The organism is Bombilactobacillus bombi, from assembly GCF_013607485.1.
GTDB lineage: Bacteria > Bacillota > Bacilli > Lactobacillales > Lactobacillaceae > Bombilactobacillus > Bombilactobacillus bombi_A.
On record NZ_SCHP01000008.1, the window covers coordinates 1 to 52,893 of the forward strand.

General features: G+C 36.4%; 52 protein-coding genes, 1 tRNA gene, 1 pseudogene and 1 riboswitch. Of the genes and pseudogenes, 9 read left to right on the forward strand and 45 right to left on the reverse strand.

The annotated features are described in order from the left end of the window. Positions 1-176 precede the first annotated feature (176 nt). The 6 genes from EQ827_RS03325 to EQ827_RS03350 form a co-directional block, all read right to left on the reverse strand. Positions 177-866, reverse strand: a complete 690-nt coding sequence (locus tag EQ827_RS03325) for a 2,3-diphosphoglycerate-dependent phosphoglycerate mutase (RefSeq protein WP_181189567.1) — start codon at positions 864-866, stop codon at positions 177-179. Between the two features lie 253 nt (positions 867-1,119). Further along, positions 1,120-2,793 carry a hypothetical protein gene (locus EQ827_RS03330; RefSeq protein ID WP_181189568.1) on the reverse strand — a complete coding sequence of 558 codons (1,674 nt, stop codon included), beginning with the start codon at positions 2,791-2,793 and terminating at the stop codon, positions 1,120-1,122. Positions 2,794-2,872: 79 nt separating this feature from the next. After that, positions 2,873-3,883, reverse strand: coding sequence for an AI-2E family transporter (locus EQ827_RS03335; RefSeq protein WP_181189569.1), 1,011 nt, complete (start codon positions 3,881-3,883; stop codon positions 2,873-2,875). A 103-nt stretch (positions 3,884-3,986) separates the two neighbouring features. Beyond that, the gene (locus tag EQ827_RS03340) at positions 3,987-5,471 is read right to left on the reverse strand and encodes a hypothetical protein (RefSeq protein WP_181189570.1); all 1,485 of its coding nucleotides are present in this window, start codon (positions 5,469-5,471) and stop codon (positions 3,987-3,989) included. A 117-nt stretch (positions 5,472-5,588) separates the two neighbouring features. Then, positions 5,589-6,089, reverse strand: a complete 501-nt coding sequence (locus tag EQ827_RS03345; RefSeq protein WP_181189571.1) for a sigma-70 family RNA polymerase sigma factor — start codon at positions 6,087-6,089, stop codon at positions 5,589-5,591. Between the two features lie 173 nt (positions 6,090-6,262). Further along, positions 6,263-7,063: a hypothetical protein gene (locus EQ827_RS03350; protein WP_181189572.1), complete on the reverse strand. Its 801-nt coding sequence runs from the start codon at positions 7,061-7,063 to the stop codon at positions 6,263-6,265. 156 nt (positions 7,064-7,219) lie between these two features. On the opposite strand from EQ827_RS03350, the gene EQ827_RS03355 reads away from it, so the two are divergent. After that, complete coding sequence (locus tag EQ827_RS03355; protein WP_181189573.1) at positions 7,220-7,849, forward strand: hypothetical protein; 630 nt, start codon at positions 7,220-7,222, stop codon at positions 7,847-7,849. Positions 7,850-7,919: 70 nt separating this feature from the next. On the opposite strand, the gene EQ827_RS03360 is transcribed toward EQ827_RS03355, so the two are convergent. From EQ827_RS03360 to EQ827_RS03390, 7 genes are all read right to left on the reverse strand, one after another. Next, positions 7,920-8,762, reverse strand: a complete 843-nt coding sequence (locus EQ827_RS03360; protein WP_309109329.1) for a glycoside hydrolase family 73 protein — start codon at positions 8,760-8,762, stop codon at positions 7,920-7,922. Positions 8,763-8,945: 183 nt separating this feature from the next. Beyond that, a complete protein-coding gene (locus tag EQ827_RS03365) occupies positions 8,946-10,628 on the reverse strand; it encodes an SLAP domain-containing protein (RefSeq protein ID WP_181189574.1) in 1,683 nt (560 codons plus the stop codon). Between the two features lie 99 nt (positions 10,629-10,727). Then, on the reverse strand, positions 10,728-11,744 hold the full coding sequence (locus EQ827_RS03370) for an acyltransferase (RefSeq protein WP_181189575.1): 1,017 nt from the start codon (positions 11,742-11,744) through the stop codon (positions 10,728-10,730). A gap of 156 nt (positions 11,745-11,900) precedes the next feature. Then, positions 11,901-12,800: a glycoside hydrolase family 73 protein gene (locus tag EQ827_RS09165; RefSeq protein ID WP_219912627.1), complete on the reverse strand. Its 900-nt coding sequence runs from the start codon at positions 12,798-12,800 to the stop codon at positions 11,901-11,903. A 210-nt stretch (positions 12,801-13,010) separates the two neighbouring features. After that, positions 13,011-14,939, reverse strand: coding sequence for an SLAP domain-containing protein (locus tag EQ827_RS03380; RefSeq protein ID WP_181189576.1), 1,929 nt, complete (start codon positions 14,937-14,939; stop codon positions 13,011-13,013). A gap of 102 nt (positions 14,940-15,041) precedes the next feature. Further along, entirely contained in the window at positions 15,042-16,715 is a 1,674-nt protein-coding gene (locus EQ827_RS03385; RefSeq protein WP_181189577.1) for a hypothetical protein, read from the reverse strand. 165 nt (positions 16,716-16,880) lie between these two features. After that, a complete protein-coding gene (locus tag EQ827_RS03390) occupies positions 16,881-18,551 on the reverse strand; it encodes an SLAP domain-containing protein (protein ID WP_181189578.1) in 1,671 nt (556 codons plus the stop codon). A 402-nt stretch (positions 18,552-18,953) separates the two neighbouring features. Between EQ827_RS03390 and EQ827_RS03395 the strand changes: the two genes are divergently transcribed. Beyond that, positions 18,954-20,420 (forward strand): hypothetical protein, encoded by a 1,467-nt coding sequence (locus EQ827_RS03395; protein ID WP_181189579.1) that lies wholly within the window; start codon positions 18,954-18,956, stop codon positions 20,418-20,420. A 41-nt stretch (positions 20,421-20,461) separates the two neighbouring features. Here EQ827_RS03395 and EQ827_RS03400 read toward each other — a convergent pair whose 3' ends face one another. The 5 genes from EQ827_RS03400 to EQ827_RS03420 all read right to left on the reverse strand — a co-directional run bounded on the left by EQ827_RS03400 (position 20,462) and on the right by EQ827_RS03420 (position 25,442). Beyond that, positions 20,462-21,409: a peptidoglycan recognition protein family protein gene (locus tag EQ827_RS03400; protein WP_181189580.1), complete on the reverse strand. Its 948-nt coding sequence runs from the start codon at positions 21,407-21,409 to the stop codon at positions 20,462-20,464. Positions 21,410-21,878: 469 nt separating this feature from the next. Then, the gene (locus EQ827_RS03405) at positions 21,879-22,082 is read right to left on the reverse strand and encodes a hypothetical protein (protein WP_181189581.1); all 204 of its coding nucleotides are present in this window, start codon (positions 22,080-22,082) and stop codon (positions 21,879-21,881) included. A 134-nt stretch (positions 22,083-22,216) separates the two neighbouring features. Further along, positions 22,217-23,269: a M24 family metallopeptidase gene (locus EQ827_RS03410; RefSeq protein ID WP_181189582.1), complete on the reverse strand. Its 1,053-nt coding sequence runs from the start codon at positions 23,267-23,269 to the stop codon at positions 22,217-22,219. A gap of 12 nt (positions 23,270-23,281) precedes the next feature. Beyond that, a complete protein-coding gene (locus EQ827_RS03415; protein WP_181189583.1) occupies positions 23,282-23,989 on the reverse strand; it encodes an MgtC/SapB family protein in 708 nt (235 codons plus the stop codon). A 121-nt stretch (positions 23,990-24,110) separates the two neighbouring features. Then, entirely contained in the window at positions 24,111-25,442 is a 1,332-nt protein-coding gene (locus tag EQ827_RS03420) for a DUF3329 domain-containing protein (protein ID WP_181189584.1), read from the reverse strand. Between the two features lie 46 nt (positions 25,443-25,488). Between EQ827_RS03420 and EQ827_RS03425 the strand changes: the two genes are divergently transcribed. After that, entirely contained in the window at positions 25,489-25,737 is a 249-nt protein-coding gene (locus tag EQ827_RS03425; protein WP_181189585.1) for a hypothetical protein, read from the forward strand. Between the two features lie 60 nt (positions 25,738-25,797). On the opposite strand, the gene EQ827_RS03430 is transcribed toward EQ827_RS03425, so the two are convergent. The 4 genes from EQ827_RS03430 to EQ827_RS03445 form a co-directional block, all read right to left on the reverse strand. After that, positions 25,798-26,841: a CAP domain-containing protein gene (locus EQ827_RS03430; protein WP_181189586.1), complete on the reverse strand. Its 1,044-nt coding sequence runs from the start codon at positions 26,839-26,841 to the stop codon at positions 25,798-25,800. Positions 26,842-27,022: 181 nt separating this feature from the next. Beyond that, on the reverse strand, positions 27,023-27,235 hold the full coding sequence (locus tag EQ827_RS03435; RefSeq protein WP_181189587.1) for a DUF2922 domain-containing protein: 213 nt from the start codon (positions 27,233-27,235) through the stop codon (positions 27,023-27,025). A 21-nt stretch (positions 27,236-27,256) separates the two neighbouring features. Then, the gene (locus EQ827_RS03440) at positions 27,257-27,475 is read right to left on the reverse strand and encodes a DUF1659 domain-containing protein (RefSeq protein WP_181189588.1); all 219 of its coding nucleotides are present in this window, start codon (positions 27,473-27,475) and stop codon (positions 27,257-27,259) included. Between the two features lie 240 nt (positions 27,476-27,715). Further along, complete coding sequence (locus EQ827_RS03445; protein WP_181189589.1) at positions 27,716-28,477, reverse strand: hypothetical protein; 762 nt, start codon at positions 28,475-28,477, stop codon at positions 27,716-27,718. Positions 28,478-28,798: 321 nt separating this feature from the next. Here EQ827_RS03445 and EQ827_RS03450 point away from each other — a divergent pair, with 321 nt between their 5' ends. After that, positions 28,799-29,629, forward strand: coding sequence for a hypothetical protein (locus EQ827_RS03450; protein WP_181189590.1), 831 nt, complete (start codon positions 28,799-28,801; stop codon positions 29,627-29,629). 71 nt (positions 29,630-29,700) lie between these two features. Here EQ827_RS03450 and EQ827_RS03455 read toward each other — a convergent pair whose 3' ends face one another. Both EQ827_RS03455 and EQ827_RS03460 read right to left on the reverse strand, forming a co-directional pair. Further along, a complete protein-coding gene (locus tag EQ827_RS03455) occupies positions 29,701-30,543 on the reverse strand; it encodes an alpha/beta hydrolase (protein WP_181189591.1) in 843 nt (280 codons plus the stop codon). A gap of 292 nt (positions 30,544-30,835) precedes the next feature. Beyond that, positions 30,836-31,036 carry a hypothetical protein gene (locus EQ827_RS03460; protein WP_181189592.1) on the reverse strand — a complete coding sequence of 67 codons (201 nt, stop codon included), beginning with the start codon at positions 31,034-31,036 and terminating at the stop codon, positions 30,836-30,838. A gap of 31 nt (positions 31,037-31,067) precedes the next feature. On the opposite strand from EQ827_RS03460, the gene EQ827_RS03465 reads away from it, so the two are divergent. From EQ827_RS03465 to EQ827_RS03475, 3 genes are read left to right on the forward strand one after another with little or no spacing between them, the layout of a single operon-like run. After that, positions 31,068-32,267 carry a quaternary amine ABC transporter ATP-binding protein gene (locus tag EQ827_RS03465; protein ID WP_181189593.1) on the forward strand — a complete coding sequence of 400 codons (1,200 nt, stop codon included), beginning with the start codon at positions 31,068-31,070 and terminating at the stop codon, positions 32,265-32,267. Further along, on the forward strand, positions 32,264-33,121 hold the full coding sequence (locus EQ827_RS03470) for an ABC transporter permease (protein ID WP_181189594.1): 858 nt from the start codon (positions 32,264-32,266) through the stop codon (positions 33,119-33,121). The genes EQ827_RS03465 and EQ827_RS03470 overlap by 4 nt, the downstream gene beginning before the upstream one ends. A 9-nt stretch (positions 33,122-33,130) precedes the next feature. Continuing rightward, on the forward strand, positions 33,131-34,033 hold the full coding sequence (locus EQ827_RS03475; protein ID WP_181189595.1) for a glycine betaine ABC transporter substrate-binding protein: 903 nt from the start codon (positions 33,131-33,133) through the stop codon (positions 34,031-34,033). A 53-nt stretch (positions 34,034-34,086) separates the two neighbouring features. On the opposite strand, the gene EQ827_RS03480 is transcribed toward EQ827_RS03475, so the two are convergent. The 7 genes from EQ827_RS03480 to EQ827_RS03510 form a co-directional block, all read right to left on the reverse strand. Next, complete coding sequence (locus EQ827_RS03480; protein ID WP_181189596.1) at positions 34,087-34,380, reverse strand: hypothetical protein; 294 nt, start codon at positions 34,378-34,380, stop codon at positions 34,087-34,089. Between the two features lie 365 nt (positions 34,381-34,745). After that, entirely contained in the window at positions 34,746-35,489 is a 744-nt protein-coding gene (locus EQ827_RS03485; protein ID WP_181189597.1) for an energy-coupling factor transporter transmembrane component T family protein, read from the reverse strand. After that, positions 35,486-36,298 carry an ATP-binding cassette domain-containing protein gene (locus EQ827_RS03490; RefSeq protein ID WP_181189598.1) on the reverse strand — a complete coding sequence of 271 codons (813 nt, stop codon included), beginning with the start codon at positions 36,296-36,298 and terminating at the stop codon, positions 35,486-35,488. Before EQ827_RS03490 ends, EQ827_RS03485 begins: the two co-directional genes overlap by 4 nt. Further along, positions 36,292-37,152 carry an energy-coupling factor ABC transporter ATP-binding protein gene (locus tag EQ827_RS03495; RefSeq protein WP_181189599.1) on the reverse strand — a complete coding sequence of 287 codons (861 nt, stop codon included), beginning with the start codon at positions 37,150-37,152 and terminating at the stop codon, positions 36,292-36,294. The genes EQ827_RS03490 and EQ827_RS03495 overlap by 7 nt, the downstream gene beginning before the upstream one ends. Positions 37,153-37,167: 15 nt before the next feature. Then, positions 37,168-37,827, reverse strand: coding sequence for an ECF transporter S component (locus EQ827_RS03500; RefSeq protein WP_181189600.1), 660 nt, complete (start codon positions 37,825-37,827; stop codon positions 37,168-37,170). 138 nt (positions 37,828-37,965) lie between these two features. After that, positions 37,966-38,097: riboswitch (FMN riboswitch) on the reverse strand. A 51-nt stretch (positions 38,098-38,148) separates the two neighbouring features. Beyond that, complete coding sequence (locus EQ827_RS03505) at positions 38,149-39,177, reverse strand: C40 family peptidase (RefSeq protein WP_181189601.1); 1,029 nt, start codon at positions 39,175-39,177, stop codon at positions 38,149-38,151. A gap of 224 nt (positions 39,178-39,401) precedes the next feature. Next, positions 39,402-40,418, reverse strand: coding sequence for a choloylglycine hydrolase family protein (locus EQ827_RS03510; RefSeq protein WP_181189602.1), 1,017 nt, complete (start codon positions 40,416-40,418; stop codon positions 39,402-39,404). A gap of 243 nt (positions 40,419-40,661) precedes the next feature. Between EQ827_RS03510 and EQ827_RS03515 the strand changes: the two genes are divergently transcribed. Beyond that, positions 40,662-40,734, forward strand: a tRNA-Ala gene (locus EQ827_RS03515). Positions 40,735-40,812: 78 nt separating this feature from the next. Here EQ827_RS03515 and EQ827_RS03520 read toward each other — a convergent pair. From EQ827_RS03520 to EQ827_RS03555, 10 genes and pseudogenes are all read right to left on the reverse strand, one after another. Next, complete coding sequence (locus EQ827_RS03520; protein ID WP_181189603.1) at positions 40,813-41,313, reverse strand: cysteine hydrolase family protein; 501 nt, start codon at positions 41,311-41,313, stop codon at positions 40,813-40,815. 200 nt (positions 41,314-41,513) lie between these two features. Beyond that, positions 41,514-41,588: pseudogene (locus EQ827_RS09075) on the reverse strand (aldo/keto reductase); the annotation flags it as partial. Positions 41,589-42,513: 925 nt separating this feature from the next. Then, the gene (locus tag EQ827_RS03525) at positions 42,514-42,807 is read right to left on the reverse strand and encodes a bacteriocin immunity protein (RefSeq protein ID WP_309109330.1); all 294 of its coding nucleotides are present in this window, start codon (positions 42,805-42,807) and stop codon (positions 42,514-42,516) included. A gap of 16 nt (positions 42,808-42,823) precedes the next feature. Continuing rightward, complete coding sequence (locus tag EQ827_RS03530) at positions 42,824-43,039, reverse strand: garvicin Q family class II bacteriocin (protein WP_181189605.1); 216 nt, start codon at positions 43,037-43,039, stop codon at positions 42,824-42,826. Between the two features lie 174 nt (positions 43,040-43,213). After that, entirely contained in the window at positions 43,214-43,549 is a 336-nt protein-coding gene (locus tag EQ827_RS03535) for an IS30 family transposase (RefSeq protein ID WP_181189606.1), read from the reverse strand. Positions 43,550-44,090: 541 nt separating this feature from the next. Then, positions 44,091-44,513 carry a Fic family protein gene (locus EQ827_RS09080; RefSeq protein ID WP_373563504.1) on the reverse strand — a complete coding sequence of 141 codons (423 nt, stop codon included), beginning with the start codon at positions 44,511-44,513 and terminating at the stop codon, positions 44,091-44,093. After that, entirely contained in the window at positions 44,462-44,743 is a 282-nt protein-coding gene (locus tag EQ827_RS09085) for a hypothetical protein (RefSeq protein ID WP_258231781.1), read from the reverse strand. Before EQ827_RS09085 ends, EQ827_RS09080 begins: the two co-directional genes overlap by 52 nt. A gap of 256 nt (positions 44,744-44,999) precedes the next feature. Beyond that, the gene (locus EQ827_RS03545) at positions 45,000-45,581 is read right to left on the reverse strand and encodes a type IV toxin-antitoxin system AbiEi family antitoxin domain-containing protein (RefSeq protein ID WP_181189607.1); all 582 of its coding nucleotides are present in this window, start codon (positions 45,579-45,581) and stop codon (positions 45,000-45,002) included. A gap of 83 nt (positions 45,582-45,664) precedes the next feature. Then, positions 45,665-45,943, reverse strand: a complete 279-nt coding sequence (locus tag EQ827_RS03550; protein WP_309109331.1) for a type II toxin-antitoxin system RelE family toxin — start codon at positions 45,941-45,943, stop codon at positions 45,665-45,667. Continuing rightward, positions 45,943-46,086, reverse strand: coding sequence for a hypothetical protein (locus EQ827_RS03555; protein ID WP_181189608.1), 144 nt, complete (start codon positions 46,084-46,086; stop codon positions 45,943-45,945). The genes EQ827_RS03550 and EQ827_RS03555 overlap by 1 nt, the downstream gene beginning before the upstream one ends. A 138-nt stretch (positions 46,087-46,224) precedes the next feature. Between EQ827_RS03555 and EQ827_RS03560 the strand changes: the two genes are divergently transcribed. Further along, positions 46,225-47,166: a helix-turn-helix domain-containing protein gene (locus tag EQ827_RS03560; RefSeq protein ID WP_181189609.1), complete on the forward strand. Its 942-nt coding sequence runs from the start codon at positions 46,225-46,227 to the stop codon at positions 47,164-47,166. A gap of 153 nt (positions 47,167-47,319) precedes the next feature. Here EQ827_RS03560 and EQ827_RS03565 read toward each other — a convergent pair whose 3' ends face one another. From EQ827_RS03565 to EQ827_RS03580, 4 genes are all read right to left on the reverse strand, one after another. Next, positions 47,320-47,613 (reverse strand): acyltransferase domain-containing protein, encoded by a 294-nt coding sequence (locus EQ827_RS03565; protein WP_309109332.1) that lies wholly within the window; start codon positions 47,611-47,613, stop codon positions 47,320-47,322. A 112-nt stretch (positions 47,614-47,725) separates the two neighbouring features. Then, positions 47,726-50,146: an ATP-binding cassette domain-containing protein gene (locus EQ827_RS03570; protein WP_181189610.1), complete on the reverse strand. Its 2,421-nt coding sequence runs from the start codon at positions 50,144-50,146 to the stop codon at positions 47,726-47,728. A 47-nt stretch (positions 50,147-50,193) separates the two neighbouring features. Further along, positions 50,194-50,550, reverse strand: a complete 357-nt coding sequence (locus tag EQ827_RS03575; RefSeq protein ID WP_181189615.1) for a thioesterase domain-containing protein — start codon at positions 50,548-50,550, stop codon at positions 50,194-50,196. A gap of 526 nt (positions 50,551-51,076) precedes the next feature. Beyond that, on the reverse strand, positions 51,077-52,798 hold the full coding sequence (locus tag EQ827_RS03580) for an ABC transporter ATP-binding protein (RefSeq protein ID WP_181189611.1): 1,722 nt from the start codon (positions 52,796-52,798) through the stop codon (positions 51,077-51,079). Positions 52,799-52,893 lie beyond the last annotated feature (95 nt).

Genomic DNA, 52,893 nt, shown 5'->3' on the forward strand with positions numbered 1-52,893 from the left:
ATATAGGATAATGAAAAAGATTTCTCAGAAAATATCTACTTTTATTATCTATCAGTAACCATTTTCATTTTGAAATACAAACAAAAAAGCCTGGAAAATTATTCTTCCAGACTTCATTTTATAGTTATGCATTTATCCCAGCAATTACTAGGTAACTTTAATCAAAATCTTGATTATTAACCTAATTTCTGCTTATTTTTAACATTTAAGTGTTCATCGAGGTCATAGACAACAGGTTGACCCGTAGCCATTTCCAAGTTCATAATATCTTCATCAGAAATATTCTCAATATATTTAGTCAATGCCCGCAAAGAGTTACCATGAGCGGCAATGATGACATTCTTGCCGTCAATAAGGTCAGGAGCAATATGATCTTCCCAGAAAGGAATAACCCGTTCCAAGGTAACCTTGAGATTTTCCCCACCCGGAATAGCCCGTGGATCTAAATGGCTATAACGGCGATCCTTAGCTGCTGAGCCTTCATCTGTGGCTTTCAATAATGGTGGTAAAGTATCATAAGAACGACGCCAAATATGCACTTGTTCATCGCCATATTTTTCAGCAGTTTCTGCTTTATTTAAGCCTTGCAAAGCTCCATAATGACGTTCATTTAAGCGCCAGGTCTTCATTTCTGGAATCCATAATTGTCCGCATTCTTCCAAAGCAAAATGCAAAGTCTTAATTGCCCGAGTCAAAACTGAAGTATAAGCTTGGTCGAATTCAATACCTTCCGCTTTGAGCAGCTTACCAGCATTCTTAGCTTGTTGAACCCCTTCTTCGCTTAGGTCAACATCTACCCAGCCAGTAAATTGATTAGATAAATTCCATGCACTTTGTCCATGACGAATAAATACTAATTTTGCCATTAATATACCCCTTTTCGATTTACTATCACGCTATTATTATATGTTTTCAGAAAATGTGTGTCAATGCACAATAAATATTATAACTGAGTCCGGCTTAAATTGCAGGTAATAGCCCCAAATTTTCAGCACTAAATCAGTCATATTCTAAACAGTTCCTAATTAATAAAGCTCTTCGGCAAAGCTACTGTAAACTAGTAGCCTGTTATTCAAAAACAAAGGCTAGACAAGTAATTGTCCTAGCCTTTGTTAGAGCTTAATTAGCAGGTGTATCCTCAGCTTCAGAAGCTGATGGATTATCTTTATTAGGGGATGGAATTATCGATACATTAATCTTGCCTTGAGTAGATTGGCTAATCTGTCTTTGAGCTTCTTCATTATTAACCAAGATACCCTCTTTCAAGTTCAACTGTTCAGCATTGTCTAAAATATTAGCCAGTTGTTGACTTTCCGTTTCGTAATTATCAACATATGGCAAGACTTTGAACTTCAAATCTGTCTTCTCTAATAAAAGTTGGTAGACAGGTGAACTTAACGGCACAATTAAGGTTGAATTATCATCTAGGGCCTTTTCGGATAGCCACCAAACAATAAATTCCTGCTCTGTATCAAAGCTCTTAACCATAATATTGGAACGATTTAATACTTGGATATATGGCTCACCACTAACGTAACTTTTGACAATAGCTAAAGAGTTGTCGACGCGGTAGAAGAATTCATCCATGACCTTATTAGGATCCTTAGGATTGAAGACTTGAGTTAAGCGATTGATACCTTGTTCATCTAAGTAATCTGTACTAATAATCTCTCCATCATGATAGTGGTTAATTGTCGCTGGTCGTCCGGCTAAATCTTTAGTAATCTTCATAACTAAAGTATTGCCATTATAAACCCGATCAATATTATGTTCTTGATCGCTTTCAACGTGTGCCTGCGGCCCAATCTCAATGCCAGTATTCGGTCCTTGAAGCGGCTGTGGCGCCTTAATATCACCAGTCTGGAAGTAATTATAGATATTTAACATTTCTGATTCAGGATTAATAATTCCTTCATCCAAATATGCTTGCCAGCGGGCATCAATATTTTCATCATAAATCAAGGTAATAATTGAAGGTAAGACATTATGATCATCTAAGTAATAAGCCAGGTCGGCCAAGCGTTCGCGCTGATTATCATCGGCTTCTAAGAGATCTTCTTGAAGAATAAAATACTTGCGGTTATGATCAAAGAATACATCTCCGGAAATCATATCCGTCCCAAACCAGCGCCGCAAAGTATCATTAATCCGCTGAATCTTGCGCACTTCTAAATCAATCGCACTTTGATCCAAATGCACTGACTGCTTGCTTTGAATTAAATGACTATAAAAAGTTCGACTGCTTAACAACTGGATCTTCAATTGACTTTTTAGTTCTTCTTGCTTGGTTTCGAGGTCTTTTAACTGCTTCTCTGTGTACTCCCAATTCTCCAAAGAACCATAAGGATGATCTACCGAAGCCGGCGCTTGGGTACTTAATGGACGCTGATTGGGCGGTGTCGGCACATTATTGTTAGATGCCAGCGATCCAGTCGGTGCAGGATTAACAGGCCGCGTCATCTGGGAAGCTCCCGTATTTGCATTCATTGGTGGCGGCGTTAACGGTGCATTAGGCTGCTGTGGTGCTGGCTGTTGATACGAATTATTAGATTCCGGCATTTGTTCTGGGGTTGCAGGATTAGGTTGTTGCTGACTAGGATCATTAACAGGATAATCTGGCACATCTTGAAAATATTGATTAGGAGCACTTGGCGTTCCCTGCTGAAAGTTGTTTCCTTGAGGATTAGTTTGTTGTTGTTGATTGGCCGCATTATTTGGCTGTTGTTGCTGATTAATTGGCGGTTGATTTTGCTCTTGTGGCTGCTGCTTTTTTCCATGTTTAAATAATGCCATCACGATACCTCACTCTTCAAAGTCCTAATACTATAATAACACTAAAATAATAATACCAAAATAGCCTTTTACAAGGAAATCACTTTTTAATTGTTTGTACTCCTAAAACATCTAAGAAGAATGTAAAAATTGGAATGCCGACAATTAGTCCCCACGTTCCCAACAGTTGTTCGGACACTAGCAAAACTACAAAAGTTACAAAAATCGGCAAATGTGTCCGACTCGACATCAATTTAGGATTTAAAACATAGGTTTCTAAGGCATGAATGGCAAAGATAGCAATCCACACATAGATCATCGTCTGCAATCCGCCCACCGTATAACCAATAATAGAAAGCGGAATCAAAGAAACAATTACCCCCGCCACCGGAATCATTGACAAGAAGAAGACCATCATCGCTAAACTGGGAATGCTGGGAAACCTTAATATAGTCAAGACAATTGCAGTTAAAACTGTATTGACCGTCGCAATTATTACTTGAGCTTCTAACACTACGCCAAAAGTATTAACAAACTTTTGCGCAAAAAAGTGAATATCTTCAAAAAGCCAACTCAATTTGCTGCGTTCAAAAGCCCGGCCAAATTCATTCATCCAATCAATTTCAAAACTATAAAAATAACTCAGCAAAAACGAAATAACAATCGTAAAGCCAATGGCGCCCACACTAGTAACATAACGCCAAATCTCAGTAATTCCGGTTTTGATTTGCTCATCTAATTTCAGATTTTTAATGCTGTCAACTAAAAAGGCAATCACGGGGTCATTTTGAACATTGTTGCTGTCATAAAAGTCAAATACTTTTTTGATTAATTTAAAGGTAGAATCCACAATATTGGGAATGTAGTGCGTGGCTAATAAATAAATCAAGCCAATAATGAGTAAATATAATGGTGTAATAATCCAAAAGGGACTAAGCGCCCAATGACGCTGCACCAACCGGATAAAACTGACTGACAAAAAGGTAAAAATAAACGTTAATAATACCGTACTCATCATAGCGCGCAAGAGCCAGATTAACAAAATGCAAAAGATTAATACTGATAGCCGCCGTAATCGCACATTTTCCACAAAGTTGTGATAAATTTTCATCTAAAACCTCCAAAAACGTTTATCAACATCATATACCACCGGCCAAATTATTGCTATCATCCAACATTCATCCCTTGATAGCCACTTATCAAAACCGTTGGAATTACTTATTCCAGGTGATGTTAGCTTGCGGCAGCTGCATAGAAAAGTTGCGAAAAGGTGACCAAGTGACCGTGTTAGAATCTTCATCTGGCTGTTCTAATAGATATAGCTGGTGATTACGAACCCCAAATATTAAAAATTCACCTTCAGGAGTCGAAACAGTATGTGCGCTTTTCTTCTCTTGTAATACTGCCGGTTCAATTAACGCCAGATATTGGACCAAAGGCTGCTTTTGCCCGTTGCGATCCACTCCCGGATAATTTGCCGGGTCTTGGTTAATGCTAAACTTGCCCGTCATATTCACGCCAATGCCAGCAATTGCACGTTGATGGCGACTAGAATAAGCCCCTACATATTGGCGTAAATCGGCATTCGAAGTTACTGGTTGTTTTTGTAAATCTAGATAATGTTGATAAAGCTGCTGGTATTGCTGTGCCAAACTTGGTTTAGTCTGACTGCTGGGATGGAGGTGAATAGCCACTTCACTATCTTCATTGGCACTGGCCCAAGGCTGAAAGTCCTTATTAAATAAGAGTAAATCCTGCTTACCTTGTTCTACCCGCCAACGTTTTTGATTAATATTATTGCCGTATTTCTTAGTATCGGTCGCCAAATCTATGGATTTAATTGCTGGATTATCAATGTTTTGCCCGGCTGTAAAATAGCTAATCGTTAATAAATTCAAAGGCTTAAAATAGATTTTGCCGTATAGACTAGTTAAATATCCGCTTAAAGTCTGCTGCTGCATAATTACCGGATTATCAACATTAGGATTCTCCTTACTTTGGGGAGCATGTATATAAATGGTATTCGTAAAGGTCCCATCACTGGCAATGGACAAATGCCCATAAACTCGACTCGTGGTCGATAAGGCACGGTAATCATACTCGCCGACAACAGCGTGACCATTAAGCTGAACAGCCTTAGAATCAGCGGCCACTGTCGGATCGACTAAGTGTTTCATCAAACTGGGCCCTAATTTATCAGAAGCAGCTACTTTAATCGCTTGATGATGGTGGTGCTTTTTTAAATAAGCGGCCGTTGCCTGATGATTGCGATGAGTGATTTTGCCCAGTTTCCATTTTTGACCTTGATAAGTAACGGTGTAACCATTAAGCGTATAGCCATGAATAGTTTCTTGATAACTGCTTTTAAGAGCAATCACCATCCGCGGCGGCTTGGTATTAATCGTAATTTCTTTACCATCTTGATTTAAGCGATAAGTCGGATTGGCAAAATCTGCATTTAAAATATTGGTGCCGTTTTTTTGATTGAAATTAGCAATACTCTTTACACTGACAGTTTGATTATTATAAAAATGTAACTGCAATAAATTTCCTTGACCGCTGCCAGCTCCTTGGTATAAATACCAATCGGCAGAACTGGCTGTTACTTGCCGATTTAAAGGCTGAGCCTTCTTACAGGCTGCCAATGTCATTATTGCCAAGATAGCAGCCAAAGATTCTAATAAGCGCTTCAAATCCATCATGACCTCACAGCTAATTTAATAATGTAATATCTAATAGCAATTTATCTCATATACTGCCTTATTATAAAGCTACATTTACTCATAAGTAAAGTGAATTTCTAAACTAGTACGTCCCTATCTAGAACTTAATAAATATTGCAGTTTAGCCTTTAATTGTGCGCGAACCTTACGCAAATAACGCGGCGTAACCCCTAATTGTTGTGCTAAAGGAGCAAGTTTTTGCTGTTGGATTAAATGGTGATTTAAAATCTGACATTCAATTGTCGTCAACTTGGGTAAAAGCTGACTCAACTGATATTCCAGTAATTGCAGATCGTCAGCTTGCGGATCTAAGAGCAGCTCATTTAATTCGCTGTGATCTTGGCGAAAGCGTTCATGACGCAATAAGTCTAAGGTACGCCACACAATCCGCTGAAAAACATAATGCTGAAATTCTGCCGCTGTCAAATCAACTTGTGTCCACGTTTGAGCATAAGTCAAATACGCTTCTTGTACTAAATCTTCATATAAGTAGTTCGAGCGATATACGCCAGCGCGCTTGAGCGCTCCGTAAATAACCCTTTGGTTAGCTTTCGCTAATTCAAAGCCTGTTTGATAGTCATGTTGTTGTTCCATTGTGAAATATCCTCATTCGTCTATTCCACAAGCGCTTGTGGTAGCTTTAACATACTGCAAACGCTCAACTGCTAGTAGTCGCGCTCTAAGGCATAAAATCGCAGTTTTAAAGCTTAGCAAATATCATGACGAAGCTGAACAGCCGTTATAGCTCCATTAGCGCGGGAAAAATTTCACCATAAAGAATGCGGCCGCGAGAGCGCATAACGCCAAATTTTTAAAGTTTGATCTTGCAGTTTTTTGGGCAGCTGTAATTCGGGAAAATCATAGATTTGCTGCAAGGTCCAATCTTGAAATAGCTGACCAAACTCGCGAACTTCCCGGCTAGTCTGAGGTAAATGGCGATGTAAAGAACATTGGCATTGAGAAAATTGCTGCATTAAGCCCATTGCCGGCGTACTTTGTATCTTTAAACCTGCTTCTTGAGCTGTTAATTGCAGTACTTTGCATAAGTATTCACTATAATAAGAAGTCCAATTAATATGGTTCTCCAAATCATGCCCAGCACCATAGTCAAACTGCAAAATTGTCTCTTCTATGGTAGTAAAGCGCGCTAGCTGTGCACCTTGGTCTTGACAGCAATCTAATAGCCAATGCAATCCCAGCCAATCCGTGGACCCGTGACCAATCGCCGCCAAAGGTAAATAGGCCGCTCGTCCTAATATCAGCGGCACAAAGCGCGGGTGGAGACTTTGGCGCACTAGTAGACGCGTTTGATAAAAATCAAAAATGCTCTGGTGACTAAAGTCATTTAATAATTGCCGCGTAGACTGGGGAACCATGAATAATCCCTGCTGCCGGTCTAAGACAATCGAGGCCGCCGGACAGGGCGGATGTTCCTGCATATTAAATAAAGCCACAACCTGCTGACTAAATTTAAAATGCGCACAAAAAGGCAATTGGTGGCGAGCAGCCATAGTTGCTAAAGTAGCCTTGGTGATTGTTGCTGGATAACGCGATTGGGTATTAACCATTACTTCACTCCTTGGTTATTGTTTGCTAATAAAAATCACAAATAGCCTTCTAATTCTACCATTAGTTGAATACGCTGTCATTTTAAAATTACGGCCAACCAACAATCAGCCATGCAATGTTATAATAAGCCTAACAATATTTGTGGAGGCGTAATTATGCAAAGACGACATCAGCAAACCTCAAATCATAACTGGCTTTATCTGATTATTGTCATAGTCTTAGGAATTATCATCTATGGTGCCTTTAAACTAGGTCAACAAACAACAGCTCCTAAGGCTTCACCCTCAACTCCAATCACCAGAGCGCACCACCACCGGCGGCCGCACTTTGCCAATCGACAAACTCCAAAAACTCATAACAGTCCAAATAGTGAACCTGAATCAACGCGGGATTATCAGTCTACGCAGGCAATTGGTCCTTATTCTATCTCTACGCAAGAGCTTAATGCCCATCCCTTTCATTATGATCATGGCAATTTAGATACCGGATTTCGCTTACAGTTAGATAATCAAAGCGGTCAAGGCCAAATTATTTTATTTAATTACGATAGCAATATTCAAAATCAGTATCCTGTTCACTATCAAGAAATTGCCACAAAAACCTTGCAACTGCAAAATAGTGCGGAATTTCGAACGGTAAAAGTCAATACAGCTTTAGTTTTTGATGAACATCCACAAAAAGTTTACTATGCTTTTAAAAATCGTTTTCACCTCGCTTCGGTTGCCATACCGACGGATGACCCGCAACTTTATCGCGAAGCTGTGCAAAGTGTCAATGATAAATAACCCTAACAAAAAAGGGCTTCGGACCATCTGGCTCCGAACCCCTTTTTAATTGGAAAACTTTATCAATTAATTAATCATTAACTACAACAACATCATCGGCCTTCAGCCATTCATAAGTTGATACCCGATAAAACTTCTGACCATTAATAAACCGCACTTCACTGCAAGTACGACTAGCACCAGAATTGAGATGCTGGCTAGGCAAAGCCACACCTAGTGGAGAGTAAAAGTTCACTGGCGCATGCTGGCTAGGCACCTGCACTGTAAAGCCATTATCAACATTCTCAACATGGGGCGCACTTTCACTGCCGCGACCATCATATTGGGTCAAATTATAGTGCCTAATCAATCCCTTTAACTTGGACGCATAATCGGGATCAGTTGCATAGCGACCTTGCAGCCAATCAGCAGCCTCTTGATAGCTAGTAATATTCTCGCGCCAAACTCCACTGTAATAAGGATTACTGCGTAACTGCATGCCATTATCATTAAAGGAGGCCTTCATATCAGGATAAGTCCGAAAATTGGCCTTAATCGTGTAGTAGTCCTTGTCGGCACTCCATTCTTGGGTCGCCATCGCCACACTGGCCTTATTATAGCTGCCCTTGATGCCGAAAAAATTATTATATGGAGCTTGACTAATTGTAGAAGATCCCCAATTGCTCTCAAGGATGGCTTGAGCCATCATCACGGAAGGATAAAGATTGTATTTTTTAGCAGCCTTTTGGGCAACTGGAGCAATTTTTTGGATGAATTGCTGTTGATTATCTAATTTAAAGTCGATATCTAACAGCGACACACTTGAAGTGTTAGACGCAGCTTGAGCCACGGACAATTGGCTTTTTATACCGCCAACCCCGGCAGTCATGACTAGTAAGGCCAACAAAGTACTTGTTACTCGGTTCTTTTTCAAAATTATTCCTCCTGACAGATTACTACCATACTAACGTTTGGGGGATAAAATTTCAACTATAACAAAGTAATTTTGAATATAAAAAAGCCCGAAACCAGTTTAATGGTTCCGAACCCCTCTATATAGAAATGACTATAAAATAATAGAAACTAATATCTTATAATAAACCCCTTGTAAAAAGGACTATTTTTCTAAAGAACCATCAGTTGCTTTAACCCATTCATTAGAAGAAACATTGTAGAATGTTGCCCCATTAATAACTGCTTTTTGAGTAGTTCTCCATGGACTTCTTTCAGCAACTAAACGACTAGGTTTTTGCAGCATTTGATTACCATCAGCTGAAATCTTCCAGAGATGTGTAGAATTAGATGCTGTGATATGGATAACATTTGGTGTAATATCACTCACACTAACACCGCCGTCAATCCAAGTAGCATTACTACCATTTTGAGTATAAATTACTTGATCAGCACGAACATATCTGCCGTCACCAATCTTGTAATAATTTACTCCGTCAACAGTATGTTTAGTATTGGTTGTAAAGGAAGTACTCAATTCAACAAAATCATTAGCAATCGCATGACCATTAGCATCATATACTTGAACTGTGCTGAAATTGGAACCAGTCAACATTGCTACTGTACCATCAACAGGTGTATCATTGCTGGTTATTGTTGGAGTTGAAGGTGTAGTAGGAGCAACAGTTGAAGAAGGAGAAATCATAGAAGAATTAACTACGATTTTACGTGTGAAAGTATAGGTACCAGTATCTTTGTTAAACTTACTATCTAACTTAATATTTTCCCAAGAAGTAGGTGCTGCTCCAGATTTGTAATCTTTATTGATTAAAATTTTACCACTATTCAAAGCACTAGTATAAGCTGTTTTGTCTACATTACCGCTAGCATCAGTGAAGTATGACAACAAGTTTATAGTTACATCTTGAGTATAGGTGCCAGCATATTCAAAGCTAGAACTCTTAACTTCATTACCATAGAAATAAACTTTTCCTGGCATAACAGCCTTGTTACTAATATTATGACTACTATCAGCCGCATGAGTAGTACCCGTATTAATTATAACACCAACGCCTTCAGTAGAAAGAGCTACTTCATTTACAGATTTACCAACTGTAGAAGTTAGAGTTTGTGGTTCCTGAAGTGAAACTACCAACCCATCAGCACCCTCTGCAGGTTTTACTATACCACTTGGTAAAGTTACTTTGGCTGGAATTAAACGCCAAGTAAGTGTTTTCTTTACAGTTTCACCACCTACTGTAAACGTAAAGTTAAGATTAATGTCAGAATAAGAAAATTTATTAGCGTTTGTTCGGGTTACATCCAATTTTGCTTGATCAACAGCAGTTGCCATTGGGTCATCTTGTGATAGAAAGATAGATATCTCATTAGAATTTGACACATGACCAGATTCTATATCTGTCCGTTTAACGCTTAGGTCAACCTTGAATTTTCCATCTTTTAAGGCGCTCATATCAGCAGGTTTAACAGAATTGTTAGTATCTTGTAAAATGTATTGAAGAACACCATATTTATCCTTCAATTTACCATCTGTATCAAAGCCGTCCTTAATTGCTCCATCTGTTTTATGGTCCTTAATAAATTCAGTTAAACCATATGACTCAAGTTCGTTAATACCACCATCATCATTTCCATCTTTCGTGTATGTGGCAAGCACACCCTCTTTTAAAGTAGCTGCCAACTTCTTTGCAGCTGTTACATCAGCGCTTTCACGTGTTTGAACCTCAGATGCATTTGCGACTACTGTAGCAGAAGTAGTAATAACTGGTGCTGCAGCCAATAATGCAACTGCTGTTAAACTAACATTTCTTAAAATGTTTTTTTTCATTAAAGTAACCTCCTAAGTATTCGGATATTCACAATCCAACTTAAATTTACCACATTTGATATCCCATTTAAAGATAAATTTACAAAAAATCATATTATTTTAAGATAATATCTTGCGCAGTGGTGGCAACAAATTAATTATCTGCACCACTGCCACAGTTATCACAAAGGCGAGTACAAATAATCCAAAATCCTGTAATTGCGGCCAAAATTTATTAAGTGATAAAATTACCATTCCATGACAAAGATAAACTCCATACGATAAAGCTGCAAAATGTTCAATTAAACGTACTTTCACTGGCTGCTTATTAAGATGATTTTCCTGTGCTTTCAAAGTCAAAAAAACGGCCACTACAAAAAAAGGCAAGATAAGATTAATAACTAAATTAATAATATCTACGTAATTATTTTGCAGCCATGGGCTTAACAAATTAACTAATATAACCGCACCAGTAAAGCCACCTATTGTAAAAACTGCGGAAGATTTTTGATTATTTAATTTTAAGCATAAATATCCTAAAATAAAATATCCAAAATAACCGGTGAACCAGTTAAATTGTCCTTGAGGAAATACTGTAAAAATTGTTTTCCATGGCGCAGATAAATAAAGGCTTAAATTTTTAAAAACAACATCCAAAAGATACCATAAGCCTAATAAATAACCAATAATTACATGTGGCAGATGATCTAGCGCTGCCTTAATAAATGGTGACAATAAATAAAACAAAACTAAAGGATAAATAAACCAAAAGGCTGTTAAAACAGGCGTATGGTAGATATAAATTAATGTCCCCAGTGCATGATGCCAACTCTGATTGCTTAAATACTTAAGACCCACTGCTGAAATAATTTCCCACATTATAAAAGGTATAAGAATCCGCGGCAAACGGATTTTGAATAAATATTTCAAATCAAACGTTTTTTTGCTGTTTAAAATGACAGCGCCACTAATCATAAAAAATAAAGGAACTGCCAAATCCGTAAAATATATAACAGTATGCGCCAAAATATTGTGTGGCTGCTGATTACTGTCAACAAAGCTATGGGCCATCACTACAAGCGCCATTGCTATAATTCTAATTAAATCTAAAAAGATATACCTGTTATGAGTTTTCAAACATCTGCCCCACCTTAATTTTTACAATTATCATACTACAAATTTAGATATCAAAAAATAGGGTCCGGGACAAACATTGTCCTAGACCCCTTCTACGTTAGCCAAGAGAAAACAACTCAACAAATGACGATAAATTATAAGCTATTACCAAACTTTTTAACGGGTTTGGATAACATCATTAGAGCTTATCCATTCATAAGTAGACACTCTAAAGAACTTTTGACCATTAATCAAACGCACCTGATCTGAAGCCCAACTGCTGCCAGCCATTACCACACGAGATGGCTTTGCAACACCTAAGGGAGTGTAAAGATGAGCGACATCACGATCTTCTTTGACTTTAACTACAAAATTGCCACTTTGAACATTTGCGGCATTAGAAGAAGCAACTTCTCCCATAGTATTATTATCAATATTGTCATACTGAGTTAAATTATAAGTTTCAATCAATTTATTTAATTTGGAAGCATAACTTGGATCAGTGGCATAACGACCTTGAAGCCATGCAGTAGCGTTTTGGTAGGTGGCAGCATTTTCACGCCAAGTACCACGATAATAACTGCTATCCCAGCTCACACCATTGCGTAATTTATTACCATTGTCCGCAAATGAAGCCTCCATATTTGGATATTTTCTAAAATAGCTATCAATTGTGTAATAGCCCTTATCTTTACTCCATTCTTGAGTCGGCATATTAAAACTAGCGCCATTATAGTCACCCTTAATACCAAAAAAATTGTAATTAGGGGCTTGACTTGCAGCTGAAGTACCCCAGCCACTTTCAAGAATTGCCTGAGCCATCATAACTGATGGATACAGTCCTGATTGTTGTGCTGCTTTTTGAGCGGCTGGAGCAATAGTTTGTATAAATTGTTGTTCATTACTAATCGGAGCAGAATAAGTTACTGCTTTAGCGGACCAAGCAGGGGTTGCAGTAGCAGAAGGATGCGCTATATCTGCATCAGTTGCTGCTTGAGTTAAATTAGCTAGAGGTAAAAGTGTGCCGCCAGCCAGCACAGTGGCGATTAAAGCCGACGTTAATATATTCTTCTTCAAATAAATCCCTCCTGTTAGATTACTGTTTAATAATAACGGCTAAATTAGCCAATTACAACCGTTATTAAGTATTTGTAATAGAAGTGAAATACAAAAAGGATTGAGAAAATTATTATCCCAATCCTTAAAAATAAATTTCTGAATATAAAAATCAGCATTACTGAAATTCTAGTTTGTATATCTAAAAACAAACACTATCTTTTAAAATTATTAGCGTTCCAAGCTGCCGTATTGGCTATTAATCCATTCATTAGTTGACAAGCGATAGAATGTTTGTCCATTAATAACCGCTTTTTTATCAGTAGCCCATGGAGTATTTTGAGCGACAAAACGGTCAGGTTTAACAATCATGCTTTGTCTGTCATTAGAAATCTTCCATAATGCTGTGTAACCAGCACTTCTTACCCAAAAGACATTGAATGGAATGTCACTAACGATAGGGGCTCCAGAAATGTTTCCGACAGTAATAGCAGGAGCAGATTTATCTTGGAAAGTTACTCGATCAGCTTTAACGTATTCTGAAGTTGATACTTGGTAATAAGCAACACCCTTAATTATATGCTTATATCCTGTTACCCAAGAACTTCCAGCTGGCAATGCCCGATCAATAATTGGCCGTCCCTGAGGATCATATAATTGAGCAACACTAGAGACATTACCGGTATTAACTGTTACAACACCATTAACCTGTTCATCTTTTGATACTTCGGTAACTTTTGCTGGATTTTTTTCAGTATTAGTATCTTTATCAGAAGACTGATTTCCTTTATTTTGGTCGGTATTAGCTGGTTTATTCTTATCTTGGTCGGTATTAGCTGGTTTATTCTTATCTTGGTCGGTATTAGCTGGCTTATTCTTGTCTTGGTCAGTATTAGCTGGCTTATTCTTATCTTGGTCGGTATTAGCTGGCTTATTCTTGTCTTGGTCGGTATTAGCTGGCTTATTCTTGTCTTGGTCGGTATTAGCTGGCTTATTCTTATCTTGGTCAGTATTAGCTGGCTTATTCTTGTCGTCAGTTACCGTAACCGAACGGTAATAAGTGAAGATTCCAGTTTGCGGATCAAAATTATCAGTTTTATCCTTGAGGGTCTTACCGTTATAAATAATCTTCCCATCTGCTAAAGCTTTATCATAATTATAAACTGGTGCTGAAGCTTTACCCGTTTGACCCATCAAGTCTCTTAAATTAACCGTAACTTTACGCTTATAAATACCTGGCTTAGTCAGCTTATCACCGGTAACAGGTTGTCCTTGCTCATCGACAAGATTAGAATCAAATGTAATATATCCCTTTGCTTGTTCAGTAATATCCTTAGATGAATCATCAGGATCAAAGAATTGGATATCACTGTAATCACTACTACCTAAATAATCAGATACGGGTGCATTTACTTTTGCAGCTTTCTCTGTTTCTGATTTGAGAATATTAAAGTTAAGACCCTTACTCATATTCGATGGGGCTTGATAACGGGCTTGAGCGGTCTTTTGTCCCACTTGAACCACATTATTAGACTTATCGACAGTATAGAAGGTATAAGTAAGATTAATAGTACCTGTACCATCCTTGATATCTTCTATTGCTTGATCAAATTTAGATATCTGGGTTGGATCTAAAATTACCTTATCGCCATTACCTTTATTAACAGAAATTTCCGAACTAAAGATAACATGATTATCCTCTATAGCTTTAATGTCTTTACTAGATAAAGCATAGTCTTTATACTTGCTTCCTGTTTGAAAAATCCCACTCAAAAGGGGATCATTAATCAAGGCTGTCTTTTTAACCTCTGTCATTGGTTCGCCATCGCTGCCAATAACAAAGTTACCATCCTTATCAAAAATCGGAACTTCTCCTTGGAAAGAACCAGCAATATTCTTATCAAAAACGCCAATTTGGCTTTCTTTTGAAACAGGCTTAATTTGATCTAAGAATCTAGCTCCATCTAAGTTAGGTAAAGTCGTATCTTTAAATGTATCAGTAATATGTTTCAAAGCTGTCTGTAAAGCATCTTTATCATCAGTATCTGCTGCTTGAACCACTTGTGTACTACTCAATAAAGCAGCTGGGGCTGCAATTGGAGCAACAGCTAACAGAGCTGCCGCGACGACGCTAACACCCATCAATGACCTATTTTTCATATTTATTGCTCCTCTCAGTAAGCTTATAATATCTTAAACTAAGTTTAATATAGCACAGAATGAAGATACTATACAAACCTATAACCAAATCATAAATGAAAATTAAAATTTATTTAACCTTTGTTGCAGCAACAATAAAAGCGCCAATAAGCCTAACGAAACTAATGATACCACCCAACTAAAGCGATCAATCAGAGTAGGACAATAACGCACAGTAATTAAATTATCTTTAGTTCGTGTCTTCAAAGCAATGGTACCTCGTTTAGAAAAATAATAAGCTAGCGGATGTCCATTATTAGTTACCTGGTAATTGCTTCGCGAATAACATAATACTGGCAAATCAAAAGTATTTGCTGCGACTTTAGAATGATATCGATAAGATACACTATTGGCATGAGGAACACCAAATAAACGCACTTGACGTCCATTTATTCGCGCCCAGTGATACTGCCACTGATTGAGCGATTTTAAAGCTTGGCGTGGAAAATAATCATTAGGCGCCTGATCAGGATAACGATAATGGGAAAAATTAGCTTCCGTAAGCGGCTGTTGGTTAGGGCTCTGAAGCGGCCAAGCCAAATATTGATGTATAGCTGTTAAGCCACAACCACAAGTAATAATTAACAAAATAAATGTCCAAGCCTTTTTAACCTTCTTAGAAGATAGCAAACTCAAAGATTGAGCTGTACACCAACTTACCGCCAGAGTTGCAAAGATATTAAAGCGAAACGGAAACTGAATTACATTAATAAAAGATCCATGCAGCCAGCGCCAAGGAAAAGCAGGCGTCGTTAGCCAGAAGGCTATAATTCCACTGCCCAAAATAAGCCAATTGCTGCTGCTAAAATAAGGCCAATGTAAAATAAATATAATTACATTAATTATTAATAAAGTTAAAATCAAGGGACCTACGGTATTAGCGCCAGAAGTAGCAGTAATCATCTGATTATGGCTTATAGCCAGCCACTGAGCTGACCAAGAAAGAGGCTTTAAGACAGAGAAATGAATTTGGGTGGCCTGAATTCCCGTTGGCGTAGACAAGTAATGCTGCAAAAATGGAGCCCAAAAAATGAATCCAACGCCTAAGAGCGCTAGGCCTACTTGCAATAAATGTTGGATCATCTTCCAGTTAATATCACGTTTTAAAATAATATCCACTATTAGCCAGAGCAGTAACAGACAAATCATCATAACCGTAGTTAATACATGACTAAAGAGCAAACCAATCATCCCAATAAATAAAAGCCAGCGCCCACCTTGTTGATGCAATACCAAATAAAATCCGCCAAAAACTAGCGGCAAAAAAGCAGTTGCCAAGTATTCTCCCCAAGCAGCCCGAGAAACAAGATCTTGCAGTCGATAAAAAGAAAAAGTGTAAACTACAGCAAAAACTAAGCGAAACCAATACGGTTTATTAAACCGTCGAGATATCCAATCGCAATTAAATAGAGTTAATAAATGAAACGCTGATAACCAACAATTAATGAATAATACTGGATGCTTCCACAGTTTAATTGCCCATACCAAAGGATACAAAAACTGGACAGGATAAAAGACATTCACCAAATTACCAGTATTTCCAAAACCATATGTAGCAATCACAGGAAAATTAGAAGTGCTTAGCAACTCTTGTAACCTTGCATAATGAAAAATCAAATCATCGCCGCCAGGTAAACTACGATATTTCACATAGAAATATTGAAAAACTAACGTAATTAATATAAAGATAAAAAAATTAGTACTTAGGCTACAACGTAATCGGTGTTTAAGAATCATTATTTCCCCTATTATCTAATTAATTAATAATACAAAAATGGCTGTCCTAAGGACAGCCATTTTCACCAACAAACGATATATATAATATATCATGAAGAAGGTAAGAATACAAGTATAAATAAAAAAAAGCTTACTTAAAAGTAAGCTTTTTTAAAATAAAATCAATTATTTTTCAAGATGACCATCGTCAGCTTTCATCCATTCATTGCCTGATACAGCATAGAAGGTTACACCATTAACAACAGCTTTCTTGTTAACTGCCCATGGGGAGCCTGCAGCAAGATTACGTGAAGGCTTCAATACCATGCTGTTGCCATCAATTTTCCATAATGTTGAAAGCATGCCTGCTGATCCATTAGGACGAATAACATTCAAAGGAATATCTGTTACTTCTACCTTACCAGTAATAACAGCACCATTATTGCTAGAAGGAGTTGTTGCTGCAGCAGCACTAGCTTCTTCAAATGATACCTTGTCAGCAGCAATATATTCATGACTTGATAGACGGTAGAAGGCTTTACCATTCTTGTTCATTGTACGACGAACATCAGTCTTCCATCTTGAACCACCAGCTAAATTACGGCTAACTTTGACGTTTCCATCTTCGTCATATAATGGAGCTGTAGTATCGGATCCACCATTAACAGTTACAACACCGCTAACTTTTTCATCCTTGTAAGTTCCATTATCAGCTGTAACATTAACTGTCCGCTTCAATACTAAAGTACCTGGTGTTAAAGCACTAGCACTACCATCAACTACAGTAGAATGATTAGCACCTGTAACTAAATATACATCAGCATCAGCATTGGTTGTGCTTGGAGCTTGGCCATTAACAGTAATTAAGCCATTAGCAGCAGCATTAGCCCAATCCTCAGGATTAGCACCAGCATTAAAACCAGCATTAGGCAAATTAACAATTACTTGTTGGTAATATGTTCCGGTCTTAGCAAAATTACCATCTATAATACCTGTATTACCTGGGTGGTAATTTGTACTTCTTAATGGGGTTGCGGAAATAGCACCAGCATTATAAGCAGCCATGGTAATATCATCGCCATTATAATTCTTAATATTACCGTTAGCATTCATAAATGAGTTAGAAAGACCATAAATATTAGCACTATCGCCTACTTTGGCAGATAAAGTGGAATTATAATTTACGTATGCAGCACGCTGATTATTAGTCTTGTAACTAACAGTACTCTTTAATAATCCAGCATCACCAAGACTATTCTTTGCGCCATCATAAAGTTGAACAGACATTGTAACAGTACCACCATTAATTGACATGTCAGTACGTGCGCGGTATGCGTCTTCCGTTGTTCTAATTGGAAAAGCTAATGTATTAATAGCATTGCTATAATCAAATTGCATTGTGTAATACATATGCCTTGCCGCAGTTTCATTTTGAGGGGTACCTAAACTAACTTGTTGATTACCCGCAAAAAAGTAGCTTAAAAAGTCACTAGCTCCACCAGCAGCAACAGTAATATTTTGGTTAGACAATTGCAATGGATTAGAAGGTGATGAAGAAGAACTGGTGTTAAATTCTGTTAAATTATTTCTTAAATCCTTTAATTGATCTATCCAACCTAACTGGTTATAAAAATGGTGAAAACTGCCTTTAGTAGCTGTACTGGTAATATTGCCAGAAACAGTTGTAGAAGTACCCATTGTTTTAACTTTTTGAGCAACTTCAGCAGTATTTGTATCAACTGCAGCCTTAACAACTTGTGTACCGGATGCAATATTTGCAACTGGGGCAGCGATTGGTGCAGCAGCTAATAAAGCAGCAGCAACAACACTAGCACCCATTAATGAAGATTTTTTCATATTGTGGTATTCCTCCTCGAATAATCTCATAATTTATAATTTTGATACCATAACTAATATAACACAGGATTGACAATTATTCAAAATATTTTCCGCTGTGAATGATGTTAATTGGTAGTCGTCCAGCGCTTTATCATCCTTGTTCTTAGCTATTGATATCTCAATACCAACAACTAGTATTGTAACTCAAAGTCGCCCATTTGCAAGCGTTAATCACTTAAATTGCCTTTTTTTCTTAGTTCCGTAATGTTTTTGTCATATTCCTGCAATAATTAGTGGCCTTTAGCACCATTTTTGCCCTGTTGACCGCAAATGATGAACTGTTTAATTGCACTAGTTACTTTTTAAAAATAATTGCTAAAATAATAGTTATTAAATAATTTATTTAGGAGATATTTAGCATTGAAACTGCAATTAAAAACACCACTATTATTTATCCCAGTTTTTATTTATTTTTTTATTTTCCGCTATTTTTTGATTCTTGGTGGCGATGATTTCTTTTGGTGGGGTGAACATGGACAGTATTTGCTAACTCATAATTTTGTTGCACCTAATCTGCCAATTTATGGAGGTTCAGGTAATGGACGTTATTTAGGTAATCTTTTAGAGATTTTTACTACGCGTCATTTATTGTTAGCGATGTTAGTCTATGCTAGTTGTTGTACTATGCTGTTGCTGTTAATTTATAAGCTCGGCGATTGTACTTTAATATCTTTTATAGGAGGAATCTTAGGTACTACTTTATTACCTACGGGATTATTTACAGATGTTTTGGCTTGGAATGCCGGGTTCGTGAACTATGTTCCCCCGATGATTACAATTTTGTGGTTACTTTACCTGAATTATCAGCCACACCATGATAATTTTTTATTGTGCTGGTTAACCTTGCTGATCATGTTAGTGGGACAATTATTCCTCGAAAGTATGACCCTTTTACAGTTGTTTTTCATAATAGTAATTATAGGATGGCAAAAATTCCAGCAAAAGCATGTTTATCGTTTTAATATTTATGGACTGGCTGGAGCACTAATAGGCGCAGCCATCATGGCAGCTCATCCTTCTTATTATCTTCATACTAATAATTACCGGCAATTAGTTACTAGTTTTAATCAGATAATCCACAATTATATTTATCAGACACATTTTTATTTTTTAACTTTTAATATCGGTTTAAATTTAGTTTTAGCACTGCTCGTTTTAGGGCTATTATGGCACTCAACTAATTTAATGGTAAGAGTTGTTATCAGTGGTCTTACTGTAATTTTTATTGGCTATTTAATCTATATTAGTAATTATATTCAACAGCGAATTAATGATATCTTTATTATTCAAAATTTACCCAGACAAATTGCTATAATTGATAGTATAGTCATGACTGGCTTTTGGTTATTGATACTTATAATTGCTCTACTATTCTTACCAAATTCTTATCGTTATAAGATTATTACTTTTCAATTAGCTGGTTTTTTGTCTATTGCTCCCTTTTTTATAATTAATAATCCTTTACGCATTCGTGAGTATTTTTGTAATTATATATTTATGCTCTTAACTGCTATTACGTTAGCTAATTATTTAATATCAACTTATCTTTCTTCTCAAAGGATATTCTCTAAACCAAGGTATCAATGTATTATTTTACTAATTACAGCAGCATTAGCTTTACATACTTTAACAATTATGAGTACTAATCATTATGTTAATGAAATTAGAACCAGTAATTCTGCGTGGCTTTCTGGCCAGCAAAGTCAATTACGGCAACATGTGCCCTTTCGCAATTATGTAAAAGGATTTGATCGACTTATTGATCAACATCCTCAATATTATCGTTTTCGCCAGCAATTTAACTTTATTGAAAAATTTTGGCGTTAAAAATAAAAATGCCAGCTTTATTAGCTGACATTTTATTAGCACTATTTATTTGGTATGGCACGGGTTACTGTACATTGATTATCTAAAACCCACTCATTGCTGGATACTCGGTAGTAAGTATGCCCATCATAAGTCGTGGTTTTATCAGTTAGCCAGCTAGAGCCCCCACTTACTAAACGTGATGGCTTCCAAGTCATTGTTACTCCATCATCACCTAATTTATACAAGTGGGTAGCACTCAAACTATCTAGCACTTTGATAACACCCTTATCGCTGTTATCTTCAGCTACCGGGGTATTATTGGCTGAATTATCATCATTAAGCCTGCCATAATGATACTGTACTAATTGATAGAACTGCCACATTGTGTAGCCCCATTTATTAAAATAGCCAATCGGATCAGTATGACCACCAGCACTTGGATGATATTGGTTAATAGCATTATGAGACCAAATGGTGCCGTAACCTCTTTCATCTGCTAATGATGGAGTTAAACCGTAACGTTTCAACATTACAGCAGTGAAATATGCTTGGTTATTGACGGAACGTGCGAAATCGTCATAATTATTGACCTCACACAATTCAATCTGAATCATCCGACTATTAGCCCAAGGACCAGCTCCCCAGACACCATAGTCAGCACTATGAATCTGTAAAATGTTATTAGCATCAGCAAAAGCATGCACATATGCTTGAATATTAGGCCACTCCCGGTTAAAGTAAGTAACCTCATCCCAGGCTGAAGCATTGGAATCTGCTGTTTCATGAATAACTACACCCTCTGGCTTGCCAACACCATTGCGATAACCAAACTTCTGGTCAAAAGTTCCATTAACTTGATGAATCTCATTGGGCTGAATATTATTCTGCTCAATGTATTCATTAATCGTTTGTGCTTGCGCAGTCTGAGCAAAACTCAAACTACACAAAAATACTACTAAACCTACAATCGGCTTCCACAAACGGATAATCCGTTGTCTTAAATCCATTTAAACCTCTCCTTTTGATAACCTACCTCTACCATTCTAACAAGTAATAATAATGGCAACAATACTTGTAAGCAATGTGTAACACAAACGCAAACTTTCTGAATTAATATCAGAATAGGGCATTAAAAAAGTACTGATAGCTGTTGCATCAGTACTTTTTAACGTAAACCAAATGTATTGGGGGAGAGGTGTTTGCATGATGATGTTTAGGGGGGTCTTCGAAGAGATATCTCCAACATAAAATTGAGAAATATTAAGGGTACTTTCAGCCAGTATGAATATCCTTAATGAACTAATCTTAATAGTCATATTCTCAAGTATCAGCATTAGTGACAAACATCATCATAAACTTCAGGCAAACACCTGACGATTATGGTTCACCTTCAAATTATAACTTGTTTTGGTCATTAAATACAAGTGCAAATAAAAATGCGATGTTTACAGCTAATTACTTAGTCACACTATGCTATTATAGTAGTAGAATTGCTGCGGTGGCTAAAATGCAGGTTACCCAGATTACTGGTGAGACTGCCAGAATTACCAGTAATTGCTTGGTGGTTATCGGAGTGTCGTCCATTAACTTTGCATTTACCAAGCGGGTGATGCGTTTTAGAACTGTGCTAGACGTCTGTCTTGAAGTTACAAGATAGGCGTTTTTTGTTTGTAATGCCATATAATTGCCTCCTTACTTCCTAACTACTCTTTTATTATACGAACATTTGTTCGGTATTGCAAGGTAGACAATTCCTATATAAAAATAGCCGGGACATAATGTCCCAGCTAAAACTGCTATATTTAAATAACTTATTAAAGTTCAATCCAGTCTTTACTAGCTTGCGTGAGCATGTGTACCTGTCCGGTATTATCTAAATAAAGGTCATCTTCAATACGCACACCACCTTGATGAGGGAGATAAATTCCGGGTTCAATAGTAAAAGTCATTTGAGCTGGCAACACTTCTGTACTGGCAGCATTTAATGTTGGATATTCGTGACATTCTCGACCCACACTGTGACCGGTACCGTGCATATATTGAGGCCCATAACCACGCTGAGCAATATAATCATGGGCAAAAGCATCGATAGCCTTCAACGGCTGATCTAAATAAATTTGGTCAATAGTTGCCCGTTGGGCAGCCAGTACTAATTGGTAAACTTCTTGCAGTTCTTCACTGACGCTGCCAACAGCGACGGTGCGGGTGATATCAGAATCATAACCGTGATAGACAAAGCCAAAATCCAATACTACTAACTCATGTTCGGCAATGAGCTTATCACTGGCACTGCCATGAGGCATTGCAGAACGAATTCCTGACGCTACAATAGTGGCAAATGAAGTCGCACTCGCGCCTAATTTTTTACCCAAATATTCCATTTCATTGGCAACGGCTAATTCACTGACGCCGGGTTTAAGATAATTAAGAGTCTCCTCAAAAACTTGATCAGCAATTTGAGCCGCTTTTTGAACGCGCGCAATTTCAGCGGAGGTTTTCACCATGCGAATTTTTTCCACAAGATTACTGGAATCAAGCAACTGCCAACTCTGATGGTTCAGCTGGCGAAAGGTGCTGACATTCAAAAAATCTGGTTCAATGATGAGCTGGTGGATTTGTTGCTGCACTAAAAACTGCACCAAACTAATTTGAGCGCGATCAACAATTACAAACTGAGGAACTAAGGCCTTAATTTCGGCAAAGAAGCGGCCATCAGTATATAAATACACCTGCTGTGGCGTAATGATGATTAAGCCTTCATAATCAGTAAATTCTAATAAATAACTAAGATTGGCTGGCCGACTCACTAACAAGGCATCGGCCTTTTTAGCGGCTATTTCTTGACGAATTTGGGTAAATTTATCCATGGATAATACCTCCTACACGCTCACCATCTTGATGGCAATTACATTTTCATTCATTGATATATCCTCGATGATATCAGCATAGTTCATCTTATTAGGAATCTCAATATCATAGACGTTAGTGTAGATATGATTATTGGCGTCCGCTTGATCGACGTTAAAGTTGACATCCCGCACCACGATATCATGTTCATCAAAGTAGTCTTGAATAAAGATTTTGGTTTCTTTTTTGTGACGGTATTGAATCATGATTTTTTTAACAGGAGTAATATGCAAAATCCGCTTTAAAGCTCCCAATACTAAGAAGATTACGACAGTTCCAGCAATGGCAATATCATAATTGCCCATCCCGACAGCCAAGCCTAACCCAGCTACGGTCCACAGACTGGCTGCCGTGGTTAAGCCGCGGACTACTTGATGATGTACCAAAATAGTCCCTGCACCTAAGAAACCGACACCACTAACAACTTGGGCCGTTAGACGAGCTTCATCAGCGCGGATAACTCCGGAATACTGGGGGTAGCGGCTGGCCATAAGCAAAGCATTAAAGCCAATTTCTTTTTGAATCATGGCAATAATACAAGCTCCGACACAGACTAGAATATGGGTGCGAATACCAGCGGAATGATTCTTTTGCTGACGATTATAACCAATGACGCCAGCACATAAGACTGATAGAACCAAGCGCAAGACAATCTCCCAAAGTGACAAATGTAAATCCATTAATTGGGCCCCCTTCCCTGCTTAGGTTTATAATTGTTCTATTATACTCACTTTGGTCTAAAAGGCAAAAATCAGCAAGCGTTTCCCAATATTCGAAAATATCGAACTTCGGAAAATGTTATTAATGTTTAATTTTCTTTAGTCCCGAAAAATAATGATAAAAATATTCATCCATATACTCACCGGATTTCTGGGAAATATCGGGCATACCATAATTAACGGAAAATTTACTCTTTGGATAATAACTTAGTGGCGGTATCTTTACGGTTGTATGACCCTGCTGAAGTTGCTGATTGATATATTCATAACGCTGATAAATTGCCTGTGATGATTGAAACCAATCGTGAATTCCCCAATTTACATAGAAAATACTACCAATACATATAATTAACATGATAGCTTCACCTAAAAATTTTCTTATACGCAAAAAATAATCCAAATTGTCAGGCAAAAGTGTTAAAACCGCAATAAGTAAAAAGATTATTCCACCAAAATAAGCACGGCCACCATCCCAGGTATAAATTGGTGCAATTACTAAGGCCATAATTGCTAATCCACCAGCTATTATAAAAAATAAAGAGATAGCTGTTTTAGACAAACTAAAATAGTACGTTTTCATTATTATAACCATTAATGCAGTCAAAATTAATAATCCTAGATAATAATGGGAAATTGTTAAAATTACATTTATACAGCCGTTAAATACTTTAGCAAAATACGGTTGATTACTAGAATTAAAAATTGTGATCTGCCCTGATGTCCGTTTTTGATTTGCTGGAGCAAATAATAAGCACAAATATCCAATTACTAATATAACAAAATTAATAACTTTTCTAATTGAAAACGATTTTTTTAAGATTGCTTGTCTATAAAACATAAGAAATATACTTAATATAATTGCTGCAAAAGACGTATTTTCATTTCCCCAGCCTGCTATAAAACTCAAAAACGGCATTATATAAAATGCCCAGCGTTTTGTCTGTTTTGTATTACATAATTCTTCACTAAAGTTGCCAATTAAATATAGCAAAATAATAGTTGTCAGCCAAAGATAATTACCTGCACCCGCTTTCCACAAAACCGTTTGACCAAAAGCAGGAATATTAAAAATTAAAAGTGCTAGTAATATGATATATTTTTTTATGGAATGATGTTTTTTAACACTAATTATAAAAATTAAAAATGTCAATAAACAAAAAACTGCTGCATTTAATATTGCAAATATAAGAAGGGGGACATTATCTAATATTCGATATATTAATTGCCCAAAAAAACGGCCATTACCACCGACACAGTAATCTTGCCAAGTTAGCTGAATAATTTTAATTAGTGACAATTTTGTCTCTAATAAATCATCTGCATACAATGGTGTTTTTAAGCTTAAGATAAAAATAAATATGTATTCTATTGCCAAAATGCAATACCAACGCCATTTAAACTTACTAATCAGCATAAAATCCTCCATAATGTTTACTAAAATTAAGATTGGGAGCTACGAAATGAAAAAAAATATAGTTAATATTGTTTATTGGGTTATTTTATTTATTGGTGCTTTTTTAATATTAATATCCCAAATTTTAGCAAGTAACATTAGAACTTGCCAATTAAATTTATCCAAAACTATTATTCACTGCATGCAAGCTACTGGAACTACAATTATCATTGCAAATATTATCATATTCTTAAATACCATCTTATTTAATAACCTATTTTTGATTAATAGAAAACATAACAAAGCAGGACTGTGACTAATTAGGTCATAGTCCTGCTTTCAACTAAGAACAAATGTAAATCTATTACTTATACTTTTACTTGCCTGGATTTGCAAAAATTTCTACAACATAGTATCGATTAGCAGTTTTATTTAGGTAAACGCCAATGCCTATATCTGTAAAATCAGGATTGATAAGAGTTGCATATTGAGAAGAAAAATTATGAAACTTCAGCATATTTAGCGCTACAATCTGCTCAAGAGTTGAATTTTGATCAGGGATATAGTTAACAATCTCATTATAATTGTTTTGTGTATGGGGATAAATTTGTTGTGTTAAAATTGTTGTCCAATCTTGTCCATTGGGGCGTACACTACCAAAAATTTTTGCCTGCTCTTGTGCCCTCGTAGCTGCTGCATTCATTAATCCAGCATGATGGTGTAAAGGAGCAAGTCCCCTTTGGCTGCGCTCAGTATTAATAGCAGAATAAATAGATTCACTGATTGTTTCAGGATCATTATTGTTTACTGGAGTTACATTATTAGGTTTATTAGAATCTGAATTATCAACAATTCCAAAATCAGCTATATATTTAACATCACTATTCTGTAATGGGCGACTAGATCTCATATATTGATCAGAAATATATTCATTAGTAGAAATACGGAAGAAATATTCGCCATGCTTGTTTTTGACGACATTGGATACTTTCCATACTGATTTTTCAGGAAAACGTGTATTATCTTTAAGATAGCTTCGCGATGAATTATTAAAGATAACTGGTGCTTTACTAATAATGGTACCTAACAATTGTCCTTCATTATTAACATTTTGGGGACTAAAATTGGTATAACTATCGTCATCCCTGAGCCATTCATGGGAAGATACTTGGTAAAAGTAATGTCCATTCATTATTTTAACTTGGCCCACACGCCAGTCACTTTTCGCAACTAATAGGCGTGAAACTTTAAATACACCGTCGTCTGTATACAAATGTGCTGCTGGAAGTTTGGATACTGTAGCAACATTATAGTTAAAGTCATTCGCATTGGCCTTGGCTGAACGAACATTAGTCATCAAACCAATAGCCATTAAAAGTGAGACACCTGTTATTCCATGTAATATTTTATGAGTTTTCATTCATTTTACCTCTTAATTAAGATTACTATTTATTATAATACAAACTACTTCAGTATACTGTTATTAATCATTAAAAACTATATTTTTAAAAAACTTATATTTGTTAATTTTATTAATTCACAAAAACACCTCGGTAATTTTGCCGAGGTGTTTGGAGTAGGTTATCATTATTTTTTAATTATTAAAACAAGGGTAATTCGTTAGTTTCGACATATTTAGCCGAAATGGGCTTAAAGTAAATTTGTTCATTGTCCCGCATGAATAATTGTGCATCAGCGATTGTCTGCATTTGAGCTCGGACGCGCTCAGCGTCTAAGTTCTGATCGACATATTTTAATGCTAAAGTCCGTTTTTTACCTGTTTCTGATTGAAATCCTAATTGTAAAACGCGCATAATTATTGTCCTCCTTATATTCTAATTAGTTGCCAAAATGGTGGAATGAACAGTGATATCGGCACTTGCCAATTGTAAATCACTGCCTAAATTGGCTAAGGCTGTTCCGACAGCTATCACTTGTTCGTCACTGGGATTAGCAATCATATTCGCCAGATGTTGTTGAATGAGATCGACTTTACCAGCTTGGGCGAATTGATAATTAACGGCGGTACTGAGCCAATTGTGTGTTGTTTTCATGATACTTACCTCCTTGAATTTGGTAGGCTAACTACTGGCCAGCAATTATTGTCTACACCCCTAGTAACGTTTAAAAAACAAAAAACGGAACTAATCCAAGCAATTAGGTTTATTTTTTTATAAATCAGTTTATAATAGATGTTGGTATTCGGTTTTACCTGCTCATAATTTATTATGGAGATTGTGAACTAGTTGTTACTAAAAAGCCCACTGTTTTAAGAACAGTGGGCTTTTTAGCGGCTAATTCTCACGGCTGACATACTTAGCTTTAATCCAGTTGCTATTAACAATGTGATAAAATATCTCGCCCGCAATGAGAATTTCAGCATCAATCTTTAATTTTGTTCCATTGTCTACTAGATGTGATTCTAGTTTAGTTTGGGCCAATGATTGAGAATCAATCTGCCACAAGACTGCCTGCATGTTGTCGGGGATTTTGACGATGACTGTATAATCAACTGGCGTGACCTGCCACAACTTAGGCTGTTTAACCTTGGCTTTATCATCAACTAAGACTACATCACTAGCTCGCACCCATTGGTGCGGTGCAATTAGATAATAGACCTGGCCGTCGACTTCTTTTTGCTGGGTGTAAGTGCCAAAGGTATTTGGCTGCAAGACCGTTTGCAAGAGCTGTTGTTGGTCATCACCAAAAACAGGAATGGTCTCTTGTTGGGATTTGACCAAGAATTTGTGGTCAGCTTGAGCTACCCATTGTTTGGCATCAGCACGCTTAGGCTGAGGTGTTGGCAGTTTTTGATATCGTAATTCAAATTGTAAGGTTCGATCTGCTTGATACTTAATAACTGTATTAGGTTCCACAAAAGTAGGAATTTGTTCATCGTTCAATCCGGTAATCATCTGCACAGCATAGCGATAACCACTAATTTTAGGAATATCAAACTTCACCGGTTGACCAACTTCGCCCGTTAAAAGTTTTTGTGGCCGAATCGGCTGCATTTGCATGTCGATATAATTAATTATTGCTTGGGCTTCTTTCATGTTTCCCCCTCCAAATTATGTAATTTTACTTAAATGGTAAATTGCTTTCACTAGGCTTATTTTCTATTATAATAGTTTTTACAAATTCAGCCACTATCAATCCAGCGATCTAATAATTTTACCAATAACTAGACGCAAGTTTAGTCTTTGATATATAATTAGATAAATCATAATTTATATGATGCCAACCAAAAGAGTCCACAGTTATTATGGTGGGCTTTTTTTGTGATTACGGCCTGATTACAATTTTATTGCAGCCCTGTGTGGTCTGAACAATCATGCTATAATAACGATGATTACAAACTCAAGGAGGTTTTATTGATGAAAAAGCAACTGACAACCTTCATTGCCTTGGCGGCTAGTATTTTAATCTTAAGTGGTTGTCATAATTCGCAATCTAATGCTAATCATGACCAACAGATTTATTCGAGTGTAATGGTCAAGGGCAAACAAGCGGTAGCACAGAATAATTTTGCTGCCGCTGATGCCTATTATCAAGCGGCTTTGACAGCTAAACCTGATGATTCGCAAGCTAAAATTTACCAACAGCAAGCTCAAGCCTTGAATAGCGCCCAAAAGGCTCTAGACCGTTACTCTTTGGCAGAAGCTAAAGATCACCTAGAAGATGTCAAAGATAACGACCATGGCTCCAGCAAAATGCAGGCTCGTGCGCGCAAATTACTCCAATTAATTCCCACTATTCAAAACCATCGCAAAGCATACCGCAACCAAATCGAAAAAGCGACCACAGCTAGTGACAGCCAAGATTACAAGCAAGCCCAGACACTTGTTGTTGCCTTATTAGAAAAAACAGATTTTCACAAAAGATATTATCGTGACTTCTATCAACAGGCCAATGAACTGCTCTTAACCAGTGTAAAAAATCTCAAATCTGACACTTCTCATGCTACTACTAACCGGCCCGCTGCTGCGGATAACGCTGAACATGCGCCCGGAGAATCTGATGCCATCAAGAATCCTACTGCTAACGGTCAAAAGATTACTACTGCTGATATTCAAAAAGCCCGTAAACAGTTACGTGAACAAGGTGTGCAAGAAGCAGCTGCTAGTGACAGTGACATCATCCGGGCAATTCAAAAAGCTAAGGCAGATGGTCGCAACACTATTACGCCAGAAGATGCTGGATTTTAATTAAGCAATATCATTTTAATAGATATCAAAAAACCGAAACCCTATGAGCTTCGGTTTTTTTAATTGACGTTTTATTTATTCCATAAAAAGTGCATTAAAATGCGGTCCACTTGCTTGTTCTCATGCAGACGACTGTGCTGACCATTGCGACCGCTGATTTTGATTTCTTGATAGGATAAAGCCCGCGAACCAATTAAATACCGTAAAGATTGAGCAGAGGCATTAGAAACATCACCATCTGAATGGGTACCGTCCTTCTTATCGCCAAAGATATTCAACACCCGAACTTGGTGACGTGGATATTTTTGACGCAAAGCCATCAGGGTTTGATAGTTATGATCTAGATGATCAGGTCGACCCTGGCGGTTTAACTTTAAACGATTAGGTCGATCACCTTCACCTAACACTCCATCAAAGTGCCCCGCAATATTTACTTGACGTTCTAATTTAGGCAAATGCTTTTGAGAAGCATTATCTAATAAGTAATATACGATAGCCATATTACCCATGGAATGACCGACTAAGTTGATACGTTTAATATGATAAACCCGCTGCAGTTTTACAATAACATTTTTTAACCAACAGCCATCTTGATGAAAATTGGTATTGCGATTATCTTGAAAACCTACTTCAATTATCGGATTGTGAGCATTAGCAGGAATGTGTCCGCGCAACTTGACCTGACCTTTTGGCGTTACCAAGGCCTGAGTGATACTGTTAGAAATTCCCGCGCGCTTAATGGAATTGGTCATTTGCTGTTCAGCATGGACACTGCTGCCCCAACCATGTAAAAATAGCGTGGGTGTGGACTTGACAGCGGTTGGCTGACTATAAGCAGTGTGGACTTGACTGCCGAAGACAATAAGAATAAGCGCCACTATAATAGTAGTAAAGAGATATTTTTTGGAAGACATATTTACACCTACTTATTTTATTTTGAGAAAAATCTGTTGCAGTTCGTGATTAAAGCGCTTTAGCCTTTAGCAGGGTTCAAGTCCACCCTCCAAATATTGCCGCCATAGGTACACTTGCAAGAACAACAAATCTTCAGAATATCATTAGTATACCAACTTGAGGTTTTAAATGGATAATTTTTAACTTACATAATTATTAAGCCGCTTTTAAAGTAATATTCTATGTCCTCAAGTAATTATTAATAACAAATAGTGATTTCAAAAATCACCTGTATTTCTAGTTTAGTCTGACTCATTGGGCTTGTCTAATATCAATAAATGATGACAAATTATAACCAAAATGCATAAATATTTGCGAAAAATTTGATTTCTTTAAAGTCTTGACCTCATCACCATTCGCCACAAAAATGCTGTCTTGAACACTTGTGAGCCTGGCACATCCTTGGAACTTAGTGTCTAAATACGTTAGACTAGTAATATAACTTTTTAACATTGTTACTCCAATTACCGAAGGAGGTTTTTGTTTGGAGAAAGAAGCAAAAGTTAAAGTTCACAATCTGACTAAGATTTTTGGTACTCATAAAAGTGAAGCCCTCAAGTTACTGCAGCAGGGTGTATCTAAGGCGGATATTCTCAAACGCACGGGCGCCACAGTGGGTGTCAACCGTGCCAACTTTTCTGTTCAGGCCGGTGAAATCTTCGTCATTATGGGACTATCAGGTAGTGGTAAATCTACTTTAGTCCGCATGCTCAATCGCCTGATTAATCCCACGCGTGGCGAAGTTTTCATTGAAGGCGCTGATGTTATGAAGCTGAATAAGAAACAGCTACGGCAAGTCCGCCAACAAAAAATCAGTATGGTTTTTCAAAATTTCGCCCTTTTCCCAAATATGACTGTACTGCAAAACGCCGGTTATGGTCTTGAAGTTCAAGGCATTGATCTGCAAACACGTAATCAAAAGGCTCATGAGGCTTTAGAATTGGTCCACTTACATGGCTATGATGATCAGTATCCCGATCAATTATCCGGTGGGATGCAGCAACGCGTGGGACTAGCGCGTGCTTTGGCCAATGATTCTCAAATTTTACTGATGGATGAGGCTTTTTCTGCACTTGATCCGTTAAATCGACGGGATATGCAAGATCAATTATTAGAAATCCAAGAAAAAATGCATAAAACCATCATTTTTATCAGTCACGACTTAAATGAGGCTTTACGCATTGGTGATCGGATTTTAATTATGCATGACGGCACAATTGATCAAATTGGCGATCCTGAAACTATCCTGACTAATCCAGCCAATGATTATGTAGAACGTTTTATTGAAGATGTTGATCGGACTAAGGCTTTGACAGTCAAAAGTGTTATGACCAAAGCCAGTACGATTAATATTAAGACATCGGGTCCCCGCGTAGCTTTGCGCCAAATGCGGATTAATGATATTTCCTCTATTTATGTTGTTGATGATGAGCATCGCTTTGTGGGGTTTGTAGATTCCGATGATGTAGCTGCCCTTATCCATAAGAAAAGTAAAGATTTACGTTCCGTGATGAAGACTGACGTCCCGATTACTGGGCCAGATGTTTTAATCAATGACTTAATGGATAAAATTTCCAAAACACCTATTCCATATGCCGTTTTAGATGACCAACACCATTTATTAGGAATTATTCTTAGAGGTTCAGTACTGGCAGCAATTGCTGGTGAGGAGGTTGGACAATGATCAGTGCAGTACAAATTCCTAAAATTCCCCTAGCTGACTGGATTAATGCCTTAGTTGATTGGTTAAGTCAGTTTAGTGGGTTCTTTAATAGTATTACTAACTTTTTTCAGGGTATTATTAACGCCTTTCAGTGGGTATTTGATATTTTACCGGTTGGTGTGTTAATAATTATTGTCCTGGCCATTACTTACTGGCAAAAGCGACATACCAAAAAATGGGGCCTCTTAACCTTTGAATTACTGGGCTTATTATTAATTTGGAATCTGGGCTTTTGGCATGATATGACCGAAACTTTAACCTTGGTTCTCACTTCCACATTAATTGCGCTTGTGGTTGGTGTTCCCTTAGGTATTTGGATGGCCAAAAAAACGCTCGTGCAGACGATTGTTAATCCGATTTTAGACTTTATGCAGACTATGCCGGCTTTTGTCTATTTAATTCCAGCGGTAGCCTTCTTTGGCATTGGGATGGTACCCGGCGTGTTGGCTTCAGTTATTTTTGCCACACCGCCCACAGTCCGTATGACTAATCTGGGTATTCGGCAAGTGCCTGCGGATTTAGTCGAAGCGGCAGATGCTTATGGTGCTAGTGCTTGGCAAAAATTAATTAAAGTAGAATTGCCGCTCGCTCGTTCTACTATTATGGCTGGTATCAATCAAAGTTTAATGCTGGCGCTATCTATGGTGGTAATTGCTTCGATGATTGGGGCACTAGGTTTAGGTACACAGGTTTATTTTGCTGTCGGTCGTAATGACGCGGGAGCCGGTTTTGCTGCTGGTTTAGCGGTAGTTATTTTGGCAATTATCCTCGATCGCATTACCCAAGCGTTGACGCAAGACCGCCATCAGCATTAAGGAGGTTTTATGAAGAAAAAATTAAAACTGGGATTTTTAAGTCTTGCCCTTATAACTTTACTAGTTGGCTGCAGCGGAGCCAGTTTACCCGCTTATAATTCCCAAAAAGCCGTAGGCCCGCAAATTAATTACACTATTACTGGTATTGAAGCGGGAGCCGGCATTATGGGGCGGGCAGATCAAGCCTTAGACTCTTACCAGTTAAAAAAACATAATTGGCAATTAATGACTAGTTCCACAGCAGCGATGATTAGTACCCTCGATAAGGCTACCAAAAATCGTCAGCCAATTGTCGTGACAGCCTGGGAACCACACTGGATGGTTGAAAAATATCATCTTAAATTCCTTAAAGATCCCCAGCATGTTTTTGGTAAAGGGGAAAGTATGCAGACAATTGCTCGTTTGGGTCTTCAAAAAGACCAACCGGGAGTTTATCAATTTTTCAAGAATTTCCACTGGCAGTTAAATGAGGCTACGCCATTAATGCTGCAAATTAATCGTGGTACGAACACTAAAACGGCTATTAATGAATACTTGCGCCAACATCCGCAACAGGTCAAAAGTTGGTTAAAAGATGTTCCTGTCGGCAAAGGTCAAGAAGTTACATTAGTCTACCCCGCCTTTGACTACGAAGTGGCCGCTACCAATCTCGTTAAGCAAGTTCTCTCACAGCATGGCTATCAAGTGACTTTGAAGCAATTAGATGTGGGCATTATGTGGAGTGCTTTGGCTTCTAAATCAGCCGATGTCAGTGTTGTCGGTGAATTACCAGTAACTCAAGGTCTCTATTACAAAAAATATCGCCATCAAGTACAAGTAATTCGGCAAAACTTAACTGGCGCACATACCGGTTTAGCGGTTCCTAGTTATATGAAAGATGTTAATACCATCGCCGACTTAAAAAATAAATAATTAATATAAAAATTAAGGTCTCCCGTTTGTAAAACTTGAGGAGACCTTTTTTATTACCAATAATTCCAATATTTGCCTTTTTCCTTGCCATGGCGGCGCTGGCATAAATCTAAAATCCACACAACTACTAATAAAATACCTGAAAGCCCTGCTATCACTTCAGTTAATAAGCTCCAACCTTCGAGGTTAATCTTCACCCAGCTTAGCACCCAAAAAATCAAGCTAATACTGCATGAAATATCCCAGATTTTTTCAATGCCCAGCATTAGCTGCGTATATTTAGTCGGATAACTAGTCAAAATATCAGCTAATACGGTTCGTTTTTTTGCTGGCAATAACTGTCTCATGACTTCACATCCCCAAGATGGATTTTCATTGCTATTACAGTAAGAGTATCTTTAATAGTAAATTGCGAGATTTAAGCCAATTATATCTGAAACCGATTTTAGCAGCAAGACAAAAATACTCCAACCCGATCGGGTTGGAGTTAAATTAGCTATTAATTATTCATGGCAGCTAATGCCTGCTGGATTGTTGCACCAGTTGCTCTGCGATTATTCTTAGGATTAACGACAATAAATAGTTGTTTTTGAGTGTCTAATTGTACTTGATATTTCATCTTGATTCCTCCATCCGTTGTGATTCTAGAATGGTCTCAAGGTAGCGATAAATATAGTATACACTTTTACATCAGGTAGTCAACAATTAACTTTCAAAAATGTTTCACTAAATACCAATTACCGACAAAAATTAATATTAAAACTAAATACACCATTATATCCATAACATGATACTTAATCGCTTGATAATCAAATAAGCTGGAATTATGATGGTAACCCTTGGCAATTAAAGCATCTGCAACTTGGTCCGCTTTTTTCATTGAAATCAAAATAATCGGCTGCAACAAAAAGGCATATTCTTTCACTCGCTGCCAACCACGTTGGTTAGAACTGCTGCTTGAGCGTAGCTTGTACGCCTGTTGAACAGTAACAAAGGTTGCCTGAAATTCATTAATAAAAGCCACCATAATAATAATCACTAAAGGCACACCCGCACCATTATATCTGCCCAAAGACACAGAATGAAAGATTTTCCCGACTGACAAAGCCAATTCTTGTGGCGTAGTTTTGATCGTGAGAGCTAGAGCAAACATTAATAATAAAGCAATTCGAATAAATATCTGCAAATCTAAATTAGTCAAATGCAGCCAGCCCCATGACCATAAAACTGGTCCATTCACAAAAAAGAGATTCGCAAATAAATTCAAACTCGGCAAAAATGTCACTAACTTCCAATGCTGAAGCAGCTGTTGTCGTTGCTCAGCACTAAAGGTGGTTGTCACTATAATTACAAACAAACCAATAATAACACCATATTGCCAGTAATAATGAAAGCTAAACATAAACAAAGTCAAAAAAATACAAGTTATCAACTTCGTACGACCATCTAATTTCATAATGTGTGCGCATCCTTATCCCATTGAGCCGCTAAGGCCTGGGCAATTTCCTTATTTGAACGATAATAAGTGGCCGCTGGCAAAAGTCCCGCAGCAATTAATTGTTGGCAAATATGCAAACTTGTCGGTTTTAGCAGGCCAAATTGGGCAAATAATTCTGGCTGCTGGACAACTTGGGCGGTTGGGTAATTATGAAGACCTTGCTTATCTAAAAATAATAATTCATCACACATCTGTAAGGCCTCTTCCAAGTTGTGTGTTACCAAAACCACCAGGTGCTGATCCCGATAGGACTGCAGCAGTGACAGCACAACTTTTTGAAAATGGGCATCTAAGCCTGCTGTAATCTCATCACCTAATAATATTTGTGGTTTACGCAATAACATAATGGCTAAGCCTAGGCGCTTTTTTTGCCCGCCAGATAATTCAAAAGGTGAACGTTCTAGCAAGGGCTGTAATTGCAATAGCTCAATTATTGACTGTAAATCTGCTTGCAGATGATACTCTAATTCTTCGCGTACCGTCTGCTTAAAAAACAAATGATCAGCATCCTGCAGACAGTATCCCACTTGCGTCAAATACTGCCGCAAAGCCGTTTTTGACTGATGAATAGGCTGTTGCTGCCAATAAATATCTCCGGCAGATGGCAAAGTTAAGCCACTTAATAAGTTTAATAAGGTGGATTTGCCCACACCATTAACTCCCACCAAACCGTAAATTTTATTTGTCTGCAGCCGCACAGAAATATCCTGCCATAAAAAATGACTTTTTTGCGGCGGCTGATAATTTAAGTGCTTGATTTCTAACATAGTCTCTCCTGAATAACCCGAATTAACTCTGGTATTTCGGGATTTGATAACGACAGCTGTTGTTCAGTCAGCTGACTAAGATGCTCAGCAATCTGTAAGGTATCCGGCACCGGCAGCTGATTAACACGCAATAATTCAGAATCAGTTAATAAATTTGCAGTTGCTGTTGTTTGAGTAATTTGACCTGCATTTAAAAGCAATACTCGTTTAGTCAAGGCCAATTCTGCTAGTTTATGGGTAATTAACAAGATTGTCACATCTTGTTGTTGGAGCTTTTGTAAAATCTGAAGAACTTGTTGGGTATTTTCAGGATCTAATTGGGCGGTCGGCTCATCTAAAATTAAGAGCTTGGGCTGCACAGCTAACGCTTCAGCAATCGCTAATAATTGTTTTTGGCCTCCTGAAAGGCGCTTAAAGGGCTGATCTATTAACTCTGACAATCCCAGCTGCTGACTAATAGTTTGCATCCGCTCGTGAATTTGGGCTGGTGTCCAGCCAAAATTGCCTAGATATAAGGCCATATCCTCTTGAAAATTAGCACCAATAAATTGCGCATCCACATTTTGAAATACTAAACTCACCTGCTGATGTAACTGCCACTGGGGCGTAAATTCCTGATAATCGACCCCATTGAGTAAAATCTGCCCAGAAGTCGGTTCTAAAATGCGGGTCAATAACTTAGATAAAGTAGTTTTGCCAGAGCCATTAGGTCCGACTAAACCCACGAATTCATGCTCTTTAATAGCAAAATTAAGATCGTGTAAAATTTCGTGTTGAGTCGTCTCAAGTTCCAAATTAACCAATTGTTCAGCCACATACTGCAAGTGGCGTACTTCTAATAATGCTGCTTTCACGTTCCTAATTCTCCTCTAAATCACTTTAAAATAGCTCATTACTAGTAAAATGACTGTAATAACGATTAAGACGGCCACGGCATAATTAGTTAATTTAGCTTCATTATTAATCATATTAAAGTCTGTTTTTCTTAAAATGTTACTCTTCATTAAAGCGTTCACAATTGGCTTGTATAAAATTAAGACAAATAAAGCATTGAGTCCACCCTTAATGAGATTAAATGGCAAAATAATTGGAACTAACATTTTAACAACGGCTGAACGCGGATAACCAAAAAATAGCGGCGTCAATAAATAATTCCATAACAGCATAAAGACAGTCAACATCACAATGCCGGCAATTAGGCCAATAACCAAGCTCTTAGTCTTTTTCTTGCGCGAATAAGCTACTACTGGTGGCAAGACAAAACATATCGCGGCAATTACATTCATCACAAAACCAATAATACCAGTTGAACTAGTAGTGATTAATTCAAAGAACGGAACTATCACGGACAGAACAATCGCAAATATTGGCCCGAAAACCATTCCCCCTAAGATTAAAATGACATCTTTAGGTTCATATTTCAAAAAGGCAATCATGGGGATTTTTAAAAAGGCAGCCGATAAGTAGGCTAAAGCCCCAAAAGCGGCCAAAAAGGTCACATAGCGAACATAACTTTGGTTCTTTTTCATTACAATTTCCTCCCTCTTGTTGTGAATAACAGATAGTTTATTCGTAGGTGCAACAAAAAATACCTCGCAGCAAACTGCGGGGTATTCCTACCTAGTGAAGTATCTTCAACAAAAAATTGCACGATAAACAAGTTGGAGAAACTTCTTCTTCCATCCAGACTTTAACTGTCGGTTCCGGACTCACACCGGATCCACTGCCTAAGGCAGGTCGCGGACTTCAATAATATTGTTACCGCCGATTGGGAATTACACCCGACCCCGAAGAAGCTATCTTATTAAACTAAGTTTAGTTTAGCATATGCTGTAATGTTTGTACATTATTTAATTAAATACGCGAACGGCAAATGATGGCATGAAATATTGGGAAATGCTGGCAACTTGCACAGATTGTCCGGGTTGAGGCGCATGAACATATTGGCCATTACCAATATAAACAGCGTCATGGTAAGAGGCTCCCACACCGCCCCAGAAAACTATATCTCCCGGCTGTAAATTACTTAAATCAATCCGCTGGCCGGCACTTTCTTGGGCCACAGTATAATGAGACATACTGATATGTGCTTGACTAAAGGCATATTGTACTAAGCCTGAACAATCTAACCCTTGACCCGGAACGGCGCCACCCCAGACATAAGGAGTTCCTACCTGAGATAAAGCGGCATTCACCACTGTTTGGGCAGTTGCGGTTGATTGCGATGTAGAATTTTGATTACTATCTAAAGAAACAGGAACAGCAGCACTGGTGGATTTAACCTGCAGATCCTGTGACTTAACTTCAGGCACATCTTGGCGAGCTGTTTTATTCAAAGTAGCATATTCACCCGGTACCCAGCCTTGATCAGCTAACTGATACCAGACTGCACCGTGGATAGTTTTTTGTCCAATAATTTTTTCTGTGGCTCCATATTTTAAATAGCGGCCTGTTTGTTGATGAAAATTAGGCTCTGCCCAGACGGTAGTAGTACCACCTTTATAATTAATAGTAATAGTTGCTGCATTTGCTTCTGTATTATTTGTCGATTCTGTTGTAGCAACGTTGGTATCAATAGCTTGGTCTTCTTTAGCCGGTTTAATATATTGGCTAGCTACCCATTGATTATCACCTAGTTGATACCAAGTTTGATGATAGACTTGTTTGGAAGCTTTAATAGTTACCGCTTGACCATTTTGTAAATAGCCTTGGGGCTTTTGACCGGCAGTCGGCCGATCCCACACTGTCGTGGCTCCACCAGTATAACTAACTGTCCCTTTGGTGGCAGCCTGCGCAGTATTAGCACTCAAACCAACAGCAGCGGCTGTCGTCAACCCTAAAATACCTGATGTTAAATACAATGATTTTCTTTTATTCACACTCTCAATCCCCCTATAATACTAATAAACATGATAATTGTCTCACATTCTAATTATACCGATAAATGGATCAACAGACAATAACATATATTACAGAAATCATTTTTTCTAAATTCTAATTAAAGAGACTTAGGTCCAATTTTATAAAAATATAAATAAACTGATTGCAAAAAAAGTGAACTAGACAATGATTGACTAGCTCACTTTTTTAAAATTATTTATAGTTAATTTACTCGTTGTACAAGATTAGAAATTGCAATATCTTCATAAGTTACTTCTTTTAAATTCTGATCTAGTTTTTTGGCAGTGAAAGTTAAACCGCGGCAGCTTTGAACATATAATTCGCGCTTGTCCAAGTCATAGCCAGCCCAATAGCGAGTATAATCACTGAAAGGATTATCCGGTGCTTCTTTTTCTAAACCCCGTGGCACCATTACTGTCCGAAAGACTGAATATAATTGGTTAATGCCATCAGCGGTTGTAAAAGCATCTAAGTGATTAGCCAAAAACGTTGCCCGAACAAAACGTGACGGTGAGGTATAATCCCCAGGCAAGCCAAACATTCCATAACCAGTACCCGCTTCAATTGGCTCTAAAGATACTCGCTCGCTCACTTTTTTGGTAGTTTTGGGATCCATATTATCCAAACTAATATAGTTTCGAATATTGGTTAAATGCCAATTGTATTCTGGGCTATTAGTCATCACGCCGATACTATCATAAACTTTAAAAGCACCATTATCTGTCGGCTCAATCACTACTGCTGCATTTGTTTCATCTACAAAGGTAAAATGCAACGGCGTTTCCACAGTTAAATCTCCTGCTGTTAAGGGCTGATCTAACAAGCCGTATTCGCCAATATGGGCCTTAAGCTCGGCAACATTTTTAAAATGGGTCAACACAAATGTGATAAATTCTTCTCCCAAAACAGCCGTTAAATTACGCTTTTTTAAGTCTTCAGCGCTAGCATGCTGACATTCCATTAATACCTGAATATCACCGGCCAAACCATATTCATTAACACCATCCATTAAACAAACTGTTCCCTTAGTAGCCACACCCATAGCGGCATACTTTGCTGTCCATGGTGCTAACTGACTTTGAACTTCGACACCTGCTGGGATGGTTACAATACTCATTGGCAAGCCGGGATCTTCACCAAACATTCCCATATTATAATCCATGGTCCGGCCAAAAAATACCTTACCTTCTTTAGAAGCAATCGTAATACTTGTGCACATCTTTGTCAGCTCCCTTTATTAAATTAATTTCATTATAACAATTATAGCGGGTTAATACTATGTTTAAGTAGGCTCTATCCCGTTTACCTAATAGATATTTACTTTCATAAATAAATTTTTTTTAATCTTTAAAAAGATCAAAGCCTAACTGTGTTCAAAGTCTCAAATCAGATTTTACTGGTGATTTGAAATATTTATACACAACTTTTGGCAAAAGTGCTATTATTAATATGTTAATTTGAGGGGTCCTTAGCTCAGTTGGGAGAGCGCCTGCTTCGCATGTAGGAGGTCGACGGTTCAAGTCCGTTAGGATCCATTATCAAAGCAGAGAGATTTAGACAAAATTGTCTAAATCTCTTTTTGCATACCTTGAATAACTACAAAAGTTATAGAATTATCTTGCTGTTAAATTATTTTTATGACTTGAAATATTTTTCAAATAATCGGCCGTTGCTATTAACTGGGCTCCTCGGCTGCTCAAAACTTTATTATAAAAGTTTCTTAGTGGCTTAATTACCGAATCATGGGCATCTTCAACTAGCACCACCGCATAATTATTTTTTAAAGCACTCACAGTCGTGGCTTGTACACAAGCATTACTCATCAAACCGGTAACTACTAGCTTATCTGGCTGCAACTGTTGCAACTGTTGTGCAAACTTTGGAACAGTAAAAGCGCTCGGATGTTTCTTCATAAACACCATATCATCTTCTTGGACATTCAAGCCTGGATAGAATGTACCTTGATGAGCTTGCTTTACAAAAATAATCGGCTGACGGCGATCTCTAAAATCTTTAATTAAACTATTAATCCGCTTTAAAAATTCTTGTTTTCCCCACAAAAAACGCATAGTCCCCACTTGCACATCAATTACCAATAAAATATTTTGCTCCATTTACAATCTCCATTCTGAAACTTAAACAATTTTATTCAAGCAATAATAATTACTTTAAAGCACAAGTTTACACCATTTTTATATTTTGCTACACGCTAAAGCAAGCAAAAAGGATAGAACAAAATATTGTTCCATCCTTATTATCTACACCGTATTAAATTATCTACACCGTATTAACGAATATGTCGTTTATAGCAGTTTTATTCTTTTAACTGTGCCAAACTGGAACCAAAGATTTGCTCAATGGTTACTGGGTCACGATGATAAAAGAATTGATACTAAAATCCTTGAACGAGCTAAATACATGCAGAGAAAGCACGATTACCTAAATTTCTTTAAATTAAACTTTTATATGCTACAATGTAGATAAATAAAAAGAGCTAGTGCTAGAACACTAACTCTTGCGCAGAGCCGTTTTAAGGGCGGTGACACGATTTAGATTATTTAATAACCGCTAACCTGTCAAAGTTTGGGCGGTTATTTTTTATGGTTGAATTTCATCAATTCTATAATTAATCTGATTAACTCAATGCCGAAAGTTCCAACACTCATTATAACCAGAAATAATTGTAGAATGTCCGCAATGGACACTTAGGCTACTCCTTTCGTTAGGATCTGCTGCTTTAGCTTTTACACCATCAGCACCACCTCCCACTATGAGAGCGCCACCGCCTTTAACTTCATTTGCCTATATATATGGGCTTTCTAAATAAAATAAAGTTGTGGGGATGCTTGAAAGACAGCGACACAATATTAACTAATAACTGCAACTCATCAAATTTTGATTAGTTATTTTTTATGGAGATATTTCCCTTTTTCCCCTTTTCTATTTTTTTACATTGTCCAATATCTTCAAAATAAAATTGAATATGCTATAATATAAGTAAATAAAAAAGAGCTAGTGCTAGAACACTAACTCTTGTGCATAGCCGTTTTAAAGACGGTGGCACACTAACAATTATTTGTTATTAGTAACCGCTAGCTGACCAGAGCTAAGGCGGTTATTTTTGGTTCTGTGCCAAGAAATGTTGACATAGAACCTCTTTTAATAGAATCCACAAATAAACGAACTGTCAATTTGACAGTTCGTTCATAAAGTAAGTAATTTACTTCTGGTTAATAATAATTAATTGTAAAGATGATCTAGCAATAACTATAAAATATCAAAACTAACTGTAATTAAGAAAAGTAAATATTCATTTAAAATCCAATTTTGCCGACCGTAATTAGTCCCCTGCCAAATCCTTTATCCATAAATTTATGATTGGTAATTGTTAAATAAAGTTCCCCTACTTCAGTAGATAGTTGGTTTTTCATTGCCAAGGGCGTTAAATCAGAACGTAAACAACTTACAATTTTAGGAAAATATTTTTTGTTTTCCAAATCTTTTTGAGCCAAACTTAAGATTTGACGTTCTGAATTAGTTATTTCTTTTTTTTGCAATAATACATTAATATTATCTAAGAACTCTTTTTCTAAATTATTTTTATTCACAATAATTTCCCCTTTACTATCTATGACTATTAAAATATCCACCACCTGCAGATGAAACCCATCCATTAGCTATAACACCTAAGGCTGCCTCCAATGGTCCCTTAGTTACAGCATAATGGTAATTTCCTCTTTTGTCTCTATATAAGTACCCATTAGCTCCATAAAATAAAGGCCCACTTCCACCGATAATATATTCTAACTTTTTTGAATTTAATTCAGTATAATTTAGCATATTTGACTACCGCCCTTCGTAATATATAAGATTAGTTAACTAGCAGTTATCAATCTATAACAATAGATTAATCTATATTATTAATATATTGTGAAATGAATTTTAAACGATAGTTTTTAGAGCATAAATGTTTATTTGTAACAATTTTTTTAATTGATATGGCAGATTACAAGTTTAATCCGAACAAGCTCTAAAAACTTCAATGGCAGTCTGATAATTATGCAGTTTTAAAGGTCGATTGTTAATTAGTTCAATTACTTCTAATACTTGATTGGCAGTTACTTGCTTAAAGTCAGTTTTCTTAGGAAAGAACCAGCGCAGCTTGCGGTTAAAGTACTCATCACTGCCTCGTTCCCAAGGTGCATAAGAATGGTAGAAATAAGCAGTTAAGCCATAGTTCTGTTCTAAGCTTTGATACTGGGCAAATTTTTTACCGTAATCGACTGTAATACTTTTTACTGCACTGCTAAAACGCTGCCAGCTGATTGATGATTGCAGGACGTTGTTCAATACTGGTGCCTGTTGGATACTGTCCCCCCTTTTCTTGGTATCGATTATAATCAGGCAAGTCCTAAACCAACTTGTTTTCATTGAGTCAATTATAAATGGAAGCTAGTGCTAACTGAAATTTTGCAGTAATCGACGACAACCAAGTTAACCGTAAATGATTTTCAATCGGTTACTTAAGGGGTTCATACAGAACCATTTTACAGCCGCAGTTTTTCTTTTTTGATTGGCATCCTGTTGAGCCAAGAGAGGATTATAAGGCTGCACCCGTTGTAATTCCGTGCGAATAGCGGACTTAGCTACGCCAACTGCAGCAGCAATTGTTGTTGAGTTTTACCTTGTTTTCTTGGCTCAATGTCGTAACTACCATTGTAAAGAAATTACTTTGGGTTTTTAGATTTATGCTGTTAGGATTAATTATAGAATCTGCTAATAATAATGGATAAAAGTTTAAAAATATAATCAATTATAATGAATATTGATTATAGTAAAAACACCCATTCATATAACATTTAACGCTTTAACTACTAAACCAAACACCATTTTATATCTGGGCGTCACGTTCATTGCGTTCATTTAATTCTAAAATAGCAATTCTTCGATTCAGTTCCTGATCAACGTAATTCACAATTAAATTGCGGAAGATCTGCATTCCGCCTTTGCCTTCATGAGAAGCAGCCAATGCTTCCATATAGTGAGTCCTAGCTGTCTTGGAAGGATTAACATTGATTACTGGGTAGCCATTTTCTGTTAAAGCTAAATTCATTAATAACCTTGCTGTCCGCCCATTACCATCTCTAAACGGGTGAATCGTAACGAATTTTTGGTGTAAATCCGTAGCATACTGGACGGGGTGTAACTGCTTTTGTGCCGTTTGACTCCATTCAATTAACTGATCCATGTCCTTTGGTATATCTAAGGGTGATGCATAGGGATTATTGGTGGTACTGTATGGGAAAACTTCAATTGCCCGATATTGCCGGCATCTGTTTTGGGCTGCATCGTTTCTAAAGTGGAAATCCGATTCAAATCACGGATTACTGTAGTCGTCAACGGCTGTTTCTTAGTTGCCAGCTCCATCATATAATTATAGGCGTCATTGAGATCAATAATTTCGAGAGTTTCTTTTAAAGTTTTACCGTGGATCGTGGCTCCTAAACCACCTTCCAGAAGAACAGCTGTCTCATATTTACTCATCGTATTGCCTTCAATAGCTGCGGAAGACCAAACGTGTTCAATGCGGACATTCTTATTTAATTGTTGTACATCTTCTTTTGATAAAGGGGGACAGGTCTCAAATATTTGCTTGGTTTGAGTTAATTCTTTTAGTTTTTCTATATAAATAATCTTGCTTCACCTGCTTCAAAATATCTTAACGCTCTATATCTTAAGATCTTTGCCTTTGTTGTATTACTCTTCTTTTTTGTATATCTTGCACCTGAATTTTAGTTTTTCATTGATTCAATACTCCTATTAACTCCGTTAATTTATCTGATATCTTCAATTCTTTTTGATAAGAACTTAGCCTAGCTAAATTGCGTTGTGGATCCTTCAAATAATTTTGTAGAGCTTCATTTCTAAGCCAAATATCTATTGGATAATTCAATCTGAAAATATCACACAGCGTTATTTCTCGATTATAGATAGATACTGAATTGCCAGTATATATCTTCATTTCTGACAATCCTAATGCCCATTTATTAGTATAATGAGCTGTAATAAAATATTTATCTAAGTTGGGAGAATGATAGCCATTTTTAAACGTCATATCAAAAGTGGTCGGCGTGGCATTAGTATAGCCATAAAGAAATAAGACTGTTTCATGAGAATACACGCCCTTGTAAATATTGCTGCGCCAAAAATATTCATCCGGAAAGTCTCCCTTTAAGATATAAACCCCTGGATAATCTTTAGTAATTTCGCCTTTTTTGACTAAGTAGTCTAAAGAAGCACGATTAATTCCAAATTGACTCGCTAATTTACTAGTAAGCGTGCCATGATATTTTAAAAATAACCGCTTAACTTTGGGACTCACTATATCCACCTCGTTTACTAATATACTTTATCTATACTTATATAAAGTATATTAGTAAACAAATAGAAATATTATTATAGGACTTATTTTCTCTTATATACATCATTGCGTTTTCCAGCTTTGACAACTTCTACTAAAAACTTATAGTCATGAATACTTGCTATCATACGATAGCTCCCCACACGATAGCGCCAAAGAGTGCCTAGTTCACCTTCTAAAGACTTGCCCCAGACCCTGGAATTAGTACTACCTTCAATATGCGAATCTAACCATTTAACAATTCTTTTTTGCACTTGAATATCTAACTTTTTTTGCATTTCTTTAAAACATTTTTGGTTAATTTCCCAGGTGTATCTCTCCACTAATTCATACCTAACTGTTTTTTAACTTCATTCCTAGAAATGGCAGCACCATGACTTTCACGAATATTTTTAACAGCATCGGCATAGTCTAAGCTATCTTCTAATTTTTCTAAATCAGCACTCGTAAATTGCCTACCTTTCATCTCAGAATCGACCACATACCTAATCGATCTTTCTTTCAAAGTTTCTCCTCATTATTTTTTCATTACATCTTATTTGGTAAAATATACAGTAGCTTCTAACAACTTTAAATAAATAGTTCATCATAAGGGAGTTACACCATGAATTCATTAGGTAACACTGTCAAGACAGCTCGAAAAAAATTAGGAATGACTCAAGCACAGTTAGCAAATGGTATATGTTCCCAAGTGACAATAAGTGCACTTGAACATAAAAACAAAATACCCTCTTTAAAAATTCTCATTGCCATTGAAAAAAGGTTAAACATAAACTTACTAAATAACACTGGAAATATTAATTTAAATAAAGATAAATCTATAGATACACTTTCTGAAATTATTCATGATTTTAAAAAGGGCAATATTGAACAATCTTATAACAAATTAATTAGTGTAATTGATATTAATAAGATTCATGATGAATCTGTTCTTACAAACGAAATTTGTTTTATTGTTGGTGAATACAACTTTTTGGAAAAGGGAGATCTAAATGAAAGTCTATATTGGTTTAACCTCATACTCAACAGGTCAACCCTAAATAAGGTATCTATTACAGAGATATTAACAGCTAGCGAGTTGGGGTACGTATATGCTAAGCAAAATCAGATAATAAAGGCACAGCACTATATTGATTTATCAATTCAGAACTACAAAACATTTGTAAGAAATAACAATGATGATCAAGAAGTGCTCTATAAAATATTATTTAAAGCTGCACATTTTTATAATAAATATTTAACTGATCAGTCAGCTGCTCTAAAACTAATAAATTGCGGATTAGATTACCTAAATGAAAGCAACTCGAATACTATTTCAAAGTATATCGATAATTTATTTTTTGAAAAAGCAATTATCTCAAGCAAACTACATGTATCAAAATATGAAGTTCTGAATTACTATTTGTTTTCTTACTTTTATGCAACAGCCCTAAAAAACGAAACTTTAATAAAACCAATAAAAGACAATATATCAAAACTTGGTTTAACTAAGTCGACTCTCGAAACGTTACAGAAAAGTCTCTTTTATAAGATCAAACAAAATTAAAAATATCTTATCAATCATAAAATATACATTATTCTTTTTCACATACTTCAACTTTTTTCCTGGTGCAGCATGAAATGCGTGTCCTGGTCAAATTATCATTTCTTCAGGCAAATATTTTATTTTTTGAACAGTTTCATATATTTGTCTGGACGATCACCATTTATTTGCAGTAACCACAGACATTCCACCATGTTTTTGTTGGGACATCAGTTGAGCGCGAGTTTTAACTAACTTTAAGCCTTCCTGAAAACTAAACGCTCCTGCCGCAAATAATGCACTTAATTCTCCTAAACTATGCCCAATCATATAATCAGGAACAATTCCTTTACGCTTTTTATCTAAATACGATAATGCACTTACCACAAAAAGAGCTGGTTGAGTATATTCAGTTAAATTTAACCTATCTTGGGCGTCGTTTAAAGAGTCTCTAATAGAATATCCGAAGATTTAGTCAACATCTTTCACCAAATCTGAAAATTCACCAAAAAGTTCCGCTCCCATTCCTTTATGCTGTGATCCTTGACCTGGAAAACCAAATACAATTTTCATCGTTAGCCTCCTATAAAAAATTTTTCAAGTCTGATTCAATGTTATTTTTAATTTCATCTGGTGTTCCTTGTGCTATGATTTTCCCACCGTCATTTCCGGATCCCGGTCCTAGTTCAATAATCCAGTCGCACCTTTTCAAAAACTCTGTATTATGCTCACAAACTACGACTGTACTGTCCTTTTGCACTAGTTTATCTAGCAACTTTAATAATTGAGAGACATCATAGTAACTCAACCCAGTAGTTGGTTCGTCTAAAGTATAAATACATTTCTTTGTGTCTGTTCTCTCTAACTCCTTAGCTAGTTTTAAACGTTGCGCTTCACCTCCACTAAGGGTAGAAGTTGGCTGTCCCAATTTAAGATATTCTAAACCAATATCAGTAACAACTTTTAGCGCTTGTTTTATTTTTCTTGATTCCTTGAAAATATTGACTGCTTCAGAAACTTGTAGTTGTAAAGTGTCAAATATTGTAAGATTTTTATATTTTACGTTTAAAATTTCTTTTTTATATCTTTTCCCTCCACATTTTTGGCATTTTACCGTTAACTTAGTTCCATCTCCAAATTCAATTATTCTTCTCCCTGTGCCATTACATTTTTCACAAGCACCTTTTGAATTAAATGAAAAGTCTGATTTTGTAAATTGAAAGTTATCTACCTTTGCCTGTATCTCATAAATCTTCCGAATTTCATCCCATATTTTTAAAAAAGTAACCAAATTTGAATTAATACTTCGCCCAATTGGTGCCTGAGAAACCGAAATAAGTTTTATATTGTCTGTCTGATTCATTTTTAACTTCTTTTCAAGAGCATTCAACAACGTAGTTTTTCCACTACCAGATTTTCCAGCAATCCCAACAATGTAGCCACCAATTGGAATTTTGATATCAAGATGTTGTAAATTATTATCATGCACATCGGTTAAATTAATAGTTTTTCCATTTTTCATTTTTTTCGATCTCGGAAATATACTTTCAGGATCTGCCAAAAACTTTCCGGTTAAGGATTTTTCACTTAAAAGTAATCCTTTATAATCTCCAGTGTAAACTAAACTACCACCATTCACTCCCGCTTTTGGACCGATATCAATAATATAGTCAGCACGTTTTATCATTTCCTTGTCATGATCAACAACCAATACTGAATTTCCTTTCGAAATTAATTTATCAACTAACTTAAAAACGATTTTCTTTTCAGTTGGGTACAGACCCGAAAGTGGTTCATCCAAAATATATATTATGGAATTCAAACTAGATCGGGATAATTCTGATAAATATATTTTTTGAATCTCTCCACCACTCAATGATGACATTTTTCTATACATAGATAAATACCCTACATCTAACGATATAAGAGCATTTAGCTCAGAAATCAAGCTAGCTACAATTTGTTTTTCATAACTAAAATCCGGTATATTAAGTTTAGAGAAAAAATTTTTCAATTCAATGATTGACAGCATACATAGATCACTAATATCATATCCACACACCTTGACAGATAAGCTTTTGGACTCTAATCTTTTACCTTTACAAACCGGACATATTTCATTTTTATAGTAGTTTTCAATATTATTTTCATTTTTTATTTTCTTCGCTAAAATTCTATCTAAACAATAACTTCTTTTATCAGCATTATTTTCAACATAATGTCCGAAAATAAACTCATTCTTATTTTGATCACTCAGATCATTAAACGGAACTGCTAATACTTGTTCAAATTGCCTTTCAAAATACTTAATAATTCCCTTTGAAATCTTTAATTTCTCCAGAACTTCATTAATTGAAAGTTTCCCATTGTTTGTTACTTCATCGATTTGAACATTATATTTTTCGCCTAAGCCCAAACATGTTTTACACATGCCTTTGGGATTATTATAAGAAAACGCGCCACTTTCAATATTTAGATTTTCTTTTTCACTTTGAGTTTCATATAACGAACAAAGCAATTTCAAAATGTTAGTTTTTGAACCCAGTGTAGATCTTGGATTTTTCTGTCGCACCACACTCTGTTTTACCGCTACAGTTGGACTAATTCCTGAGATACTTTCATAATTACTATCTGTTGTAATTCCAGTAATCGCCCCGATTTCTTCTAAGTAGAGCTTTCTACCCTCCTCAAAAATCAAATCAAATAATAAACTTGATTTCCCAGAACCACTTACACCGGTAGCAACAACTAATTTGCCTTTTGGAATACTTAAACTAATTTCTTTCAGATTATGAACTCTAGCCTTTTTAACATCAATGTAATCCAACGACAACACATCCTTAATTTTTATAAATTTTTTGCAAACCTCATTAATAACATTCACTGAAGTCTCATCAGTTAGTACAGACAAGTGGCTTAAGGAAACAATATTCTTTTCCTTTAAATTGCAGAAATAATAACTATCAATTTCCATAGGTCGCAACATTTTTGAGGCTTGTAACATGTTGCTGCCGTATCCAGCGCTGTAAGTGTTTTTGTCAGTTGTATTACCTAATCGCGTTCAAAAGCTTTTGCAATAGCAATGTTTACTAACTGACCCATGAATTTATCAACAGGTAGAGTTTTATCCAATTCATTTTCTTTAATCAAAGCAATCTTACTGTGGCCATTGGAAATCGAAAGTAGCAGATTCATTACTCTGAATGCTCTATCCTTAGTCAAATCATTCTTCAACAAATTCATCCAACTATTTCGCATTTCATCATCGATAAAAATTGATTCTAATATCACCAATGGGTTAACCTTAAATCCTTGCTTTTGCAACTGTCTAGCAGTCTCAAAAGCTGTAACTCCGCCGAATGGCAGACCCCCTATATCATAAGAATCAATTTTCTGAACTGATTTTATAAATTCTCAATACAGCTTCACCATGTCCTCCATGTTATTCATTTGCAACACATCATTACTCTCGCTTAGTAATTTAAATGATTCCGTATATTACTCGTATTCTTGAATAATATTTATTTTAGTCAGATAATGCATAATTTTTTTAAGATTCGCAGATTCTATATGACCAACTTTTCCCCCAAATCTATTTTACTTAGATATTCACTACTTGTTACGGGTGCCATTATTACGGTCATATTGGCAAACCAACATCCAAAGATCGCATAGATAATTCAAGACCTTGTGGCAATATTAAAATAGCCTTTTTGGATTCCATTCCACGGAGGATTAGAGATTGCCCAATTTTTTTAAATTTACCTCTAATCTTTGACCACTTAACATTTGCGGGTTACTATTATCGAAATTTTCAAAAATGAACATAGTATCATTTTTATGAACTCTGCATTGATTCAATACTACCTTCAAAAAGTTATTAGTCATTGTTCACCTCATAAAAAAGTATTTTACTTCATTTATACATAAACCTTTAAATGTTATATGCTAATTTACTTAAGTTATATAGATCTCCTTTTTGCTCGATTAACTCTTTAAAAGTACCAATTTCAGATATCTTGCCCTCTTTCATAAAGATGATCGCATCATATTGTTCTAGAATCTTTGCATCAAGTTTATGTGTTATAACTATTGCTGTTAATTCACTGATTTTTAAAATAGCTTTTTCAATTTGACTAGTATTTTTCTGATCTAATGAAGAAGTTGCTTCATCCATTAATAATATTGGAGTTTGTCTAATAAGAGCTCTAGCAATGGAAACTCTCTGCTTTTGTCCTCCAGACAAGTTATTTCCATCCTCTCCAACTACCATATCCAAACCTTTATCTGTACTATCTATTAATTCTCTCAACCCTGATTTATCTATGGCATAGTTTAATTCTTCTACAGAGAATGACCTTCCCAGCGTGATATTGTACCTAAGTGTGTTGTCAAACATATAGACATTTTGCTGCACAATATTCATGAGTTTATATAAAGATGATACATTTATACGATTAACATCAACCTCATCAATATAGATTTTCCCTTGAATATTGTTTTGATAATAACCCATTAATAAATTCAGGAAGGTTGTTTTACCACTTCCAGACATGCCTACAAGCGCATATTTTTTACCCTTTTCTATTTTTAAGTTAATGTCATCAAGTGTATTTTTCGAATGATTACTCAGTGATGGATACGAAAAAGAGACATTGCTCAATTGAATGCTATCTTCAAAATCATCTTTTTTAATTAGTTGAGTATCATAACTAGTTCTTTTTTTCATTTCGGCCAACAATTCACTCACTTTTTGAACTGCGGAAAGCCCGGCCTTTTTGTTATTCATTTCGAGTCCTAATTTATTCATCGGCATTACAACAAAATTAACCAGTTGAACTATAGCAGTCACTCCACCAATACTGACATTGCCATTTATAACCATGAACATACCTAAACCATATGCTACTAAAAAGATCAAATAGCCGGAAAAGTTTGAAATTGAAATCGAAATATTATTTATTTTTGACATTTCAAACTGACTATTTGCTCGGTTATTATTATTTATTTGAAACTCCTTACTAACTTTATTTTCAACATTAAAACTCTTAATTACTAAAAAACCAGCAAAAGCATCTTTTACTTTTGCAACATAACTATTTTCACGCATTATAGACTCGTTTTGTTTTGTTTGCATTGAACCACCAAATGCTCCCATTGCAATTAGTGGAACAAGGCTGGCAATAAGAACCATCAGGGAAAGTTTCCAATTAATTAAGAACATACCTACAACAGAAAATATAAGTAATGAAGAGTTTGATATAAAGTCAAAATATGATTTTATGTACTTTTCTTCAATTGTTGTGATCGTATTAGTCATTGAAGAAATCAGTACGCCTGTACTATTTTTATCAAACGTGTTTACATCAGTTTTAATAATCTCATAAAAGATTTGCGCTCTATATTTCTTACTAAAACTTCGAATAAATTTATCCTTAGACAACTCTGTAATGAACACAGTAAGTGCCAACATTACACAAACAATTAAACCAATATATATCGCAGATTTTAAAGCATCAATATTATCTGAAATTCCAGCATCTATAAGTCTCTTTAAAACAAAGGCAAGTAGTAAGTTCGCCAATGGGTAGATGCCCCCGGCAAATATTACCGCTATATAATAATTAGCTTTGTCAAACTTTTTAAAATTTTTCATCTGTTTCTATCCCTTCCCTTTTATATTAATTTTCCACAATCAAAGATATTGGCAATAACTTATTTCCATCTCACTCTACTTCATATATTTTATAA

Coding starts and splice junctions, on each gene's coding strand:
- EQ827_RS03325 (WP_181189567.1), bottom strand. CDS start 866: ATGGCAAAATTAGTATTTATTCGTCATGGACAAAGTGCATGGAATTTA.
- EQ827_RS03330 (WP_181189568.1), bottom strand. CDS start 2,793: ATGGCATTATTTAAACATGGAAAAAAGCAGCAGCCACAAGAGCAAAAT.
- EQ827_RS03335 (WP_181189569.1), bottom strand. CDS start 3,883: ATGAAAATTTATCACAACTTTGTGGAAAATGTGCGATTACGGCGGCTA.
- EQ827_RS03340 (WP_181189570.1), bottom strand. CDS start 5,471: ATGGATTTGAAGCGCTTATTAGAATCTTTGGCTGCTATCTTGGCAATA.
- EQ827_RS03345 (WP_181189571.1), bottom strand. CDS start 6,089: ATGGAACAACAACATGACTATCAAACAGGCTTTGAATTAGCGAAAGCT.
- EQ827_RS03350 (WP_181189572.1), bottom strand. CDS start 7,063: ATGGTTAATACCCAATCGCGTTATCCAGCAACAATCACCAAGGCTACT.
- EQ827_RS03355 (WP_181189573.1), top strand. CDS start 7,220: ATGCAAAGACGACATCAGCAAACCTCAAATCATAACTGGCTTTATCTG.
- EQ827_RS03365 (WP_181189574.1), bottom strand. CDS start 10,628: ATGAAAAAAAACATTTTAAGAAATGTTAGTTTAACAGCAGTTGCATTA.
- EQ827_RS03380 (WP_181189576.1), bottom strand. CDS start 14,939: ATGAAAAATAGGTCATTGATGGGTGTTAGCGTCGTCGCGGCAGCTCTG.
- EQ827_RS03385 (WP_181189577.1), bottom strand. CDS start 16,715: ATGATTCTTAAACACCGATTACGTTGTAGCCTAAGTACTAATTTTTTT.
- EQ827_RS03390 (WP_181189578.1), bottom strand. CDS start 18,551: ATGAAAAAATCTTCATTAATGGGTGCTAGTGTTGTTGCTGCTGCTTTA.
- EQ827_RS03400 (WP_181189580.1), bottom strand. CDS start 21,409: ATGGATTTAAGACAACGGATTATCCGTTTGTGGAAGCCGATTGTAGGT.
- EQ827_RS03405 (WP_181189581.1), bottom strand. CDS start 22,082: ATGGCATTACAAACAAAAAACGCCTATCTTGTAACTTCAAGACAGACG.
- EQ827_RS03410 (WP_181189582.1), bottom strand. CDS start 23,269: ATGGATAAATTTACCCAAATTCGTCAAGAAATAGCCGCTAAAAAGGCC.
- EQ827_RS03415 (WP_181189583.1), bottom strand. CDS start 23,989: ATGGATTTACATTTGTCACTTTGGGAGATTGTCTTGCGCTTGGTTCTA.
- EQ827_RS03420 (WP_181189584.1), bottom strand. CDS start 25,442: ATGCTGATTAGTAAGTTTAAATGGCGTTGGTATTGCATTTTGGCAATA.
- EQ827_RS03425 (WP_181189585.1), top strand. CDS start 25,489: ATGAAAAAAAATATAGTTAATATTGTTTATTGGGTTATTTTATTTATT.
- EQ827_RS03430 (WP_181189586.1), bottom strand. CDS start 26,841: ATGAAAACTCATAAAATATTACATGGAATAACAGGTGTCTCACTTTTA.
- EQ827_RS03435 (WP_181189587.1), bottom strand. CDS start 27,235: ATGCGCGTTTTACAATTAGGATTTCAATCAGAAACAGGTAAAAAACGG.
- EQ827_RS03440 (WP_181189588.1), bottom strand. CDS start 27,475: ATGAAAACAACACACAATTGGCTCAGTACCGCCGTTAATTATCAATTC.
- EQ827_RS03445 (WP_181189589.1), bottom strand. CDS start 28,477: ATGAAAGAAGCCCAAGCAATAATTAATTATATCGACATGCAAATGCAG.
- EQ827_RS03450 (WP_181189590.1), top strand. CDS start 28,799: ATGAAAAAGCAACTGACAACCTTCATTGCCTTGGCGGCTAGTATTTTA.
- EQ827_RS03455 (WP_181189591.1), bottom strand. CDS start 30,543: ATGTCTTCCAAAAAATATCTCTTTACTACTATTATAGTGGCGCTTATT.
- EQ827_RS03460 (WP_181189592.1), bottom strand. CDS start 31,036: ATGTTAAAAAGTTATATTACTAGTCTAACGTATTTAGACACTAAGTTC.
- EQ827_RS03470 (WP_181189594.1), top strand. CDS start 32,264: ATGATCAGTGCAGTACAAATTCCTAAAATTCCCCTAGCTGACTGGATT.
- EQ827_RS03475 (WP_181189595.1), top strand. CDS start 33,131: ATGAAGAAAAAATTAAAACTGGGATTTTTAAGTCTTGCCCTTATAACT.
- EQ827_RS03480 (WP_181189596.1), bottom strand. CDS start 34,380: ATGAGACAGTTATTGCCAGCAAAAAAACGAACCGTATTAGCTGATATT.
- EQ827_RS03485 (WP_181189597.1), bottom strand. CDS start 35,489: ATGAAATTAGATGGTCGTACGAAGTTGATAACTTGTATTTTTTTGACT.
- EQ827_RS03490 (WP_181189598.1), bottom strand. CDS start 36,298: ATGTTAGAAATCAAGCACTTAAATTATCAGCCGCCGCAAAAAAGTCAT.
- EQ827_RS03500 (WP_181189600.1), bottom strand. CDS start 37,827: ATGAAAAAGAACCAAAGTTATGTTCGCTATGTGACCTTTTTGGCCGCT.
- EQ827_RS03510 (WP_181189602.1), bottom strand. CDS start 40,418: ATGTGCACAAGTATTACGATTGCTTCTAAAGAAGGTAAGGTATTTTTT.
- EQ827_RS03520 (WP_181189603.1), bottom strand. CDS start 41,313: ATGGAGCAAAATATTTTATTGGTAATTGATGTGCAAGTGGGGACTATG.
- EQ827_RS03530 (WP_181189605.1), bottom strand. CDS start 43,039: ATGCTAAATTATACTGAATTAAATTCAAAAAAGTTAGAATATATTATC.
- EQ827_RS09085 (WP_258231781.1), bottom strand. CDS start 44,743: ATGAGTAAATATGAGACAGCTGTTCTTCTGGAAGGTGGTTTAGGAGCC.
- EQ827_RS03555 (WP_181189608.1), bottom strand. CDS start 46,086: ATGAAAGGTAGGCAATTTACGAGTGCTGATTTAGAAAAATTAGAAGAT.
- EQ827_RS03560 (WP_181189609.1), top strand. CDS start 46,225: ATGAATTCATTAGGTAACACTGTCAAGACAGCTCGAAAAAAATTAGGA.
- EQ827_RS03570 (WP_181189610.1), bottom strand. CDS start 50,146: ATGTTACAAGCCTCAAAAATGTTGCGACCTATGGAAATTGATAGTTAT.
- EQ827_RS03580 (WP_181189611.1), bottom strand. CDS start 52,798: ATGAAAAATTTTAAAAAGTTTGACAAAGCTAATTATTATATAGCGGTA.